This window comes from Micromonospora sp. NPDC047740 (assembly GCF_043204735.1).
Taxonomy (GTDB): domain Bacteria; phylum Actinomycetota; class Actinomycetes; order Mycobacteriales; family Micromonosporaceae; genus Micromonospora.
Genome location: NZ_JBIDCT010000006.1, coordinates 283929 through 340413, shown reverse-complemented (window position 1 = coordinate 340413; position 56485 = coordinate 283929). Strand labels below are relative to the sequence as shown.

General features: G+C 73.5%; 51 protein-coding genes (1 of these 51 running past the window's edge). 28 read left to right on the top strand and 23 right to left on the bottom strand.

Annotated features, from left to right (window positions below):
* The first annotated feature begins 118 nt into the window (after positions 1-118).
* Positions 119-526, top strand: coding sequence for a DUF2267 domain-containing protein (locus ACGF4F_RS14335; RefSeq protein ID WP_073836542.1), 408 nt, complete (start codon positions 119-121; stop codon positions 524-526).
* Between the two features lie 87 nt (positions 527-613).
* Here the strand turns inward: ACGF4F_RS14335 and ACGF4F_RS14330 are convergent, their stop codons facing one another.
* Complete coding sequence (locus ACGF4F_RS14330) at positions 614-1762, bottom strand: CaiB/BaiF CoA transferase family protein (protein WP_393077620.1); 1149 nt, start codon at positions 1760-1762, stop codon at positions 614-616.
* A 261-nt stretch (positions 1763-2023) separates the two neighbouring features.
* Here ACGF4F_RS14330 and ACGF4F_RS14325 point away from each other — a divergent pair, with 261 nt between their 5' ends.
* From ACGF4F_RS14325 to ACGF4F_RS14310, 4 genes are all read left to right on the top strand, one after another.
* Positions 2024-3043, top strand: a complete 1020-nt coding sequence (locus tag ACGF4F_RS14325) for a TerC/Alx family metal homeostasis membrane protein (protein ID WP_393077617.1) — start codon at positions 2024-2026, stop codon at positions 3041-3043.
* A gap of 103 nt (positions 3044-3146) precedes the next feature.
* Positions 3147-3737 (top strand): sulfite oxidase-like oxidoreductase, encoded by a 591-nt coding sequence (locus ACGF4F_RS14320; protein WP_357445929.1) that lies wholly within the window; start codon positions 3147-3149, stop codon positions 3735-3737.
* Position 3738: 1 nt separating this feature from the next.
* Positions 3739-4500 (top strand): ferredoxin reductase, encoded by a 762-nt coding sequence (locus tag ACGF4F_RS14315; protein ID WP_393077614.1) that lies wholly within the window; start codon positions 3739-3741, stop codon positions 4498-4500.
* A gap of 13 nt (positions 4501-4513) precedes the next feature.
* Positions 4514-4807, top strand: a complete 294-nt coding sequence (locus ACGF4F_RS14310; RefSeq protein ID WP_357445855.1) for a DUF6510 family protein — start codon at positions 4514-4516, stop codon at positions 4805-4807.
* Positions 4808-4954: 147 nt separating this feature from the next.
* On the opposite strand, the gene ACGF4F_RS14305 is transcribed toward ACGF4F_RS14310, so the two are convergent.
* On the bottom strand, positions 4955-6178 hold the full coding sequence (locus ACGF4F_RS14305) for an MFS transporter (protein WP_393077611.1): 1224 nt from the start codon (positions 6176-6178) through the stop codon (positions 4955-4957).
* A 435-nt stretch (positions 6179-6613) separates the two neighbouring features.
* Between ACGF4F_RS14305 and ACGF4F_RS14300 the strand changes: the two genes are divergently transcribed.
* On the top strand, positions 6614-7147 hold the full coding sequence (locus ACGF4F_RS14300; protein WP_393077608.1) for a GNAT family N-acetyltransferase: 534 nt from the start codon (positions 6614-6616) through the stop codon (positions 7145-7147).
* A gap of 51 nt (positions 7148-7198) precedes the next feature.
* Here the strand turns inward: ACGF4F_RS14300 and ACGF4F_RS14295 are convergent, their stop codons facing one another.
* The 3 genes from ACGF4F_RS14295 to ACGF4F_RS14285 form a co-directional block, all read right to left on the bottom strand.
* A complete protein-coding gene (locus ACGF4F_RS14295; protein ID WP_393077605.1) occupies positions 7199-7357 on the bottom strand; it encodes a hypothetical protein in 159 nt (52 codons plus the stop codon).
* A complete protein-coding gene (gene rpsD / locus ACGF4F_RS14290; protein WP_393077602.1) occupies positions 7354-7965 on the bottom strand; it encodes a 30S ribosomal protein S4 in 612 nt (203 codons plus the stop codon). The genes ACGF4F_RS14295 and rpsD overlap by 4 nt, the downstream gene beginning before the upstream one ends.
* Positions 7966-8047: 82 nt before the next feature.
* A complete protein-coding gene (locus ACGF4F_RS14285) occupies positions 8048-9496 on the bottom strand; it encodes a M20/M25/M40 family metallo-hydrolase (protein ID WP_393077599.1) in 1449 nt (482 codons plus the stop codon).
* A gap of 170 nt (positions 9497-9666) precedes the next feature.
* Between ACGF4F_RS14285 and ACGF4F_RS14280 the strand changes: the two genes are divergently transcribed.
* Positions 9667-10965 (top strand): NAD(P)/FAD-dependent oxidoreductase, encoded by a 1299-nt coding sequence (locus tag ACGF4F_RS14280; protein ID WP_357445873.1) that lies wholly within the window; start codon positions 9667-9669, stop codon positions 10963-10965.
* A 48-nt stretch (positions 10966-11013) separates the two neighbouring features.
* Here ACGF4F_RS14280 and ACGF4F_RS14275 read toward each other — a convergent pair whose 3' ends face one another.
* The 3 genes from ACGF4F_RS14275 to ACGF4F_RS14265 form a co-directional block, all read right to left on the bottom strand.
* Entirely contained in the window at positions 11014-12171 is a 1158-nt protein-coding gene (locus ACGF4F_RS14275; RefSeq protein WP_393077596.1) for an AI-2E family transporter, read from the bottom strand.
* A 42-nt stretch (positions 12172-12213) separates the two neighbouring features.
* Positions 12214-13005 (bottom strand): spermidine synthase, encoded by a 792-nt coding sequence (locus ACGF4F_RS14270; protein WP_393077594.1) that lies wholly within the window; start codon positions 13003-13005, stop codon positions 12214-12216.
* 65 nt (positions 13006-13070) lie between these two features.
* Positions 13071-14048, bottom strand: a complete 978-nt coding sequence (locus ACGF4F_RS14265; RefSeq protein ID WP_393077591.1) for a DUF2267 domain-containing protein — start codon at positions 14046-14048, stop codon at positions 13071-13073.
* 204 nt (positions 14049-14252) lie between these two features.
* On the opposite strand from ACGF4F_RS14265, the gene ACGF4F_RS14260 reads away from it, so the two are divergent.
* The 4 genes from ACGF4F_RS14260 to ACGF4F_RS14245 all read left to right on the top strand — a co-directional run bounded on the left by ACGF4F_RS14260 (position 14253) and on the right by ACGF4F_RS14245 (position 16215).
* Positions 14253-14564 (top strand): hypothetical protein, encoded by a 312-nt coding sequence (locus tag ACGF4F_RS14260; protein WP_357445885.1) that lies wholly within the window; start codon positions 14253-14255, stop codon positions 14562-14564.
* Positions 14565-14698: 134 nt separating this feature from the next.
* Positions 14699-15046, top strand: a complete 348-nt coding sequence (locus tag ACGF4F_RS14255; protein ID WP_393077588.1) for an STAS domain-containing protein — start codon at positions 14699-14701, stop codon at positions 15044-15046.
* Between the two features lie 69 nt (positions 15047-15115).
* Positions 15116-15562: a response regulator gene (locus ACGF4F_RS14250; RefSeq protein WP_357445891.1), complete on the top strand. Its 447-nt coding sequence runs from the start codon at positions 15116-15118 to the stop codon at positions 15560-15562.
* A 131-nt stretch (positions 15563-15693) separates the two neighbouring features.
* Positions 15694-16215, top strand: a complete 522-nt coding sequence (locus ACGF4F_RS14245) for an ATPase (protein ID WP_357445894.1) — start codon at positions 15694-15696, stop codon at positions 16213-16215.
* Positions 16216-16222: 7 nt separating this feature from the next.
* Here ACGF4F_RS14245 and ACGF4F_RS14240 read toward each other — a convergent pair whose 3' ends face one another.
* On the bottom strand, positions 16223-17056 hold the full coding sequence (locus ACGF4F_RS14240; RefSeq protein ID WP_393077585.1) for a hypothetical protein: 834 nt from the start codon (positions 17054-17056) through the stop codon (positions 16223-16225).
* A 330-nt stretch (positions 17057-17386) separates the two neighbouring features.
* On the opposite strand from ACGF4F_RS14240, the gene ACGF4F_RS14235 reads away from it, so the two are divergent.
* A complete protein-coding gene (locus ACGF4F_RS14235; protein ID WP_357445897.1) occupies positions 17387-18337 on the top strand; it encodes an endonuclease/exonuclease/phosphatase family protein in 951 nt (316 codons plus the stop codon).
* Between the two features lie 3 nt (positions 18338-18340).
* Here the strand turns inward: ACGF4F_RS14235 and ACGF4F_RS14230 are convergent, their stop codons facing one another.
* Together ACGF4F_RS14230 and ACGF4F_RS14225 are read right to left on the bottom strand one after the other, a co-directional pair.
* On the bottom strand, positions 18341-18769 hold the full coding sequence (locus ACGF4F_RS14230) for an OsmC family protein (RefSeq protein WP_393077582.1): 429 nt from the start codon (positions 18767-18769) through the stop codon (positions 18341-18343).
* 138 nt (positions 18770-18907) lie between these two features.
* Positions 18908-19858 (bottom strand): serine/threonine-protein kinase, encoded by a 951-nt coding sequence (locus ACGF4F_RS14225; RefSeq protein WP_357445903.1) that lies wholly within the window; start codon positions 19856-19858, stop codon positions 18908-18910.
* A 164-nt stretch (positions 19859-20022) separates the two neighbouring features.
* On the opposite strand from ACGF4F_RS14225, the gene ACGF4F_RS14220 reads away from it, so the two are divergent.
* The 6 genes from ACGF4F_RS14220 to ACGF4F_RS14195 all read left to right on the top strand — a co-directional run bounded on the left by ACGF4F_RS14220 (position 20023) and on the right by ACGF4F_RS14195 (position 27005).
* The gene (locus ACGF4F_RS14220; protein ID WP_357445906.1) at positions 20023-20256 is read left to right on the top strand and encodes a hypothetical protein; all 234 of its coding nucleotides are present in this window, start codon (positions 20023-20025) and stop codon (positions 20254-20256) included.
* 194 nt (positions 20257-20450) lie between these two features.
* On the top strand, positions 20451-21197 hold the full coding sequence (locus tag ACGF4F_RS14215) for a response regulator transcription factor (RefSeq protein WP_393077578.1): 747 nt from the start codon (positions 20451-20453) through the stop codon (positions 21195-21197).
* Entirely contained in the window at positions 21175-22674 is a 1500-nt protein-coding gene (locus ACGF4F_RS14210; RefSeq protein WP_357445909.1) for an ATP-binding protein, read from the top strand. The genes ACGF4F_RS14215 and ACGF4F_RS14210 overlap by 23 nt, the downstream gene beginning before the upstream one ends.
* 45 nt (positions 22675-22719) lie before the next feature.
* Positions 22720-24936 (top strand): glycosyltransferase family 39 protein, encoded by a 2217-nt coding sequence (locus ACGF4F_RS14205; protein WP_357445912.1) that lies wholly within the window; start codon positions 22720-22722, stop codon positions 24934-24936.
* Positions 24937-24938: 2 nt separating this feature from the next.
* Positions 24939-26168, top strand: coding sequence for a glycosyltransferase (locus ACGF4F_RS14200; RefSeq protein WP_393077574.1), 1230 nt, complete (start codon positions 24939-24941; stop codon positions 26166-26168).
* Positions 26169-26198: 30 nt separating this feature from the next.
* Complete coding sequence (locus tag ACGF4F_RS14195) at positions 26199-27005, top strand: helix-turn-helix domain-containing protein (protein ID WP_393077571.1); 807 nt, start codon at positions 26199-26201, stop codon at positions 27003-27005.
* A 29-nt stretch (positions 27006-27034) separates the two neighbouring features.
* On the opposite strand, the gene ACGF4F_RS14190 is transcribed toward ACGF4F_RS14195, so the two are convergent.
* Positions 27035-27433: a VOC family protein gene (locus ACGF4F_RS14190; RefSeq protein WP_357445921.1), complete on the bottom strand. Its 399-nt coding sequence runs from the start codon at positions 27431-27433 to the stop codon at positions 27035-27037.
* A 177-nt stretch (positions 27434-27610) separates the two neighbouring features.
* On the opposite strand from ACGF4F_RS14190, the gene ACGF4F_RS14185 reads away from it, so the two are divergent.
* The 4 genes from ACGF4F_RS14185 to ACGF4F_RS14170 all read left to right on the top strand — a co-directional run bounded on the left by ACGF4F_RS14185 (position 27611) and on the right by ACGF4F_RS14170 (position 32697).
* The gene (locus tag ACGF4F_RS14185; protein WP_167666652.1) at positions 27611-27760 is read left to right on the top strand and encodes a hypothetical protein; all 150 of its coding nucleotides are present in this window, start codon (positions 27611-27613) and stop codon (positions 27758-27760) included.
* Positions 27761-27765: 5 nt separating this feature from the next.
* Positions 27766-29181 carry a class I SAM-dependent methyltransferase gene (locus ACGF4F_RS14180; RefSeq protein ID WP_393077567.1) on the top strand — a complete coding sequence of 472 codons (1416 nt, stop codon included), beginning with the start codon at positions 27766-27768 and terminating at the stop codon, positions 29179-29181.
* Positions 29174-31216 (top strand): sulfatase-like hydrolase/transferase, encoded by a 2043-nt coding sequence (locus ACGF4F_RS14175; protein ID WP_357445925.1) that lies wholly within the window; start codon positions 29174-29176, stop codon positions 31214-31216. The genes ACGF4F_RS14180 and ACGF4F_RS14175 overlap by 8 nt, the downstream gene beginning before the upstream one ends.
* A 197-nt stretch (positions 31217-31413) precedes the next feature.
* Positions 31414-32697 carry a citrate synthase gene (locus ACGF4F_RS14170; protein WP_073836571.1) on the top strand — a complete coding sequence of 428 codons (1284 nt, stop codon included), beginning with the start codon at positions 31414-31416 and terminating at the stop codon, positions 32695-32697.
* Between the two features lie 70 nt (positions 32698-32767).
* On the opposite strand, the gene ACGF4F_RS14165 is transcribed toward ACGF4F_RS14170, so the two are convergent.
* The 5 genes from ACGF4F_RS14165 to ACGF4F_RS14145 form a co-directional block, all read right to left on the bottom strand.
* Positions 32768-35590, bottom strand: coding sequence for a M14 family zinc carboxypeptidase (locus ACGF4F_RS14165; protein WP_357442316.1), 2823 nt, complete (start codon positions 35588-35590; stop codon positions 32768-32770).
* Between the two features lie 99 nt (positions 35591-35689).
* Complete coding sequence (locus ACGF4F_RS14160) at positions 35690-36400, bottom strand: fasciclin domain-containing protein (protein WP_357442318.1); 711 nt, start codon at positions 36398-36400, stop codon at positions 35690-35692.
* A 76-nt stretch (positions 36401-36476) separates the two neighbouring features.
* Complete coding sequence (locus ACGF4F_RS14155; RefSeq protein ID WP_393077563.1) at positions 36477-38579, bottom strand: M14 family zinc carboxypeptidase; 2103 nt, start codon at positions 38577-38579, stop codon at positions 36477-36479.
* A 123-nt stretch (positions 38580-38702) separates the two neighbouring features.
* Complete coding sequence (locus ACGF4F_RS14150) at positions 38703-39359, bottom strand: response regulator transcription factor (protein ID WP_073836575.1); 657 nt, start codon at positions 39357-39359, stop codon at positions 38703-38705.
* Between the two features lie 169 nt (positions 39360-39528).
* The gene (locus ACGF4F_RS14145) at positions 39529-40926 is read right to left on the bottom strand and encodes a glycosyltransferase family 4 protein (RefSeq protein ID WP_357442322.1); all 1398 of its coding nucleotides are present in this window, start codon (positions 40924-40926) and stop codon (positions 39529-39531) included.
* A gap of 319 nt (positions 40927-41245) precedes the next feature.
* On the opposite strand from ACGF4F_RS14145, the gene glgX reads away from it, so the two are divergent.
* A complete protein-coding gene (gene glgX, locus ACGF4F_RS14140) occupies positions 41246-43366 on the top strand; it encodes a glycogen debranching protein GlgX (protein WP_393077558.1) in 2121 nt (706 codons plus the stop codon).
* Between the two features lie 214 nt (positions 43367-43580).
* A complete protein-coding gene (gene treZ / locus ACGF4F_RS14135) occupies positions 43581-45305 on the top strand; it encodes a malto-oligosyltrehalose trehalohydrolase (protein WP_393077555.1) in 1725 nt (574 codons plus the stop codon).
* A gap of 9 nt (positions 45306-45314) precedes the next feature.
* Here treZ and ACGF4F_RS14130 read toward each other — a convergent pair whose 3' ends face one another.
* Positions 45315-46793, bottom strand: a complete 1479-nt coding sequence (locus ACGF4F_RS14130; protein ID WP_357442328.1) for a glutamate--cysteine ligase — start codon at positions 46791-46793, stop codon at positions 45315-45317.
* 184 nt (positions 46794-46977) lie between these two features.
* Here ACGF4F_RS14130 and ACGF4F_RS14125 point away from each other — a divergent pair, with 184 nt between their 5' ends.
* The gene (locus ACGF4F_RS14125; RefSeq protein ID WP_357442330.1) at positions 46978-47316 is read left to right on the top strand and encodes a DUF3817 domain-containing protein; all 339 of its coding nucleotides are present in this window, start codon (positions 46978-46980) and stop codon (positions 47314-47316) included.
* A gap of 24 nt (positions 47317-47340) precedes the next feature.
* On the opposite strand, the gene ACGF4F_RS14120 is transcribed toward ACGF4F_RS14125, so the two are convergent.
* Positions 47341-47889, bottom strand: coding sequence for a hypothetical protein (locus ACGF4F_RS14120; protein WP_357442332.1), 549 nt, complete (start codon positions 47887-47889; stop codon positions 47341-47343).
* A 143-nt stretch (positions 47890-48032) separates the two neighbouring features.
* Here ACGF4F_RS14120 and ACGF4F_RS14115 point away from each other — a divergent pair, with 143 nt between their 5' ends.
* The 3 genes from ACGF4F_RS14115 (at position 48033) to ACGF4F_RS14105 (ending at position 52169) form a co-directional block, all read left to right on the top strand.
* Positions 48033-49157, top strand: a complete 1125-nt coding sequence (locus ACGF4F_RS14115) for a Vms1/Ankzf1 family peptidyl-tRNA hydrolase (RefSeq protein WP_357442334.1) — start codon at positions 48033-48035, stop codon at positions 49155-49157.
* A gap of 239 nt (positions 49158-49396) precedes the next feature.
* Positions 49397-50809, top strand: coding sequence for a hypothetical protein (locus tag ACGF4F_RS14110; protein ID WP_393077550.1), 1413 nt, complete (start codon positions 49397-49399; stop codon positions 50807-50809).
* Positions 50810-51032: 223 nt separating this feature from the next.
* Positions 51033-52169, top strand: coding sequence for a SigB/SigF/SigG family RNA polymerase sigma factor (locus ACGF4F_RS14105; RefSeq protein ID WP_073838182.1), 1137 nt, complete (start codon positions 51033-51035; stop codon positions 52167-52169).
* Between the two features lie 61 nt (positions 52170-52230).
* Here ACGF4F_RS14105 and ctaD read toward each other — a convergent pair whose 3' ends face one another.
* The 4 genes from ctaD to ACGF4F_RS14085 all read right to left on the bottom strand — a co-directional run.
* Positions 52231-54234, bottom strand: a complete 2004-nt coding sequence (gene ctaD / locus ACGF4F_RS14100) for a cytochrome c oxidase subunit I (RefSeq protein ID WP_357442339.1) — start codon at positions 54232-54234, stop codon at positions 52231-52233.
* A gap of 83 nt (positions 54235-54317) precedes the next feature.
* The gene (locus ACGF4F_RS14095) at positions 54318-55049 is read right to left on the bottom strand and encodes an ATP-binding protein (RefSeq protein WP_357442340.1); all 732 of its coding nucleotides are present in this window, start codon (positions 55047-55049) and stop codon (positions 54318-54320) included.
* An 88-nt stretch (positions 55050-55137) separates the two neighbouring features.
* Positions 55138-55605, bottom strand: coding sequence for a DUF4383 domain-containing protein (locus ACGF4F_RS14090; protein ID WP_357442342.1), 468 nt, complete (start codon positions 55603-55605; stop codon positions 55138-55140).
* A gap of 68 nt (positions 55606-55673) precedes the next feature.
* Positions 55674-56485 carry the 3' portion of a glycosyltransferase gene (locus ACGF4F_RS14085; protein ID WP_393077546.1) on the bottom strand. 343 nt of this gene lie beyond the right edge of the window, so the window shows 812 of its 1155 coding nt (coding positions 344-1155); its start codon lies off the right edge, out of view — the gene reads right to left on this strand; the stop codon is at positions 55674-55676.

Sequence of the window (56485 nt, the reverse complement as noted above, 5' to 3'; positions counted from 1 at the left end):
CCGGCGGCGGTTACCCGCCGGGCCGCCGGTCACGCACGGGACGGGCGGAAAATCCCGTCGTTTCCGCGCCCCGGTGGCGGGTAGGCGGCCGATCCGCAGACCGAAGGGGGCACCACCGATGCAATACCTCACCTTCGTCGACCAGGTCGCCCGGCGTACCGGGACGTCCGAGGAGCGGGCGGCGGAGCTGGCCCGGGCCACGTTGGAGACCCTGGCCGAACGGTTGACTGGCGGCGAATTGCTGGATCTCGCCGCGCAGCTGCCGAAGGGGCTCCAGCGGGTGCTCAAGCCCCACCCGAGTGCCGAGGCGGCCGAACGGTTCGGGGCGGCCGAGTTCGTCGCCCGGGTCGCCCGACGGGCCGACATCGACGAGAACGCCGCGCGGGACACCATTCGGGCCGTGTTCACCACCCTGCGCGAGGCGATCACCGGCGGGGAGTTCAACGACGTGGTGGTGCAGCTGCCCCGCGATTTCCGGGACATCGTGGAGCCGGCACTCGCGCCGGCCAGCGCGCGCCGCAGGTGAGGCGCGCCGCTCGGCCGCCCTGAGCGGTCGTGCCCCCGCGCCCGAGGGCTGACGAGGCCGTCCGCTGCGGCGCCGCCCCGGTAGCGGTCAGGCGACCTGGCCGGCGGCGCGCAGGGCGGCGATCCGGTCGGCGTCGAAGCCGGCCTCGGTGAGCAGTTCGTCGGTGTGCTCGCCGGGCCGCGGGGGCGGCCGGCGTATGGCCGTGGGGGTCGCCGAGAAGCGTGGCGCGGGCGCCGGTTGGGTGATCCCGTCGTGGTCGACGAAGACGCCCCGGGCCGCCAGGTGCGGGTGCTCCGGCGCCTCCGTCCAGTCCAGCACCGGCGCGACACAGGCGTCGGATCCGGCGAGCAGCTCCGTCCACTCGTCCCGGGTCCGGGTGCGGAACAGGCGCGCCCACGCCGTACGCAGCGCGGGCCAGTTGGCCGGGTCGGTCCGGTCCGGGGCCTCGTCGCCGGCCAGCGGGAAACCGGTGCGCCGGATCAGCTCGTCGTAGAACCGCGGTTCCAGCGCGCCCACCGCGAGGTACCGCCCGTCGGCGCACTCGTACGTGTCGTAGAAGGGGGCGCCGCCGTCGAGCAGGTTCACCCCGCGCCGGTCCTGCCACCTGCCGGCCGCGCGCAGCGCGTGGATCTGGGTGGCCAGCACCGACACGCCGTCCACGATGGCCGCGTCGACGACCTGGCCGGGCGCGCCTGCCCGGACCGCGTACAAGGCGGCGACGACGCCGAGGGCCAGCATCATCCCGCCGCCGCCGAAGTCGCCGAGCAGGTTCATCGGCGGCACCGGGCGCTCGCCGGCCCGGCCGATGCCGTGCAGCGCGCCGGTCAGCGCCAGGTAGTCGATGTCGTGGCCGGCGGTGTGGGCGAGCGGTCCGTCCTGGCCCCAGCCGGTCATCCGCCCGTACACCAGCCGAGGGTTGACGGCGAGGCAGTCGTCGGGGCCGAGGCCGAGCCGCTCGGTGACCCCGGGCCGGAAACCCTCGAGCAGCGCGTCCGCCCCGGCCACCAGCGCGAGCACCACCTCCCGCCCCTCGGCGGACTTGAGGTCGACGGCGAGCGAGCGGCGGTTGCGGGTGAGCAGGTCGCCGGGCATGCTGCCGAACTCGTCCGGGGCGGTGCGGTCGACGCGGACCACGTCCGCGCCGAGGTCGGCCAGCATCATCGCGGCGAACGGGCCGGGCCCGATGCCGGCCAGCTCGATCACCCGTACGCCGGCGAGCGGGCCCTCATTGGTCATCGCGTCACCATAGGTCCCCGGCGCACTACACACCATGGTCCGCCGCCGCACCCAGCAGTTGACCAGGGCAATCATTCGACCCGGGGGCATCGATGCGGACTTGGCGGGCACGCTGAGGTTGCCCTAACCTGGAGCGCGCGAGGGGAGTACTTCCCACGAACCATTCCGGTCAGTACGGCGTGCCCGGCACGCCTCGGGTGGTTGCCCACGAAGGGTGGGTGAAGGAGACCTCGAACATGACACGGTGTTCGAGGAGATCCCATGACCGAATTGTCGTACCTGTCCGCGGCTGAGCTGTCTACGGTCGGCACCCCCACCCTGTGGGCGGTGACCATCGCCGGCGTGCTCGCCCTGCTGGTGCTCGACTTCCTGGTCACCCGCCGCCCGCACGAGGTGTCGCTCAAGGAGGCCCTCGGCTGGTCGGCCTTCTACGTCGCCCTGCCGCTGGCCTTCGGCGCCTGGGTCTGGTCCCGGTACGGTTCGGAGTTGGGCGTCCAGTACCTGACCGGCTACCTGGTGGAGAAGTCGCTCTCGGTCGACAACCTCTTCGTCTTCATGCTGCTGCTGGCGGCCTTCGCGGTGCCCGCGGTACTGGCCCAGCGGGTCCTGCTCTACGGCATCGCGGGTGCGTTGGTGCTGCGCGCGGTCTTCATCGCCCTCGGCGCCGCCGCCCTGCAGAACCTCGACTTCGCCTTCCTGCTGTTCGCGATCATCCTGATCGCCACCGCGGTCAAGCTGCTCCGCGACGCGCTCTCCGGGCACGAGCAGGAGGTCGACATCAACAAGATGCGGTCGGTGAAGCTGCTCCGCAAGGTCATGCCGGTGGTCGAGGAATACCAGGGCACCAGGATGACCGTGCGGCAGCACGGCCGCCGCGCGCTCACCCCGCTCGCCCTCGTGGTGGTCGCGGTGCTCGCCACCGACGTGGTCTTCGCCGTCGACTCGGTGCCCGCCGTCTACGGCATCACCGAGGACCCCTACCTGGTCTTCGCCACCAACGCGTTCGCCCTGCTCGGCCTGCGCGCGCTCTACTTCGTGCTGCACGCGGCGCTGAGCCGCCTGGTGCACCTCAGCTACGGCCTGGCCGTCATCCTCGCCTTCATCGGCGTCAAGCTCGGCCTGCACTGGGCGCACGGCGTCTGGCCGGGGGTGCCGCAGATCCCCACGCTCGCCTCGCTCGGCGTGATCATCGGCGTCCTCGTGGTGGTCACCCTGACCAGCCTGCGCACCACCCGGAACCGGGAAGCGGGCGACGCAAAGGTCGTCGCCGAGCGGCACTGAAACCGCCGGACGGAGCCGCCGCGGTGGTCACCCACCGCGGCCGGTCCGGCCGAACCCCACGCCCCGCCCACCCCTGCGGTGGTACGACTGACGGGTGGGAATCGTGTCGCCGGGCTTCCAGGGCCGGCCCCGCACGGCCGAGCCGGCCCTGCCGCCCGGGCAGTACCTCACCGAGGACTGGCCGGTGCTCTCCGCCGGCCCGACGCCGAAGGTGCCGCTGGACACCTGGGAATTCGTCGTCAGCACCGAGACCGGCGCCGAGTTCCGCTGGTCCTGGTCCGAGCTGATGGGGCTGCCGCAGGAGACGCCGACGGTGGACATCCACTGCGTCACCCGCTGGTCCAAGCTCGGCACCAACTGGCAGGCCGTCTCCCTGGACACCCTGCTCGAGGGCATCGACACCGACGCGCGGTACGCGCTGGCCCACTCGTACGGCGGGTACACCACGAACCTGCCGCTGGACGACCTGCGCGGCGGGCGGGCCTGGGTGGCGCACACGTACGAGGGTGGCCCGCTCCCGGCCGAGCACGGCGGCCCGGCCCGGCTGCTCGTGCCGCACCTCTACTTCTGGAAGTCGGCGAAGTGGGTGCGGGGCATCCGGCTGCTCGTCGACGACCAGCCCGGTTTCTGGGAGACTGCGGGCTACCACGACTACGGCGACCCGTGGCGCGAGCAGCGCTACCAGGGCGACTGAGGTGTCCGCGCCCCCGGCCGGCAACCGTGTCGCCGTGCCGCTGACCTGGCGGGTGGCCCGCCTGGCCGAGCGCCGGATCGAGACGCCGACCGCGCAGACCCTGGTCCTGGACGTGCCCGGCTGGCCGGGGCACCTGCCGGGGCAGCACGTCGATGTCCGGCTCACCGCCGCCGACGGCTACCAGGCGGCCCGGTCGTACTCGCTCGCGGAGCCGGCCGACGCCGGCCGGATCGCGCTGACCGTGCAGCGGGTGCCCGACGGGGAGGTGTCGCCGTACCTGATTGACGTGTGGGCCGCGGGCGACCCGGTGGAGGTACGCGGGCCGGTCGGCGGCTGGTTCGTCTGGCGTACCGAGCAGACCGCGCCGGTGCTGCTGGTGGCCGGCGGCTCCGGCGTGGTGCCGCTGATGGCGATGCTTCGGGCCCGCCGTGCCGCCGGCAGCCGGGCGCCCTTCCGGCTGATCTACTCGGTGCGCAGCCCCGCCGACGTCTTCTACGCCGACGAACTGCGCCGCCGCGTCCGCGAGGACCAGGGCCTGGACGTGGCGTACGTGTACACCCGACAGGCGCCGGAGGACTGGCGGGGCGAACCGCACCGGATCAACCTGGCCGACGTCAACACCCACGGCTGGCCGCCTGATCTGGACCCGCTCTGCTACGTCTGCGGTCCCACCGGCTTCGTGGAGACCGTGGCGGACCTGCTGGTGGGCCTGGGCCACCCGACCCGGCGGGTGAAGACCGAACGCTTCGGACCGACCGGGTGACCGAGGAGGGCGCATGACCGACATGTCCTACCTGGACGGCAACATGCTGGACGGGCCGCTGCGGGAGATCTTCGCGGTGGACCTCAGCACCGCCACCGGCCGGTGCGCGCACTGCGGCACGGCCGGCCCGATGGCCGGGCTGCACGTCTTCTCCCACGCCCCCGGCCTGGTCGGCCGCTGCCCGGTCTGCGAGCAGGTGATGCTGCGGCTGGTCCGCGCGCCCGACCGCGCCTGGTTGGACCTGCGCGGGGCCACCGTCCTCGAGCTGCCGATGCCGCTCGACCAGCCCCACCCCGGCCCGCTGTAGCGCCCCCTCGCGCGGCAGGAACCACCCGATCGCCGATGTCGCGCGATCAGCTCGCCCTCGACACGCCCACCTCGGCGACCTGGAGTCCGATCCGTTGGTCTGCCCGGCCCAGCGGTGGGGAGGCCGGCCGGCCTCCCCACCGGCGGTTCAGCCGGACGTGTCCGCGAGTCGTCGCCAGGCCAGTGCGGTGAGCACCGCCAGCGCGCCGGCGGCGAGCCAGAACGGCGCCAGGAGACTTCCCGTCACCTGGGCGACGAGTCCGCCGGTCACCGTGCCGACGGCGGCCCCGCCCAGGTCGGCGAGGGAGTAGACGCTGTTCACCCGGCCGCGCAGCCGGTCCGGCACGAGCCGCTGCCGCAGCGACACCACGAGCACGCCCCACACCATCGCGTGCACGCCCCAGACGGCGAGGGCCGCCCCGGCCACCCAGGGCTGCCGGGTGGTCGCCAGCACGACCTGGAGCCCGATCTCCATCAGCAGCCCGACGCGCAGCAGCGTGGGGGTGCCGAACCGGGCCCGCAGCCGGACCGCCAGGGTGCTCCCGGCGAGCCCGCCCAGCGCGGAGGCGGTCAGCAGCAGGCCGTACCCGACCTCGGTGAGGCCGAGCCGCTGCCGGGCGTACAGCACGAACGCGGCGAACGCCGTGCAGAACGCCACGTTCATCACCGCGATGCAGCCGGCGAGGGTCCGCAGCACCGGTACGGCCCACAGGGCGCGTAGTCCGGCGGCGATGTCCGCCCGCAGCGAGCGCTTCGGGCCGGCGTCCGCGGCCGCCGCGGGTGGGACCGGCCGCCAGCGCAGCAGGGCCAGCAGCAGCGCGGCCAGCCCGAAGGTGGCCGCGTCGAAGCCGAACGGCAGCGCCGCCGCGACCACGAAGAGGTACGCCCCGAGCGGCTTCGCGGCAAACTGGTTGCCGATCACGAAGGTGGCGAAGAGGCGGCTGTTGGCCTGCTCCAGCCGCTCGGGCGGGACGACCGACGGCAGCAGCGCCCCGGCGGCGGTGTCGGCCAGGGTCTCCCCGACGCCGGCGAGGAAGAACGCCAGGCAGATCAGTGGCACGGTGGCCACCCCGGCGAGCACCGCCCCGGCCAGGGCGGCGAGGACCAGGCCCCGGCCGACGTTGACCCCGATGATCAGCCGGCGCCGGTCCAGCCGGTCCACGAGCGCCCCGCTGACCAGGGCGAACAGCAGCCAGGGCAGTTGCGGGCCGAGGGCCGCGGCGGCCACCGCGGCCGGGTGCGGGGTGAGCGAGGCGACCAGCAGCGGGCCGGCGACCAGGGTCACCCCGTCGCCCAGGTTGGAGACGGCGGTGGCGGTCCAGAGGCGGCGGAAGTCGCGGCCTAGCCGGCCGGTGGGAACGGTGACCGTCATGCCGGCCACCGGAGAGGGGTACGCGGTCCGGGCACGACGGGGTGCCCGGACGGATTGTCCGGAAACACGAGGATCTCCCTCGGAAGCGATGTGGTGGCGTACGCACGCCAGGACGGGGGACCCGCGCGGGGCGGGTCGCCTGATCGCTTCGCGGCGAGGGTGGTGCCGAGGGACCGACCCCGGGAACCCGGGGGAAGGCGCGGCGGGGTCGACGGTCCGGCGGGGGAGCGCCGGGTGGGCCGGGCGGCGGGCGCCGCCGGCGGCTCGGGTCAGGACACCATGGTCCCCAGCGGCGAAGCGGAAACCAGCACCGTGCCGAACAGAACCTTCGCCATGCGCGACCTCCCGTCGTCCAGGCCCACGCTAGGCGATCCCGATCCGGCGGGCGACCCCCGATTGGACAGCGGACCGGCCGGTGGCCGAGAGTGAGGCCCCGTGAGATACCTGCGTACCGACGGTCGGGTGGGCATCCGGCGGCCCCGGCCCGCCGACGAGGCCGAGTTCATCGCCGCCGCCCGGCGCAGCCAGGAGCTGCACCACCCGTGGCTGTCCGCCCCCGACGACGCCGACCGGTACGCCGCGTACCTGCGCAAGATCCGAGGGCGGGACAGCTCCGGCTACCTGTTCTGCGACCGGGCCACCGGGGAGATCGCCGGATACGCCACCATCAGCGGCATCGTCATGGGCGCGCTGCGTGGCGGCTACCTGGGTTACGCCGCCTTCCTGCCGTACGCCGGCACCGGGCACGCCTCAGCCGGCATCCGCCTGGTCATCGCGCACGCCTTCACCGCGCTCGGGCTGCACCGGCTGGAGGCGAACATCCAGCCCGGCAACGAGCCGTCGAAGCGGCTGGCCCGCCGCCTCGGCTTCCGGCTGGAGGGCTTGTCGCCCGACTACCTCTTCATCGACGGCGCCTGGCGGGACCACGAACGGTGGGCGATCACCGCACCGGAGCCCGAGCGGCCCTGACGCGGCGGTGGCGGTCGCCGTCCGGGCGACCGCCACCGCGTTGCCGTCGGCTCAGCGGCCGGGCCCGCGCGCCTGCGGGCGCTGCCCGGTCAGCCGTTGCAACTTCGCCTCCTTGTGCTCCACCCGCCGGCGCTGCCGGGGCGTGAGCCACGGACGGCCACTCTGCTGGTGGTAGTTGGACACGCGCCGGTCGGTCGGCAGGATGCTCACAGCGGGCCCCCTTCGATGGTCTGGACGGCGAGCGGGACGTCCCGCAGCGCCGGCACCTCCTGGCGCTGCGGCTCCCGGGTCAGGGTCGCGGTGCCGCGGTCCGCCCGGACGTCCAGGTAGGGCGGACTGTCGCCGGCGGCCTGGTCGGCCAACGCCACGGCGACCGGGGCGCGGCACTGCCGGTCCGGCCGGACCTGGATGGTCTGCCCCGGGCGGACCAGATACGAGGCGCGGTTGACCTTGCCGCCGTCGACCGTGAACGTGTTGTGTGCGACCAGGTCGCGGGCCTCGTTGATGGAGCGGGCGAACCCGGCGCGGTGCACCAGCACGTCCATCCGCTGCTCCAGCTGGCCGGTCAGGTTCTCCGTCGAGTCACCGGGTTGGCTGACGGCCGCCACCAGGGCCCGGGCCAGTTGCCGGTCCCGCAGCTCGTAGCGGGCGCGTACCTGGTGCCGTGCGGTGTCGGCCAACCAGGGGCCCCCAGGCGCGCGTCGCGGCCCGCCGCGTACGCCCACCGGATGCCGCTGCCGCCGCATGCGGTAGCCGTAAGCGGGGTGGATCGGGAACACGTCCTCGGGTGCGGGACGTACCGTGGTCCGGACCGCCATGTCGCTTCCTCCCTCGGCTCTCGCGGTCCCACCACCCTCCGTCGCCATCGGGTGAGGCCACCCCACCCGATCCGGGTGACGCTCAGCTGCCGGGCCTCGGGAAGGCCACTGGGCTGCGGTGCCCGTCCCGGTCCACCGCCCGTACGCCGAAGAAGACGTTGTCCTTGGACAGGTCGATGGTCACCTCGGTGACGTCACCGACCGGGAGCACCTTCTGCCACTCGGCCGCGGTGGTCTCCCGCCACACCACCTCGTAGCCGGCGAGGTCGGGCTCGGTGCCGCGCTGCCAGCGCAGGGTGGTGTCGTTGGTCAGGTTGGTGGTGACGATGGTGACCCTCTTCGGGGTGCCCGGCGCCTGGGCCAGGGACCAGAGCGTGGCGCCGTTCACCCGGGCCACCCGGGTGATGTAGTCGAAGTCGCAGAACTCCGGCAGATCCCCGTACTGGACGCCGTCGACCGTCCGGACGTCCTGGTGCTGATGGGCGAAGTCCTCGTTCGGCTCGGTGAACCGACCGGCCGGCCAGCCCTGGCGCAGGAACGAGATGTGGTCGCTGCCGCGCAGGTAGCGGTCCCGCCGGTAGACGACCCGGACCCGCATCCCGGTCGCCCCGTTCTCCGCGACGTCGCTGACGAACCGGGCGAGCTGGCGGGACGGCGAGTCGTTCTCGCCGCCGACGGACTGCCGCGTGTTCGCCTCGGCCGGGGTCTCGGCGGTCGGCACCCCCTCGGCGAAGAGTCGGACGACTCGCGGGTCGCGGGTGCCGTCGTCGGCGGTGCTGCTGCCGACGATGTCGTTGCTGAACATGCCCTGCACGTCCACGCCCGCCGCCTTCAACTGCCCGGCCAGGTACGTCGAGCCGTACAGGTTCTGCTCCTCGCCGGCCACGGCGGCGAAGACGATGGTGGCCTCGGTGGGACGGGTGGCCATCACCCGGGCCAGCTCCATGACCACGGCCACGCCGGAGGCGTCGTCGTCGGCGCCCGGGGCGTCGCTCACCGCGTCCATCACGTCGGTGGCTCGCGAGTCGTAGTGGCCGGTGATCACGTAGACCCGGTCCGGGCTGGCGTCGCCGCGCAGGGTGGCCACCACGTTGGTGATCCGGGTGGCGGTGGGGATCCGGGAGGCGGGCTGCTGGACGTACGACTGGAGCTCCACCGTCATCCGGCCGCCGGAGGCGGCGGCGTATCCGGAGAGCTGCTGGTGGATCCAGTCCCGGGCGGCGCCGATGCCCCGGACCGGGTCGTCCTGGCTGGAGAGGGTGTGCCGGGTGCCGAAGGCGGCGAGTCGCCGTACGGTGGCCTCGATGCGGTCCCGGTCGACCTCGCGCAGCAGCGCGGACAGCTCCCGGCCGGGCGGCTGGGGCACGATCGGGTGGCCGGGGCCGGGCGGCGCGACCGCCTCCTCGGCGACGGCAGGCGTGGCGGCGAACGGTGCGGCGACGGTGGCGGCGGTGGCTGCGGCGGAGGCGGTCAGGAAGGTCCGTCGGGTCGACCTCGTGGGCCGGTCGCCGGCGGTCTCGTGCGATCCCATCCGCGCATCCTCGCCCCTGGCCACGAGGTTTGTCTATATCGTCTGCCCTGGATGCGACGGCCGTTAGGTCACCCCGTACGGGTGAGTGGCCCACACCGCGGCACGGGATTCGGCCGTCGCGGACGGGATGCCCACGTTTGTCGGGCGTGTCGACGGGAACGGCAGTGGACATGACGAAACCTCGTGTGGTGATCGTGGGTGCCGGGTTCGCCGGATACCACGCGGCGAAGACGTTGAGCCGGCTGGCCAGCAGGCGGGCGGAGATCGTCCTGCTGAACACGACCGACTACTTCCTCTACCTGCCGCTGCTGCCCGAGGTGGCCGCCGGGGTGGTCGAACCGACCCGGATCTCCGTGCCGCTCGCCGGCACCCTCGACGGCGTCCGGGTGGTGATCGGCGAGGCGAACCGGGTCGACCTGCACAACCGGTGGGTCGGCTACCGGTCGCCGGAGGGCGACGAGGGGCAGCTCGCGTACGACCGGCTGGTGCTCTCCGTGGGCAGCGTCAACAAGCTGCTGCCGATCCCCGGGGTCACCGAGTACGCGCACGGCTTCCGTGGCCTGCCCGAGGCGCTCTACCTGCACGACCATGTGGTCCGGCAGATCGAGTTGGCCGAGGTGACCGACGACCCGGCCGAGCAGCGGGCCCGGACCACCTTCGTGGTGGTGGGCGCCGGCTACACCGGCACCGAGGTGGCGGCGCACGGGCAGCTCTTCACCGACCGGCTCATCGCCCAGCGGCCGCACCTGAAGGTACGTCCGCGCTGGATGCTGCTCGACGTGGCGCCCCGGGTGCTGCCCGAGCTGGACCAGCGGATGTCGATCACCGCCGACCGGGTGCTGCGCCGGCGGGGCGTCGACGTGCGGATGGGGACCTCGGTCTCCGAGGCCACGCCGGACGGGGTCATGCTCACCGACGGCGAGTACGTCCCGACGTGCAGCCTGGTCTGGTGCGTGGGGGTACGTCCCGACCCGTTCGTCGCCGAGCTGGGGCTGCGTACCGAGCGGGGGCGCCTGGTGGTCGACGAGTACCTCAACGTCCCCGGCTACCCCGAGGTGTTCGCCTGCGGCGACGCGTCCGCCGTGCCCGATCCCAGCCGACCCGGGCAGATCTGCGCCATGACCGCCCAGCACGCGCAGCGGCAGGGCAAGCTCGCGGCGCACAACATCGCCGCCTCCTACGGTCAGGGCGCCCGCAAGCCGTACAAGCACCACGAGTTGGGCTGGGTGGTGGACCTGGGCGGCAAGGACGCGGCGGCGAACCCGCTGAACGTGTCGCTGGCCGGCCTGCCGGCGAAGGCCGTCACCCGCGGCTACCACCTGTTCGCCATGCCGGGCAACCGGGCCCGGGTCGGCGCGGACTGGGTGCTCGACGCCACCCTGCCCCGGCCCGCCGTGCAGCTCGGGTTGGTGCCGGCGAACGCCGTACCGCTGGAAAGCGAGTCGCCCGAGGTGGTTCGCCGCCGCTGAGGCAGGCCGGCGTGCGCGGGGTGGCAGCCGGCCGGCGCGGAGGATCGTTCACTCCGGTTGATCTTCTTCCTTGCCCCGCCCGCCGGGCGGGCGCCCGGATGTGTCGTCCCGTCGGGCGCTCCGGCGGCCCCACGACCGGCTCGAGTCCCCGTTGGCCGGCGCGGGCAGCGTACGCAGCCCGGCGGGGGTGAACTCACGCAGCAGGATCTGCGCGATCCCGGCCGCCGGGATGGCCAGCAGGGCACCCACCAGGCCGCCTACCGCGGCGGCGAGCAGCACGCTGACCAGCACGGTCAGTGGGTTGAGCCGGACGGCGCGGGACATGATGACCGGTGCCAGCAGGTGGTTCTCGGCCTGCTGGTAGAGGATGAAGAAGACCAGCACCACCACGCCGGTGGTGGGGGACTTCAGGAAACCGGCACCGGCCGCGAGGATCGCGCCGATCGTCGCGCCGACCAGCGGGATCAGGTCCGCGATGGCGACCAGCAGGGCGATCACCGCGGCGAACGGCACCCCGGTGACGAGGAGCAGCACGAAGGTCATCCCGCCCAGCAGCACGCTGATCAGCAGGTTGCCGCTGAGGTAGCCGGTGACGGTGCGGGAGGACTCCCGGCCGATCCGGCGCAGCCGCTCCGCGTGGCGGTCGCCGGCCAGGGCCAGCGTCGCGGCGATGACTTTCGGCGCCTCCAGCACCATCAGGTACGAGAGCACCACCACGGCGGCGATCCCGGCGCCGATCTGGGCCGCCCCCCGGAGCACCCCGATGGCCGGTTGGCCGAGCCGGGACGCGTACTGCTCGAACTGACCGGCGTGCGCGTTGGCGTACTGGCGGAGGTGGAGCCGGTCCAGCAGGTGGCCGATCGGCCCCTGCCCGGCCCTCGCCTCGCGGAGCAACTCCGGCGCCCGCTCGGCGAACCGGGCCACCTCGTGCACCAGCGGCAGCACGATCGCCGCCGTCAGCCCGGCGAGCAGCACAAAGGCGGCCACGAAGACCATCAGCGTGGCCAGCGCCCGGCGCCGGACGAGCCGGCGCTGCAGCCAGTCGACCACCGGCTTGAGGGCGACCGCGAAGAACGCCGCGACGAGCATCCAGGTGAGCACCACCCTGGTCGCCCAGACGAACCCCAGCGCGATCAGGGTGGCGAGCAGCAGACCGATGACGATCAGCGTGCGCCGGACGGTGGACCGGTCGTCGGCGTTGCTCATCCGGCGCGCCTACCCCTGCGCAGGGCGCGGAAACCCGGCGGGTCAGTGGTCGGCGAGGTCGGCGTCGGTGGCCGGACGGGTGCCGGCGAGGAACGCGTCCAACGTCGCCCCGTGCAGCACGCCGCCGGGCACCGGGTCTCCCGCGGCGCGGGCCACGAGCCGGCGTACCGGCAGCCGGTCGGGGCGGTGGGCGGCGGCGAGCACCAGGTTGCCGTAGCGCCGGCCGCGGAGCATCCGCCGGTCGGCGACCAGGCAGACGTCGGCGAACACGGCGCGCAGGTTGGCCACCTGCGTCCGGGCGAAGACCAGCGGCGGCAGGTCGGTGACGTTGACCAGATAGATGCCGTCCGGGCGGAGTACCCGGGCCACCTCGGCGACGAACTCCACGCTGGCCACGTGCCGGGGCATCCGGGCCGCCCGGTAGACGTCGGCGAGGATCAGGTCGTACGCCTCGGCCGGCACGGCGGCCACCGACTCCCGGGCGTCCCCGATCTCCACGGCGATCTCGGGCGGCACCGGGGGCAGCTCCCGGCGGACGAGCTCGACCACGGCCGGCTCCCGCTCGACGACCCGCTGCGCGGAGCCGGGGCGGGTGGCGGCGAGCCAGCGCGGCAGGGTGAGCGCGCCGCCGCCCAGGTGCAGGGCGGTCAACGGACGCCTGGCCGGGGCGGCCAGGTCGACCACCGCGGCCATCCACCGGACGTACTCGAAGTGCAGGTGGCGGGGGTCGGCGACGTCGACGTAGGACTGTTCGACCCCGGCCGCGAGCAGGGTACGCCCGCTCGGCCGGGCCCGGTCCACGACGATCTCCAGATCCTCCGCACCGCTGCCCACGGCGGGCAACGCTACCCGTGCGGCGTGGGCCGGCGGGCGGCGTGCCCGCCGGCCCGGGGGGTGGCTCAGCCGGCGTTCATGCCGGCGCCCACCTCGTCGATGGCGGCGTCGACCCGCTGGGCCAGGTCCACGTCCAGCGCGCTCACCCCGTCAACCTGCTGGGTCCGTACGGTGATCAGAGCGCTGTCCGATTCGGGGCGCCCGATCTGCGGGCCCCGCCCGGTCTCGGCCTTCAGCTGGTCGAGGCGGTCGAGCACCCGGTCCAGGTTGTCGGCCGGAAGCTCGATGGTGCGCACCAGCGACTGCCGGTCGCTGGACCAGTACGGCAGGCTGGCGAGCGCGTCGCGCAGCTCCTGCTCGTTGAGCGGCGCGGTGGCGGAGGTCGGGCCCACCAGGCCACCGCCGGCCTCCGGCGGCGCGAGCAGGTCCCGCAACCCGTCCGGTACGCGCAGCGACTCGACCAGGTCGCCGTCGGCGTCGGCCAACGCGGCCAGGGTCGCCTCGGCCTGGTAGCGCGCCTGCTCCGGGCTGAGCCGACTGCGCCGGCCCACCTCGGCCAGGAAGCCCGGCAGGTCCCGGTGTCGATCGATGCCGTCCACCGGCACCACGTCGTGCAGTTTCACCGGCACCGCCGCGAGCAGCCGTTCCCGCTCGGCCTCGTCCAACGCCCAGGCCAGCGCGAGCACGGTCGCCTCCGCCGCGACCTTGGCGGTGGAGAAGTCCACCCCCGCGCGCCGGCTGACCTCCTCGACCAGATCTCGGTAGCCCACCTGGGTGACCCCCGCAGCCTGCGGGGTCCGGTTCGGCAGCGCCCGGGGTCGCTCCGGCACGCCGGCCGGCGGCGGGGCCGGACCGCCGCGCGTGGTGTCCGGCTTGCGCCGCCCGGCGGGCGCCGGCCCGGACCGTTCGCGCTGGTCCAGCGAGGTGATCTGCTTGGACGCGCTCAGGCTGGCGCCGGTCTGGCTCGGCCGCCGTCCGCGTTCCCGGGCCTCCCGGGCCAGCGTCCGGCGGCGCTGGTTGTCGCCCTCCATCTGCTTGCGCATCGTCGCACCTCGTTCCTCTTCGGGTTGCGCCTTCCGCCGCTGGCCTTCCCGGCGCTGCCGGGAAGGAAACGGGGTGCGCCCGGCGACCGGGCCAAGCGGGCCGGCGAGCTTCATTCGCTGCGGGTGAGGGTCGCTCACCCGGGGCGGCTCCACGATCGCAATGGACCGGAAGAACTTCCGATGCACGCGGAAGGGAAGGTCGCCATGAAGAGGATCGCCGAGATCGTTCCCGCCCGACCCGGCTGGTACGCACGGTGGCAGGTCAGCCCGGAAACCACCCGCTGCTACCCGGTCACCCTGTGGGCGCTCCTGGAGGAGGCCGACGGCAGCGGCCGCGAGGTCGTCGGCGTCGACTGTGTGGGGCAGTGGCCCGGTGCGGACGACAACGAGCCAGGTGGGACGTTCGTCCGCTATCTCTTCCAGACACCCGACACCGGCGCACCGGAGGACGCCGAGCCCCCAACGCTCGGCGAGCTCCGGGAGTCCGGTCCGCGGCGGCAGCCGGTCACCGCCTGAGCCACCCTCCCCGGCCCCCGGCCCCTGGTCCCAGGGTCGGGGGCCACCCCTGTCCCGGGTGGCTGCTCAACCGACCCGGCCCCGCGTATACTTGCCGCCCTGCAAGTGTCCGTCGTTGAGTGAGAGGGGCCCCGGTGGCGTTCACCGTCACGTACGCCCAGCAGGACGGGGGCAGAGCCTGCCTCCGGCTCGCCGGCGAGCTCGACCTGAGCACCGCTGCACAGCTCAACGCCGCCGTCGACCGGCTGGCCGCCGACGGGCACCACGAGCTGCTGGTGGACCTCACCGAGCTGACCTTCTGCGACTCGGTCGGCATCGCGGCCCTCGTCCGCGGCAACAACCACGCCTCCGCCGAGGGCGGCTGGCTGCGCATCACCGGGGCGACCGGCCGGGTGGCCCGGGTGCTGCAGATGACCGGGCTGGCCGAGCTGCTGCGATACGAGGTTGACCTGCCCGACCCGGCCTCGCCGTCGGCCCCGTGATCGACTAGATTTCCCCGCCATAGGTGACCGCCCGGTCCCGTTCCGCCTTCGACCCGAAGCAGGTAAGCCATGGGCCCAGGCACCTCGAACCCGGTACGCATTCTCGTCGTGGACGACGACCCGGGTGACGTCCTGATGATCGAGGAGGCCCTCTCGGACTCGGACGTCGACAAGGTCATCGACGTGGTCAACGACGGGCAGGAGGCGATGGAGTTTCTCCGGCGGGAGGGCCGGCACACCGAGGCCCGCCGACCGGACGTGATCCTGCTCGACCTCAACATGCCTCGGATGGACGGGCGGCAGGTGCTCGGCGCGGTCAAGCGGGACGACGACCTGCGGACCATCCCGATCGTCGTGTTGACCACGTCCAACGCCGACACGGACATTCTCGGCAGCTACACCCTGCAGGCCAACGCGTACGTGACGAAGCCGATCGACCTGGACGAGTTCAACGACGTGGTGCACCGCATCGACGAGTTCTTCGGCCGGGTGGCCGTCCTCCCCAAGCAGCGCTGAGTCGTCGACGACGCCAGGTCGCGGGGATGCTCGGATACTGAACATTTTTTGGGAACCGCCGCGGCGGCAGCCGCGACCCCGCAGGATCGGCAGGTGGGGGAAGTGACACCAGCTGCCTGGGGGGCGACAGTATGAGGTTCTCCGTCGTTGAGACCGGCTATGACCAGCGGCAGGTGGATGCCTGCCTGGACGAGCTGGGGATCCGGTTGGTCCGGCTCGCGGCGCGCGCGGAGAGTGCGGGCGGCGCCGGCCGCGAGTGGGACCAGGTCCGGCAGGAGGCGGGCCAGCTCTGCGACTTCCTGCACCGGCGTACCGCACCGGTCGACGTCGAGGTGGCCGCCTGGCGGGCCGGGGCGTCGACCCTGGAGCGGGAGGCGGCGGAGCTGCTGGCCCAGGCCCGCGGCGAGTTGGAGGCCGCCCGGGAGGAGGCCCGCCAGGTCCGCGAGCAGGCGTACGCCGAGGCGGTGCGGGCGCGCCGGGACTTCGAGGCGGCGCTGCTGGCCCGCCGCCGGCGCGCGGCCCAGACGGAGGAGATCCTGGCCGGGGTGCCGGGCGACGTGGTGCCGGCGGACACCCCGACCGCCGCCGCCGGGGTGCCGGCCACCCGGGTCGGTGCGGGCGGTCCGGGGCCGGCCGAGCGGAGCGCTGCCTGAGCCCTGCTCAGACCAGCGCCGCGACCACCGTGGTGGCCCGCTCCTCGTGCTGGGCGTACGCGTCGGGGAAGGCGGAGACCTGCACGGCCTGGGCGGCCTGGGTGACGCTCAGGTCCGCCCAGCCGGGCACCTCGTTCAGCGCCGTGAAGAAGGCGCGGGCCGTGTACGCCGGCCGCATCAGGTCGGCGACGGTGCCCCAGCCGCTGCTCGGCCGCTGCTGGAACAGCCCGACCGAGTCGTGGTCGGATCCGCTGCCCTGGTGCGGGTAGTCGTAGGACTCGGGCAGCACGTCGCTGGCCAGGTTGTAGAGGTTGCTCTCCTGCATGGCCGTGGCGATGGCCACGACGAGCGCGCGGCGCGGCATCTGCATGGCCCGCCCGACGTCGACGATCACCTTGGCGTTGTCCATCTGCAGCTGGTCCAGACCGGCGACCGGGCGGGGGCGCTTGGGCTTGGCCGGTTTCTTCGGCGCCTTCTTCTTCGTCGGAGTCGGGCTGGGCGTGGCGACCGGGATCGGGGTGACCGGCACGGCGACCGGGGGAGTGGTGCGGGTGAAATCCCGGGAGGCTGGCTGCTCCGCGGCGGCGCGGTCGGCGAGTACCTCGCGGACGGGCTCGTGTCGCTGGCCGGTGTCCTGGGCGCCGACGAAGCCGATCAGGCCGAGACAGCAGGTCACGCCGGCCGCCAGCGCGACCCGGGCGGGCGTTGACCGGAGCGGGCCGCGGCGCGGTGGTGCGGTCCGGTGCCGTCCGATCCTCCGTTCGGCCGAGGCCCGGTCGGTCGTCAGGCCACAGACGCACGTCTCGGTCTGGTTCTGCGGTGAGGGGTCGTCGGGGTGCACCCGGAGAGGCTAGAAAGCTTCGCGGCGGTTGCCACCAGGGTAGTTAGTGGCATGCGCCACAATTTGCCATGATCCGCCCCGGCAATACGCTCGGTGAATAACGAAAGCCGCCCTTCCTTCCTTTCGCATTTGTCGGTAATGACGGGAAGGGCGGGATGAAGCGTGCGGATGATCATCTTTGCCATGCTTCGCCCGCGCCTCCCCCGTTCGGCCCATGCGCACCCCCGCCACCTGCGGTTTTCGGTTCAGCCGGTGGGCCTAACCACACGACGGCCGGGTGTGCCGGCATCGCGGCCACCGGGGGCGGGCCGGCTCGATACGATGCGGACGGTGACGGAGCAGATGGTGGATGAGCGGGCCGCCGGTGACCCCAGCGGTCGCCCGGACCGGCGGGGACTGCTCGTCGGCCTCCTCGCCGTGCTGCTCGCCGTGCTGCTGGCCGGCCATCGGGTGGTGCCCAACGTGCACGGCCTGGGTAGCCTGGTCGACAGCGTCACCCCGCTGCTCGGTCTGGGCGTACCCCCGCTCGCGCTCGCGGCCCTGCTGCGCCGATCCCGGCGGGCGCTGCTGGCCGTGCTCCTGCCGGCGGTCGTCTGGGCCGCGCTCTTCGGTGGCGCCTGGCTGCCGCCGGCGGCCGGCACCGGGCCGGCCTCGATCCGGGTGGCCAGCCAGAACCTGCGTTCCGGCAACCCCGACCCGGCGGCCACGGTCGACGCGCTCGCCGGTGCGGGCGCGGACCTGATCGGGCTGCAGGAGGTCGACGACGGCGACCGGGTCGACGTGGCGTTGGGTCAGCGGTACCCCCACCGGGCCGCGGTGTCGACGGTCGCGCTGTGGAGCCGGTGGCCGATCCGTGACTCGGTGGGCGTGGACACGGGCCTGGGCTGGGACCGGGCATTACGGGCGGTGGTCGCCGCCCCCCAGGGCGACCTCGTGGTGTACGTGGTCCATCTGGGCTCCGCCCGGGCCGGGCACACCGTCACCCGGGACGAGACCCTCGCCGCGCTGGCCGCCAAGGTCCGGGACGACCACGCCTCCCGCCTGGTGGTGCTCGGCGACCTGAACACCGCCACCACCGACCGGGTCTTCGCGCCGCTCACCCGGCTGCTGAACAACGCGCAGGCCGACGTCGGTCAGGGCTTCGGGTTCACCTGGCCGGCGGAGCTGCCGGTGACCCGCCCGGACCACGTGCTCTACCGGGGGCTCACCCCCACCGCGGCGGGCGTGCTGCACACCCCGGACAGCGACCACCGCGCGGTGACCGCCAGCTTCCGCTGGTAGCGGTCAGTGCCGGCCGCCGTCCGCCGGCGTGACGGTCAGCCGGTGGCGGCTGTTGTCGTCGCTGGAGAACGGCCACAACCGATCGGCGTGTATGACCAGGTCGGCCAGCTGGTCCCGGGTCAGGCCGGCGGAGGAGATCTCCGCGTGCACATCGGCCCGGTACCGGCCGTCGTCGTCGCGGCCGAGCCTCGCCTCCGCGGTCACCTCGACGGTGTGCGCCTCGTCGGTGATCTCGGCGGCCGCCTCCACCGCCGCATGGTGCAGGCAGGACGCGAACGCGGCGGCCAGCAACTGCTCCGGCGTCAGCCCGGTGCAGTGCGGCGCCAGCGGGGACGCCAGGGCCGTGGAGAGCCCGCCGTCGTCGGTGCGTACGTGACCGCCCGCGGCGGTCGCCGTGGCTTTCTCGTGCAGCCAGGAACTCGGATCCGACATCGCGTTCCTCCCGTCGCTCACCCGCCCGGCTACCCGGCCGCCGCCCCGCGAAACCGGGCCGGGAGCACCGCGGACGGCCCGCCGAGCGGCGGCGTGACCAGCGCCTGCGGCGGCCGGATCAGCGCGGGCGGGTCCAGGTCAGCGAGTCCAGGTCGGCTCGTCCAGGCCCATCGCCTCGGTCGACGCGGCGGCGGCCTGCTCGGTCCACGGGGACAGTGGGGCCGGACGTTGCCGGCGCGCGGCCGGCGGCATCATCGGCACGTACACCCGGGCATCGACCGCCTCCGCCAGCAGCAGCGCGGCCATCAGGCTGGTCGGGCGCCGGGCCGGATCCTCGGACAGGCACCGGTGGCAGAGGTCGGCGACCTCCGGCGGCAGGCCGTCGATCTCCGGCAGCGGCTCCGGCGCCTGCCGCCGGCGGCAGCCCAGATACTGCGCGGTGCTGTCGGCGGTGTACGGCAGCCGGCCGGTCAGGCAGTAGTAGAGGAGCACGCCGAGGGCGTACATGTCAGCGGCGGGGGTGGCCGGCTGCCGGTCCAGCTGCTCGGGCGCCAGGTACGCGGGAGTGCCGATCACCACGCCGTCCGGCGTCTGGTCGGGGGTGCCGGCCGGGGTGGCGATGCCGAAGTCGAGCACCTTCACCCCGGCCGGAGTGAGGATCACGTTCGCCGGCTTCACGTCCCGGTGCACGATGCCCTGCGCGTGCGCCGCGGCCAGCGCCGCGCTCACCTCGGCGCACACCCGGACCCCGATCCGCCAGTCCAACGGGCCGCCCCGCAGGTGCGCGGCGAGCGTCTCGCCCTCGGCCAGCTCCATCACGATGTACGGCAGCTCGCGTCCGTCCAGGGCGGTGGCGGTGGCGGTGCCGAAGTCGTGCACGCTGGCCACGTTCGGGTGCACGAGGCGGGCCGCGGAGCGGGCCTCGCCCCGGATCCGCTCGACCGACGTGGCCTCGCCGTCCAGCCCGGGGGAGATCAGCTTCACCGCCACGGTCCGGTCCAGCACCAGGTCGTGGGCCCGCCAGACCTCCGACATGCCCCCGACGCCGACGCGCTGTTCGAGCTCGTACCGCCCGCCCAGCGTCCTCATCGACCCTCCTCGCCGTCGCGTCCGGTGCGGGAAGCGCCCCGGTACTGCGGGTCGCGGTACCCGGGCCCCGAGCAGGGCAAACCGCCGGGGGTTTCGCCCGCCGGGCCGGCGGCGCGGGTAGGTTCCCCGGAAGGGGTCGTGCCGGCGGGAACGGAGGGTGCGCGGTGGCTCTGGTGCGCGTACGGTTCGTCGGCGGACCCGCCCACGACCTGGTCCGGGAGTTGCCGGCCGAGCCGGACGGGGAGCCGCCGCGGCGGTGGATCATGCGGCACCCGGGCGAGGCGGCCGCTCCGCCCGGCGACGAGACCGACCACCTCTACGAGCGCGACCGGCGGGACGGCTGGGGCACCTGGACGATGCGGTACGTGCGCACCGAGCCGTTCGGCGCCACCGAGTGAGCGGGCTCAGGCCGACCGACCGCCGTCCACGCACTGCCGACAAGTGATCCCGCAGCGACCCCGCCCACCACCCGGCGGGCCACCAGGCGGCGGGCCGAGCGGCCGACCTGCGCGGGAACGCCGTGGGCGGCCGCACAGCTGGTACACAGGATCGGGACAGGCGCGGCACAGCGGGGCGGCCCACGATGGGGGACATGGTGATGGACGGGCAGGCCATGCGGGGTCGGATCGAGCTGCGCCGACCGGACGGCGAACCGGTGCGCGTACTGGTGGTCGACGACGAGCCGACGCTGACCGACCTGCTCGCGATGGCCCTGCGCTACGAGGGCTGGGAGGTGGCCACGGCCGGCAACGGGACGGCCGCGATCATCACCGCCCGGCAGGTCAAGCCCGACGTGGTGGTGCTCGACGTCATGCTCCCCGACCTGGACGGCTTCCAGGTGCTGCGCCGGCTGCGCGAGGAGACCCCGAGCGTGCCGGTGCTCTTCCTCACCGCCCGGGACGCGGTGGAGGAGCGGATCGCCGGGCTCACCGTCGGCGGGGACGACTACGTCACCAAGCCGTTCAGCCTGGAGGAGGTGATCGCCCGGCTGCGTGCCCTGCTGCGCCGCTCCGGGTTCGCGGTCGCCACCCGCGAGGAGGCCGTGCTCACCGTCGGCGACCTCAGCCTGGACGAGGACAGCCACGAGGTACGCCGTGGCGCCGACCTGATCACCCTCACCGCCACCGAGTTCGAGCTGCTGCGCTACCTGATGCGCAATCCGCGCCGGGTGCTCAGCAAGGCGCAGATCCTCGACCGGGTCTGGAACTACGACTTCGGCGGCCAGGCCAACGTGGTCGAGCTGTACATCTCGTACCTCCGCAAGAAGATCGACGCGGGCCGCGAGCCGATGATCCACACGCTGCGGGGCGCCGGGTATGTCCTCAAGCCGGCGGAGTGACCTGGCCGAGCGGCTGCGTCGTCGGCTGGCCGGCTGGTCGCTACGCCGCCGCCTCGTGCTCTCCGTGGTGGCGCTGCTCGCCCTGGTCAGCGTCGGCATCGGCGGGCTGACCACGGTCGCCCTCCGGCACTTCCTGGTCAACCAGGTCGACAAGCAGCTCACCATGAGCGACCGGCGCGGCTCCAACGTGCCGCCCTGGTTCCGCCCCGGCGATTCGAGGCGGCTGGGCCCCAACACCGACCGGCCGGAGCCGCCGCCCGGCTTCCCACCCGGCTCGATCGCGATCCGGATCGACGGCGGGGTTCCGACGGCGACGGCCCGAACCGAGTCCGGGGGAACCGAAGCCGTGTCCGCCACCGACGTCACCGCAGTTGCCGCGCTGCCGCTCGACGGGCGGCCACGTACCGTCGAGGTCGGCGACCGCGGTGACTTCCGCGCGACCGCCCACCGGGCGCCCGACGGCGACGTGCTCGCCCTCGCCATCCCGCTCGCCGGCGCCGAGCAGACGGTGATGTGGATGGTCGTCGCCCAGGCCGGCGTGATCGTGGCGGGGCTGATCATCGCCGGCGGCCTCGGCGCGCTGATCGTCCGGGCCACGCTGCGCCCGCTGAACCGGGTCGCCGCCACCGCCAGCCGGGTCACCGAGCTGCCGCTCGACCGCGGCGAGGTGGCGCTGTCGGTCCGGGTGCCGGCAGCCGACACCGACCCGCGGACCGAGGTGGGGCAGGTGGGCGGCGCGCTCAACCGGATGCTCGGCCACGTCGCCGCCGCGCTCGCCGCCCGCCAGGCCAGCGAGACCCGGGTACGCCAGTTCGTCGCCGACGCCAGCCACGAGCTGCGCACCCCCCTGGCGGCGATCCGCGGGTACGCGGAGGTGGCCCGGCGCGGCCGGGACGAGGTCCCGCCGGACGTGGCCCACGCGCTGCGCCGGGTGGAGTCCGAGAGCACCCGGATGACCAGCCTCGTCGACGACCTGCTGCTGCTCGCCCGGCTGGACTCCGGGCGACCCCTCGCGGCCGAGCCGGTGGACCTCACCGCCCTCGTGGTGAACGCGGTCAGCGACGCGCATGTGGCCGGACCCGACCACCGCTGGCAGCTGGACCTGCCGGACGAGCCGGTGAGCGTCACCGGCGACGCCCACCGGCTGCACCAGGTGCTGGCCAACCTCCTCGCCAACGCCCGGGTACACACCCCACCGGGCACCACCGTGACCACCCGGCTGGCGCCGGTGACCGACGGCGTCGAACTCAGCGTCACCGACGACGGCCCCGGCATCCCCACCGACCTCCAGCCGGAGGTCTTCGAGCGCTTCGCCCGCGGCGACAGCTCCCGCTCCCGGGCGCACGGCAGCACCGGGCTCGGTCTGGCCATCGTGGCCGCCGTGGTCGAGGCCCACCACGGCCGGGTCGACGTGGCCAGCCGTCCCGGCCGGACCACCTTCACGGTGCGGCTGCTGGGATCCACAGCCGACGCATAGGTCGTTCATGGGGCCGGACCAGCGGGTCACCGGAGGCTGGCCGGCATGGACAGAACAGAGAGTCTGCTGACCGCGCCCGCGAGCGGGTCGACCGGGACCGAGCCGCCCCCTGCGCCCGCCCCGGAACCGGGTCCCACAGTGGCGGCACCCGCGCCGCCCCGCCGCGATCCGCGCTGGGCGAGACCGGCCCTGATCGGGCTGCTGCTGGCCACCGCCGTGCTCTATTTGTGGGGGCTCGGCGCCTCCGGCTGGGGCAACGCGTTCTACTCGGCGGCCGTGCAGGCCGGCTCGGAGAGCTGGACCGCGTTCTTCTACGGCTCATCCGACGCGGCCAACTCGATCACCGTCGACAAGACCCCCGCCTCGCTGTGGCTGATGGCGCTCTCCGTCCGGGTCTTCGGGCTCAGCAGCTGGTCGATCCTGGTTCCGCAGGCGCTGCTCGGGGTGGCCACGGTCGGCGTGCTGTACGCGGCGGTCCGCCGCTGGTACGGCCCGGCCGCCGGTCTGCTCGCCGGCGCGGTGCTCGCGGTCACCCCGGTGGCCACCCTGATGTTCCGGTTCAACAACCCGGACGCGCTGCTGGTGTTCCTGCTGGTCGCCGCCGCGTACGCCACGGTGCGTGCGGTCGAGACGGCGAGCACCCGGTGGCTCATGCTGACCGGCGTGCTGGTCGGCCTCGGCTTCCTCACCAAGATGCTCCAGGCGTTCCTGGTGATCCCGGTCTTCGCCGGCGTCTACCTGCTGGCCGCGCCGACCGGCGTCTGGCGCCGGATCCGTCAGCTGCTGCTGTCCGGGCTCGCCGTGGTGGTCTCCGCCGGCTGGTGGGTGGCCGTGGTGGAGCTGGTGCCGGCGAGCGCCCGCCCGTACATCGGCGGGTCGCAGCACAACAGCATCCTGGAGCTGACCCTCGGCTACAACGGTCTGGGCCGGATCACCGGCAACGAGGAGGGCAGCGTCGGCCCCGGCCGGATGGGCGGCGGTGGCGGGGGACCGTTCTCCGGCCAGACCGGCTGGCTGCGGATGTTCGACACCGAGGTCGGCGGGCAGATCTCCTGGCTGTTGCCGGCCGCGCTGATCCTGCTGGTCGCCGGCCTGGTGCTGGCCGGCCGGGCGGCGCGGACCGACCGGACCCGGGCCGGCCTGCTGCTCTGGGGCGGCTGGCTGCTGGTCACCGGGCTGATCTTCAGCTTGATGTCCGGGATCTTCCACGCCTACTACACGGTGGCCCTGGCCCCCGCGGTCGGCGCCCTGGTCGGCATCGGCGTGGCCCTGCTGTGGCGGGCCCGGGCCACCCCGGGCCGATGGCGGTCCCGCGCGGCGACCGCCACGCTGGCGGTCACCCTGGCGGTCACCGCCTGGTGGTCGTGGCGCCTGCTGGGCCGCAGCGCCGACTGGTATCCGTGGCTGCCCACCGCCGTGCTGGCGGTCGGCCTGGCCGCCGCCGTCCTGCTGCTCCTGGTCGGCCGGCTGCCCCGCCGGGTGGCCCCGGTGGTGCTGGCGCTCGGCGCGGTGGCCGTCCTCGCCGGCCCGGCCGGGTACGCGCTGAAGACCGCCGCGACGCCGCACACCGGCTCGATCCCCAGCGCCGGCCCGTTCACGCAGGGCGGCTTCGGCCCGGGGCGCGGCGGGTTCCCCGGCGGCCGGATGCCGGCCGGCATGGAGCTCCCCGGCGGCCCGGACGGCGGCACGGCGCAGGACGGCCGGTTCCCCGGTTCCCCCGGCGGCCAGGGGCAGTTCCCGGGCTTCCCGGGCGGTCCGAACGGGAGTCTCCCCGGTCTGCCCGGCAGTGCGACCGCCGGCACCGGCCAGCCCGGCCAGACCGGCACGGGACAGTTCCCCGGTGGCGCGTTCCCCGGGGGCGACGGGCGGTCGCAGCGGAACGGCGGCGGCATGGGCGGGCTGCTCGACGCCAGCGAGCCGAGCGCGGAGATGACCGCGCTGCTGACGGCCGACGCCGACCGGTACACCTGGGTGGCCGCCACCGTCGGCTCGAACAACGCCTCCGGCTACCAGCTCACCACCCGCAGGCCGGTGATGCCGATCGGCGGCTTCAACGGCAGCGATCCGTCCCCGACCCTGGCGCAGTTCCAGCAGTACGTCGCCGCCGGAAAGGTCCACTACTTCATCGGCGGCGGCGGGTTCCGGGCCAACGGCGGGAGCAGCGCGTCCCAGGAGATCGCCGCCTGGGTCGCCGAGCACTTCACCGCCAAGACCGTCGACGGCGTCACCGTGTACGACCTGAGCAGCGGGAAGCAGGGCTGACCATGACCTGGACGAGCCAACCCCGGGCCGCGGTGCAGGCCCGCCCGACGGCGCCGACGGCCGTGCTGGACGTGGTGGTCCCCGTCTACAACGAGGAGACCGACCTCGGGCCCTGCGTCCGGCGGCTGCACGCCCACCTCAGCACGCACTTCCCGTACCCGTTCCGGATCACGGTGGCCGACAACGCCAGCGCCGACGGCACCCTCGCGGTGGCCGAGACGCTCGCCGCGGAGCTGCCCGGGGTGAGCGTGCTGCACCTCGACGCCAAGGGGCGGGGCCGGGCGCTGCGGGCGGCCTGGTCCGCCTCCCCGGCGCCGGTGCTGGCGTACCTGGACGTGGACCTCTCCACCGACCTGGCGGCGCTGCTGCCGCTGGTGGCGCCGCTCATCTCCGGCCACTCGGACCTGGCCATCGGCACCCGGCTGGCCCGGACCAGCCGGGTGGTCCGGGGCGCCAAGCGGGAGGTCATCTCCCGCGGTTACAACCTGCTGCTGCGCGGCACCCTCGCGGCGCGCTTCTCCGACGCGCAGTGCGGGTTCAAGGCGATCCGCGCCGACGTGGCCGCCCGGCTGCTGCCGCTGGTCCAGGACACCGGCTGGTTCTTCGACACCGAGCTGCTGGTCCTGGCGCAGCGGGCCGGGCTGCGCATCCACGAGGTGCCGGTGGACTGGGTGGACGACCCGGACAGCCGGGTGGACATCGTGGCCACCGCGTTGGCCGACCTGCGCGGCATCGGGCGGCTGGGCCGGGCGCTGGTCACCGGCGCGCTGCCCCTGGCGGAGCTGCGCGAGCAGTTGGGGCGGGCGCCCCTGCACCAGCCGCCGGCGCAGGTGCCGGTCGGGCTGCCCCGGCAGCTGGTCCGGTTCGCCGCAGTCGGGGTGGCCAGCACGCTCGCGTACCTGCTGCTGTTCGTGCTGGCCCGGGGGCCGCTCGGGGCGCAGCCGGCGAACCTGCTGGCGCTGCTGCTCACCGCGGTGGCCAACACGGCCGCCAACCGGCGGCTCACCTTCGGCGTCACGGGCCGCCACCACGCCGGCCGGCACCACCTCCAGGGGCTGCTCGCCTTCGCCCTGGGCCTGGCCCTGACCAGCGGCTCCCTGGCAATCCTGCACACCGCCACGGCAGCCCCGCCCCGAACGCTCGAACTGGCTGTGCTCGTCGCCGCGAACCTCGCCGCCACCGCCCTGCGCTTCATCCTGCTCCGCCTCGCCATGCACCACCGCCGCCCCTGACCGCCCCGGGTGGCGTGGCAGGGTGGAGGGATGTATCGGGAACGGGCAGCGGCGGGGATCGGTGGGGCGGTGGTGTGGGAGAGCGTCGCGGTGGGCGCGGCGCCAGCTCGGGTGCTGCCCGACGGGTGCCTGGACCTGCTCTGGTCCAGCCGTGCCGGGTTGCTGGTCGCCGGTCCTGATCGGACCGCCCACCTCTCCGTCAGCGTGCCGGGCGAGCGGTGGGTCGGGCTGCGGCTGCCGCCCGGCACCGGCCCGGCCGTCGTCGGTGTCCCCGCAGACGAGCTGCGGGACCGCCGCGCCCCGCTGACCGAGCTGTGGGGCCGGGCGGCCGCCGAGCTGGCCGACCGGCTGGCGGTGGCCGCCGAGGCCCGGCCTCCGGGGCCATCCGCCGGCGCTGCGGGTGCCGGGCGGGCCGTCTCCCTCGCCGTGCCGGCCGATGTGGTGGGGCCCGCGTGGCCGGGCCGGGCCGGGCCGGTCGGCGCGGTGCTGGAGGCGGTCGCGGTGGCGCGGCTGCGCGCCGCCGGCGGGCCCGACCCGCTCGGCGCGTGGGTCGCCGCCCGGCTGGCGGCCGGCGCCACCGTGGCGGCCACCGCCGCCGAGGTCGGGCTCGGCGCGCGGGCGCTGCACCGGCGCAGCCGGGCCCTGTTCGGGTACGGCCCGAAGACCCTCGCCCGCATCCTGCGGATGCGCCGCGCCCTTGACCTGGCCCGTGCCGGCATCCCGCTGGCCGAGGCGGCCGCCCGGGCCGGGTACGCCGACCAGGCCCATCTCACCCGCGAGGTGAAGGATCTCGCCGGGGTGCCCCCGACCCGCCTGCTGCCGGCCCGCCGCGGCTGACCGGTCGCCGCCGGAGGAGCGCCCCGGGGTCAGGCCCGGTCGAGCGGGGCGAACAGGTCCACGCCGTTGCCGTCCGGGTCGTGCAGGACCGCGTACCGCTGGCCCCAGAAGGCGTCCCAGGGCGGCAGGTGGCCGTGGTGGCCGGCGGCGGTCAGCTCCGCGTACCAGCGGTCGACCTCGGCGGGGTCGGCGCAGCGGAAGGCCAGGTTCATCCGGGGACTGCCGGTGGCCGGCGTGTAGCCCGGGTTGAAGGTGCGCACCATGTCGACCGCGTCCCAGGCCAGCCGGACGCCGTTGTCCAGGTTGATCTCCACGTGCGGTTCCCGCTCCGCGCCCGGCGGGATCGCCAGCCCCAGCCGGCGATAGAAGTCGAGGGTGCGGTCCATGTCGGTGACGGCCATGCCGATCAGATCGAAGTGCGGTGTCATGGCCGCCACGGTAGGGGCGGGCGGGCCGGGGCGTCTTGAACGGAACGGACGTGGGTGGAGTGGCGGGTGTGCCCGACACGGACCGCCTCGGCGGCGTACGGTGAAGGACAAGTCCGGCTTAAAGGCCGAAAGCCCCTATATCGGGCCGGCCTCCATCAACAGGGGAAGGGGGCAGCCGTGACGCACCTGGCCTACCTGGATGCGGGATCCGGCAGCCTGATCGTGCAGGCGGTGGTCGGCGGGGTGGCCGGCGCGGCGGTGGCCGCCAAGCTCTACTGGCGACGGTTGGTGGCCCGGTTCCGCCGGCAGCCCACCGACCGGAGCTGACCGGCGTGGCCTTCTTCGACACCGGCGTCCGGGCCGAGCCCGGCTCCTTCCGCGACCCTGGCAACCGGGTCTTCCACCGCCACGGCGAGGTGCTGCGCGGGCTCGACGAGCGGTCCGCCCGGGACTGGCACGCACTGGCTGCCGCCGACTTCTTCCGCGACCTGCTCGCCGCCGGCAAGGTCTGCGGCACCGAGGAACTCACCCCGGCCCCGGTTGACCTGCCCTGGGCGGCGGTGCTCCGGCACGAGCGCATCCCGTTCGTCTCCCACCCGTACGAGTGGACGTACGGCATGCTGCGCGACGCCGCCCTGCTGCACCTGGACGTCCTGCGGATGGCGCTGGCCGACGGCTTCACCACCAAGGACGGCTCGGCGTACAACCTCCAGTGGCGGGGCGCAACGCCGGTCTTCATCGACGTCGGCTCGTTCGAGCCGGCCCGCGACGGGGAGCCCTGGGCCGGGTACCGGCAGTTCTGCCAGACCCTGCTCTATCCCATGCTGCTCCAGGCCCACCTCGGGGTCGACTTCCAGCCCTGGCTGCGGGCCCGGATCGACGGCATCGAGCCGGACCAGATGCGGCGGCTCTTCGGCGGCACCCGACGCTGGCGGCCCGGGGTGCTCACCCACGTCCACCTGCACGGCGCGATGCAGGCCCGCAACGCCCGGGCCAGCACCGCCGACGTCCGCGCCCAGCTGAGGGCCGCCGGCTACTCGCGCGAGCTGGCCCTGGCGACCGTACGCGGGCTGGAGAAGCTGGTCCGGCGGCTGGACCACCGGCCGGGGGAGAGCTACTGGTCGGACTACCAGCGCACCTGCGCGTACTCGGTGCCGGACCGGCAGGCCAAGGAGGAGTTCGTCGACCGGGCGGTGGCCGCCGCCGCGCCCGGGCTCGTGCTCGACCTGGGCGCCAACGACGGCCGGTACGCCCGGATCGCCGCCCGGCAGGCTGGCTACGTGGTCGCGGTCGAGCAGGACGCGGCGGTGGCCGACGCGCTCTACCGCGCCCTGCGGGCGGCGGGGGAGCGGCGCGTCCTGCCGCTGGTGATGGACCTGGCCGACCCGTCGCCCGGCGGGGGCTGGCGCGGCGTCGAGCGGGCCGCCTTCGGCGACCGGGCACGGGCCGACCTGGTGCTCGCGCTGGCGGTGGTGCACCACCTGGCGATCGGCCGGAACGTGCCGCTGGCCGAGGTGCTGGACCAGTTCGTCGCACTGACCGCACCCGGCGGCAGCCTGGTCGTGGAGTTCGTCCACCCCGAGGACCCGATGGCACGCCGGCTGCTGGCCAACAAGCCCGGCGGGCTCTTCCCCGACTACCGGCGGGAGGCGTTCGAGCCGCTGCTCGCGGCGCGCGGCCGGATCGTCCGCCAGGCCGAGCTGCCGTCCGGCACCCGCACGCTCTACCAGGTGGTGGTACATGGCTGACACCCTCGCGCCGCCCGAGGTACGCCCGGTCGCGCCGGCGCCCTCCGGCGGCCGGCGGGTCTGGCGGAGCGAACTGGGCCGGCTGCTGGAGGTGACGGCACTGGTCGGGCTGGTGGTCACCCAGCCGCTGCTGGACGTGCTGGGGCGCAGCCCCGACTTCTTCCTGTTCCACCGCGCCTCCCCGGCCGACGTCCTGCTCCTGGTGGCCCTGATCGCGATCGCGCCGACCGTGCCGGTCGCCCTGTTCGGCGCGGTCAGCCTGTGCGCCGGGCGGGTCACCCGGGCGGTCGTGCACACCCTCGTGGTGGGGCTGCTGCTGGCCGCGCTCGCCGTCCAGGTCGGGCGGCACACCACGCCGCTGCGGGGCGTACCACTGCTGCTGGCGGCGGCTGTGGCCGGCGCCGTCGGGGCGGCCGCGCACCGTCGCTGGCGGGCGCCGGAGCGGGTGCTGCGGCTGGCCGCCGTCGGGCCGGCGATCTTCGTCGGCCTCTTCCTCTTCGCCTCGCCGGCCTCGGCGGTGGTGCTGCCCCGCGGCCACGCCGGCGCCGCCGGAGTGGCCGGCGCGGGCGTCCACCCATCGGTGGTCATGATCGTCCTGGACGAGCTGCCGCTGGTCTCGCTGCTCGGACCGGACGGGCGGATCGACGCCACCCGGTACCCGCACTTCGCCGAGCTGGCCGCCGGCTCGACCTGGTACCGCAACGCCACCGGCGTCAGCGGCTGGACGCCGTACGCGCTGCCGGCCATGCTGACCGGCCGCTACCCGGCCGAGTCGGTCGCCCCGCACTACTCGCAGTACCCGGACAACCTGTTTACCGCCCTGGGCGGCCTGTACGAGATCAAGGCGGAGGAGAGCATCACCCGGCTCTGCCCGCCCAGTCGCTGCGAGCAGGCGGCCGCGCCGCAGCAGGGCCTCGGCGTGCTGGTCCGGGAGAGCGGCAAGCTGCTGCGGCAGGTCACCGCGCCGGTGGACATCCGGGTCGACCCCGAGACGTCGTACCGGGAGCTGACCCGGGCCGAGGCGGGGCTGGACGCGGCCGAGCCGGTCCCGGCGGACCCGAAGTTCCGCTGGGACGCCCTCAACGCCAACCAGCCGGCCCGGTTCACCAGCTTCCTCGCCGGGCTGCGCCCCTCGTCCCGGCCCACCCTGCACTTCCTGCACCTGCTGATGCCGCACGCGCCGTGGGCGTACCTGCCGTCCGGGGCCCGGTACGCCGCGCCGGAGGACCTGCCCAACGACGGCGCCGGCTGGGTGGACCTGGCCCGGCAGCGGCACCTGGCGCAGCTCGGCTACACGGACCGGCTGATCGGCGAGACGCTGCGGACGCTGCGCGCCTCCGGCCTCTACGACCAGGCCCTCGTCCTGGTCACCGCCGACCACGGGGTGAGCTTCCTGCGCGACTGGCAGGGCCGGGGGATGGACGCCATCAACCACGCCGCCGACCAGGTCGCCTGGGTGCCGATGTTCGTCAAGGAGCCCGGCCAGCGGACCGGCCGGGTCGACGACCGGAACTGGCAGCATGTCGACCTGCTGCCCACCATCGCCGACGAGACCCACATCCGGATCCCCTGGCGGACGGACGGCCGCTCGGCGAAGCAGTCCCCGCGCGAGGGCGCCGACAAGCGCTTCTACGACCGGCCCGGGGAACCGGTGCCGATCACCGGCGGGGTGCCGTCCCCGCCCGCCACCCCCGCCCCGGATCCGCTGGTCGGCACCCGGCCCGGCAACCGACCCGCCGGCGGTACGGCCACCGTGGCCAACCTCGCCGCGTTCCGCGCCGTCGACCCGGCGAACGGCGACCTGCCCGCCCTGGTCTGGGGCACCGTGCCGGCCTCGGTGCCGAACGGGACGAAGCTCGCGGTGGCGGTCAACGGGACCATCGGCGCGGTGGTCCCGGTCGTCCCGCCGGACAAGGGTGGCCGGCGGTTCGCGGCGCTGCTGCCCGACGACCGGCTCTTCGCCGCCGGGGCCAACCGCCTGGACATCTACCGGGTGGCCGCGGACGGCGCCCTGCGCCGGCTCACCCTGTCCTGACCGCTGCCGCGTGCCCTTCCGACGCTCCGGCGCGCGGCGGCGTGGTCGCGCTTCCACGGGGTTTCCCAGCCGGCAAGTCGGGAATCGCGTGACGCATACCTCACCGTAGAACCATGACGAGCGGTGTCCTCCCGACCGTAAGTACGGTAAAAGCGAAGGCAATTCAACGAAGATCTTGCCGGCGAAGCGAGGAACACATGACGGAAGTCAAGCTCGACCACCCCGGTGGGCAGCTGTCGATGCCGGTGCAGTCCGCGGTCGAGGGCCCCGCCGGCATCCGGGTGGGCAATCTGCTCAAGGAAACCGGGATGACCACCTACGATCCCGGTTTCGTCAACACCGCGTCCTGCTCGTCCGCGATCACCTACATCGACGGTGACGCGGGCATTCTGCGGTACCGGGGCTACCCGATCGAGCAGCTGGCCGAGAACTCCTCCTTCCTGGAGGTCTCGTACCTGCTGATCTACGGTGAGCTGCCGACCCCGCAGCAGCTCACCGAATTCAGCGAACGGATCCGGCGGCACTCGCTGCTGCACGAGGAGATGCGCCGCTTCTTCGACGGTTTCCCGCGCGACGCGCACCCGATGGCCGTGCTCTCGTCGGCGGTCAGCGCCATCTCGACCTTCTACCAGGACAGCCTGGACCCGTTCGACTCCGAGCACGTGGAGATGTCCACGGTGCGGCTGATGGCGAAGGTTCCCACCATCGCCTCGTACGCCTACAAGAAGTCGATCGGCCAGCCGCTGCTGTACCCGGACAACTCGCTGGGCTACGTCGAGAACTTCCTGCGGATGACCTTCGGCGTGCCGGCCGAGCCGTACGAGGTCGACCCGGTGGTGGCCCGGGTGCTGGACATGCTCTTCATCCTGCACGCCGACCACGAGCAGAACTGCTCCACCTCGACCGTGCGCCTGGTCGGCTCCAGCAACGCCAACCTCTTCGCCTCGGTCTCGGCCGGCGTGAACGCCCTCTTCGGCCCGCTGCACGGCGGCGCCAACCAGGCCGTGCTGGAGATGCTCCAGCGGATCCAGGCCGACGGCGGCGACGTCCGCTCCTTCGTGCAGAAGGTGAAGGACAAGCAGGACGGCGTGAAGCTGATGGGCTTCGGCCACCGGGTCTACAAGAACTACGACCCGCGCGCCGCCATCGTGAAGAAGGCCGCCCAGGACGTGCTCGGCCGGATGGCCAAGCCGGACCCGCTGCTGGACCTCGCCGTGCAGCTCGAGGAGATCGCCCTCGCGGACGACTTCTTCGTCTCCCGCCGGCTCTACCCGAACGTGGACTTCTACACCGGCCTGATCTACAAGGCCATGGGCTTCCCGACCAAGATGTTCACGGTGCTCTTCGCCCTGGGCCGGCTGCCCGGCTGGATCGCGCAGTGGCGCGAGATGATCAACGACCCGGAGACCAAGATCGGCCGCCCGCGCCAGATCTACACCGGCTACCCGCAGCGGGACTACGTCCCCGTCGCGGAGCGCTGATTCCGGTCCATACGGCGAAGGCCGCCGACCCCGTACGGGGTCGGCGGCCTTCGCCGTATCGGTTGGTGCGTCAGCCCACCAGAGAGCGCAGCGGGATCTGCGCGTCCCGGAGGGCGTTCACCAGCTCACGCAGGTACGGGTGCTCGTCGGCCAGCAGGCCGTCCCGGTTCGGGATCACCAGGTAGGCCGACCCGTTCACCACCGAGACCCGGGCGGTGTCGGTGTACCGGGCGACGACCGCCTCGGCGCGGTCGCGGTCACCGGCCGCCACCTCGACGGTGATCGGCCGCCACTCGCCGCCCAGGTTCTCCGCCACCGGCGCCGCCGCGGCGGCGGCCCGGGCGGGGTCGACGCCGGTCGTGCGGCTCAGGGCGGCCCGGCTCGGCGCGGCGCCCGCGCCCGCCGGGTAGAGCAGCGTGTTGGCCACCAGGTGCAGCCCGTTCTCGTTGTACGCCCGGAACAGCGGGTTGAACGCGAACAGCACTGCCCGGCCGGCCCCGGTGGGCTCGTCCACCAGCGCCACCGTCCCCTTGAGCGCGTCGGCGCGCACCGTGTAGCCGTTGGCCCAGAAGGTGTCGTCGGACGGGTAGGTGAGGACGTTGGTGCCGGTGGTGCTCGGCGTCAGGATCGAGTCGCTGTTGTTGAACTCGAAGTCCTCCGCCGGGCGGCCCAGCGCGACCGGGCTGCTGCCGTCGACGTCGACCCGCAGGTGCGAGCCGATCATCCGGTAGTCCGCCGGCTTCGTCTTCTCGGTGGTGGAGGTGAGGCCGGCGGCCCGGGCCATCCGGGTGCCCTCGTTGCGCAGGCCGAGGTAGGTGTGGCCCTGGGCGACCCAGTTCCGCAGGTTGGCCTGCCCGGCGGCGGTGAGCCCGCCGGTCGCGCTGCTGCCGTCCGGCACGAGCAGCACGGTGCGCTCGGTGAACGCCGGGGTGTTGTCGTTGATGTCGGCGGTGGTCACCGGCTTGAGGTCGAGGCCCCACCGCTTGCCCAGCACGTACCGGGCCTCGCCGTGCGAGCCGGAGGTGGTGGAGATGCCGGTGCCCTGGAACAGCCCGACGTCCGGCAGGTCGACGGCGGTCCCGCTGGCCGCCGCGTCGTGCGGGTTCAGGGTCACCCCGAGCGACCGGGCCAGCTGGTCGATCTCCGGGGTCAGGCTCTTCGCCGGGAAGCCGACCACGCTGGTCTCGAGGTCACGGACCAGCGGCACCCCCTGGCCGAGCAGCCGGAAGGTGAGCTCGGCCGCCGCCGCGGAGTCCAGCGGGTACGCGTACGAACCCTTCGCCCCGGCGGCAAAGGGCTTGCCGCCGGAGATCTGCCGGACCAGCTGGGCCGGGGGCCGGACGTCGTCGCCGGTGTAGAGGGCGTTGACCCCCATCAGCAGCGGGTTGCTCCAGGACGACACGTCGTAGAAGTACGGGAACGGGACGTACGGGTCCTCGCCCATGATCCCCTGGATCCAGTGCTTCTGCGGCTGGTCCATCGGGATCCAGTACGCGCCCACCGGCACCGTCACGTCGGTCGCGGAACGCCCACCGAAGATCCGGGCCGTGGGCACCTTCGTCGGCTTGGTGACCTCGTAGACCTCGACGTCCATCCGGCGCAGCCGCTCGACCAGCTGGCGCACGTCGGCGAGCTGGCGGTCGGGCAGCAGGAAGTACGACCGGATCTTGACGTCCGGCACCGGGAACTGGACGGTGTTGGTCGGCTGGACCACCTCGTTCGGCTCCAGCGTGCCGGCCTTGCCCTCGGCGAGCGCGTCCGTCCAGATCTTGAAGTAGCTGCTCAGCACCTCGTGCTTGTTCGCGGCGGCCCAGCCGAGGGTCGACCACTGGGTGTGGAACTGCTGCTGGACCCGGTCGGCCACGGCCGACGCGCTGCCCTTCTCGAAGGTCATGCCGGCGGCGCCGAAGCCGGCGGCCGGGACGGTGTCGCCGTAACCCATGAAGAACAGGTCGTACGTCGAGTAGTTGAAGTAGCACTCGGTGGTGACGGCCCCGCCACAGGCGCCGTTGAAACCGAAGCCCGCCTTGTTGGCCTCGCCGATCCGGTTGATCCAGTCGACATTCTCGCTGGAGATCTCGTGGTGGATCGGGTCGGCGTTCGGCGGGAAGAAGTACTGCCGGCCACCCATCTCGTGGGCGTCGATGAAGACCTGCGGCGGGTACTGCCGCAGGAGTTCGATCTTGCCGTCGGTCTCCTGCTGGGTCCGGGCGAACCAGTCCCGGTTCATGTCGAAGCCGTACTCGTTCTGCCGGCGGCTGGCGTCGCGGCCGTCCGGGTTCTGCGTCGGCACGATGACGGTGACCAGGTTGTCGTTCCGCTCCGCGACCGCGCAGGACAGGCCGGAGGCCAGCTCGTACAGGGTCTTCAGGGCGGCGTCGGTGCCGCTCTTCTCCCCGCCGTGCACGTTCGCGGTCACCCAGACGATGGCCGGGCGGTCGGTCGCGGTCTCGGCGGCCTTCTTCGCCGTGATCCCGCGCGGATCCCGCAGGTCGCGGATGTCCCGGGCGATCTGCTGCAGGGCGCCCGGCTGGACGTGCCGCTCGTTCGAGACGATGGCGTACGGCAGCGGCTGGCCGAGCACGCTCGTCGCCATGACGCCGGTGACCACCCGGTCGGAGGCGTCGTCGACGGCCTTCAGGTAGCTACGGACCTCGTCGTTGGTGACGACGCGTTCCTGGCCGGTGCCGAGCGGGAAGCCCAGCGCGGACTCCGGGCTGGGCACGGTGGACAGTCGGGCAGCGGGGTCGTTGCTGCAGGTGGGGGCGGTGGGGGCGGCGCCGGCCGGGGCGCCCCCGAGCAACGGCGTCAGGCCGGCCAGCAGGAGCAGCGTGGCGACGCCGGCTGTTCTCTTCGGGGGGACCGCCCCGGGCGGACGCTTCGACAGGCGCATCGGGATGCCTCTCTTCGCTGATTGGGGGTAGATCAACTGGGGTGGATTCGAAACCCTATGATCTGCGGTTTCGTGTGGTCAAGGGGCCTCTGGTGCCGTTCAGTGCGCCCGGTGCCCGCCCGGGCCGCCGGTGGTGGGCAGGTTACCGAGCACCCGGTTGATGATGTGGATCCGCGCGTCGGCGGCCCGGTAGTCGGCACACACGGTGTCGGCCTGGTCGGCCAGGCGCACGCTCGCGCCGCCCCCGGTGACCGTGAGCTTGGTGCCGGCGAGCGTGGTGACCCCGCCGGCGGCCACCATGTCGGACAGCGACAGCGACCCGGCGACCAGGTGGTCGCGGAGCAGGCCGCGAAGCTTCTCCTTGTCGGTGATGAACAGTTGGTCCAGGTTGTCCTCGGAGAACTTGGCGGCGAAGGCGTCGTCCGTCGGGGCCAGGATGGTCACCCCCGACCCGCCGTGCAGGTCCTCGGCCAGCCCGGACGCCCGTACGGCCGCCTCGAAGGTGGTGAGCACGGGAAGCCACTGCAGGGCCGCCTCGGCCGGCTGACCGGCCAGGGCGGCCGGGTTGCCCGGCTCGCTGCCGGTGGGCAGCAGGTCGCACAGGGGTCCGGTCACCGCTACGGCCGCCGGTGCGCCGGCCCCGCCGGCCGCCGCGGGCCGCTCGGCGCCGGAGCAGGCCGTGCCGGTGAGTACCAGGGACAGGGCGGCCCCGGCGAGCGCCGCCATCCGTCGCCGGGGGTGGTGACGGCGGGCCGGCCACCGGAGCCGGGGGAGGGGTCGGGGTGGCGGAGGAAGGACGGGCTGGTCCATGGCGTTCTCCAGGTCCAGAAACGGGTCGCACCGGCAGGCCCGGGAGGTCGGGCCTGCCGGTACGACGATCAACGGGTCACAGGCTCGCGCACTGCCCGCTCTTCGGGCCCTGCACCGAGTTGCCCAGCTCCAGGTTGACCGGAGCAGCGGTGTTGCCGCTGCACTGCAGCGGGCCGGTCACGGTGTTGGCCGCCACCAGGGGCGCGTCGCCCCGGTTGCCCGACACCTCGACCGGGCCGGTGACCTTCGCGTCGACGACCACCACCGGACCGCTGGTCTGCGCGATCCGGACCGGGCCCTCCACCGCGGTGTCGGTCAGGAAGACCCCGGCCGCGCCGCTGGCGTCCACCGGGCCGGTGATCGACGAGCCGGTCGCGATCAGCGTCCCGCCCGCCCGGACCCGGACCGGACCGGTCACCGTGGCGTCCCGCAGGCAGGTCACCCCGGAGACCACCAGCTGACCGTTGTGCTTGCCGGTGACGGTCGGGTACACCCGCTCGCCGTCCACCAGCTTCTCGACGCCCTCGCCGTCGAGGAGCAGCGGGATCAGCCCCCGCTCCGGCTGGGCCAGCGGGACCAGGTACCCGTCGGCGACCTTGACCACCTTGTGGCCGTGCGCGGCGAGGCGCTGGGCCACGGTGGTGCGCTGGCCGGCCGGGCCGTCGGTGCGCTCCCCGTTGTACTGCTCCTCGGTGAGCTTGTACGCGCACGGCACGTTGTCGAGAATCTGGCCGTCGCGCGGCGCGTCGAGCGGCGGCGGGGCCTCACCCGGGTGCGGCGCCGGGTGCGCCGGGATCGGACGGGAACCGCGGAAGACGATCCGGCCCGTGTTCGAGACCTGGAAGGTGATCGCGTCGGCCCGCGCCGTGGTGATCTCCTTCAGGTTCGCCCGGTGGTAGTCGAGGAACTGGTTGAAGGTCCACATCGCGGAGTACGTCTTGCGCCGCCGGTTGTTGGCCGTGTTGCCCTCGTCCGGCCGGGTGGTGCCACCGGAGCTGCGCAGCTCCAGGAGCGAGTTGACGACGTTCTTGAGGCCCAGCGTGTTGCGCAGGATCGTCTCCTCGCTCAGGCCCACGTTTCCGCCGCCGTTACACCCGTACGGGCACGGCCACCAGCCGTCCTTGGCGCCCTCGGTGTACATGTGACCCTCGATCATGTGCTGCGACTCGTCGAAGATCGACTGGGCCACGTTCTGGTGCCGCGGCGGCAGCATCGGCAGGTCACCGGCGTTGGAGTTGCCGAACTCGTGCCCGTCGTAGCCGGCGATCGGGCGGTAGTCGCGCAGCATCTGCACCAGCGCGAAGGTCTCCGGCTGGCGGATCAGCGAGTAGTCGCGGTTCAGGTCCTGGCCGGTGGAGTTGCCCCGGGTGTTGGCCGCCCGCCCGTCACCGTTGATGGTCGGCACGATGAGGACGGTGGTGTGCGACAGCAGGTCGATCGTCCGGGCGTCGTTGCTGAAGGCCAGCTTCCGCGCCATGATCAGGCAGCCCTCGCGGTCACCGGGCTCGTTGCCGTGCACGTTGCAGTTGACCATCAGCGGCGAGGTCGCCGCGACGGCCTCCGGGGTGGGCGGCGGGGTGGGGTAGCCGATGACGAACATGTTGATCGGCCGGCCGAGCGCGGTCTTGCCGATCTCCGTGACCCGGACCCGGTCGCTCAGGTCGTCGATCGCCTTGGTGTACGCGTACTCGTTGACGTCGCTGGTGTACTGCGCGGCGAGGGTGGTCTCCCACTGGGTCCGCAGGTTCTCGCCCGGCACGTTCGGGTCGCCCCACGGCGCCGCGGTGGTGCCCGCCACCGGCTCGGAGTACGGCTGCGCGGTGGTCCCGAAGCGGGCGCGCACCCGCCACTGGAACCGGGTGCCCGGGTTGAACCCCGCGTCGGCGAAGGTCGGCGAGGAGTTGTTGATCTGGCGGTTCGGCCGCCACACGCCGGTGATCACGGCGGGACCGGTGGCCGAGTTGTCGGCGGCGACCGGGGTGCGCTCGATCTGGTAGTCGGTGGCGCCGTCGACCGGCGTCCAGGCGAGGGTGGCGTAGCCGTCGGCCTGCGTGACGGTGAGGCCGTCTACCTGGTTAGGCTCGGCCGCCGCCGCATATGCGGGCGTGGGCCCGGTGATCGCCGCGAGGCTGGCGGCGAGCAGGACGGAGAGGATCGCCGTCGTCCGTCTGTCTCTCATGGAAGCTCCAGAACAGGTGGGATGACACGTTCGGACAGCACACGCCAGTGACGTGCGCCACGGTCGGCGGTGCGGGATTTCTTGAGAATGATCTGAGGATTCCCCGGGCCACGCCCCGGCGGGCTACCCCGACCGGAGCCGGTAGCCCACCCCGCGTACGGTCTCCACCAGGCCGGCGTCGTCGAGCTTGCCCCGCAGCGCCGCCACGTGGACGTCCAGGGTGTGCCCCGAGTTCCAGGTCGTCTGCCAGATGTCCATCAGCAGCCGGTCCCGGGGCACGACCGTGCCCGCCTGCCGGGCCAACGCCATCAGCAGCTCGAACTCCTTGCGGGTCAGGCTGACCTCCCGGTCCGAGAGCCAGACCCGCCGGGCGTTCAGGTCGACCCGCAGGTCGCCCACCTCCAGCGTCGTCTCCACCCGGGCGGCGCGGGCCGTCCGGCGCATCACCGCCTCGATCCGGGCCTGCAGCTCCGCCATCGAGAACGGCTTCACGACGTAGTCGTCGGCGCCGGCCCGCAGCCCCGCCACCCGGTCCCGCTCCTCGGACCGGGCGGTCACCAGGATGATGGCGACGTCCTCGTTGCGCCGGCGGATCTGCCGGCACAACTCCAGGCCGTCCCGATCGGGCAGGTTGAGGTCGAGCAGGACGAGATCGACCGGCCCCGCGGCGGTCGCCTCCGACGCGGTGGTGGCCGCGATGACCACGTGGTTCCGCCGGCGCAGCGCCGCGGCCAACGCGGACGCGACTCGCAGGTCGTCCTCGACCATAAGCACCCGCACCGCGTCTCCTTGGACCTCGTCCCGACAGGTCCACGCGAGTCTGTCCGATGGCAGCGGTCGTGACCAGCCCGGACGGAAGATCGTGACCGCATGATGACGTGCCTCGACCCATCTCGGTGACCCCCGCCGTCGGGCGGGCGACCCACCGTCGCCCGCCCGCGGGTCCGCCTCAGCGGAGCCCGGCAGCGGCCAGCAGGTTGCCCTCCGGCAGCGGCGGGAGCGCCCGGCCGAGGGCCATCCGCTGCTCGGCCCGTTCGGCGGTGAACGCGGCGTCCTTGGCGATGGCGGCGGCGTACGTGGCGGCGGTGCGGGAGGCGATCGCCGACCAGCCGTACTGCTCGTGGACCATGGTGCGGGCGCGGCGGGCGAGGGCCCGGGCATGCTCCCGGTCGGCGAGCAGCGCGTGCACCGCCTCGACCAGCCCGTCCGGGTCCTGCGGGGCGAACGTCATCCCGGTCACGCCCGGCTCGACGATCTCGGCCAGCCCGCCGGTCCGCGACACGGCGAGGGGTGCACCGGCCGCCGCCCCCTCCAGGGCGACCATGCCGAACGGCTCGTAGATGCTCGGGACCGCGAAGCAGTCCGCGGCGGCCATCACCGCGGGCAGGTCGGTGCCGCCGAGGAAGCCCGGCATGCTCACGGTGTCACCCAGGCCGAGCCGGTGCACCTCGGCCGCCAGGGTCGCCCGGTACGGCCCGTCGCCGACGACCACGGCCCGCAGCCCGGGGTGCCGCTGGCGCAGCCGGGGCAGCCCGGCGAGCAGGTGCTGCACCCCCTTCTCGTAGACCAGCCGGCCGGCGAAGGTGACCAGCGGGCCGTCCCCGGCGAAGCGGGCCCGGGCGGCGGCGACCGCGGCCGCCGGCGCCTGCCAGCGCTGCGGCTCGACGCCGTTGGGCACCACGTCGACCCGCCCGGCCGGCACGCCGAACAGGGCGGCCACCTCGTCGCGCATGTAGCCGGAGCAGACGATCACCCGGCCCGACTCGGCGGCCAGCCAGTGCTCGACGCCGTGGATGGTGCGGTTCATCTCCTCGGGCAGCCAGCCCTGGTGCCGGCCGGCCTCGGTGGCGTGGATGGTGCTGACCAGCGGCACGTCCAGGTGCTCGCGCAGGGTCATCGCGGTGTGCGCGACCAGCCAGTCGTGGGCGTGGATGACGTCGTACCCGCCGGACTCGGCGGCGCGCAGCGCGGCCCGGGTGAGGGTGTGGTTGAACGCCATGGTCCAGGCCAGCAGGGAGTTGGTGGCGAGGGGGAAGGTGACCGGGTCCTCGGCGGCGCGGACGATCCGCACGCCGTCGGCGTACTCCTCCAGGGGTGCGCCCTCGGCGTGGCGGGTGACGACGGTGACCTCGTGGCCGGCGGCGGCCAGCGCGACGGAGAGGGCGTGTACGTGGCGGCCGAGGCCGCCGACGAGCACCGGCGGGTACTCCCACGACAGCATCAGGATGCGGCGGGTCCTGGGCGGCACGCCGGGCTGCTGCGGGATGGTCGGGCGGGCGGTGCGGGTGGGTCGGTTCCGTGGTTCCGTCGCGGTGGCGGGCTGCTCGCCGACCCGCAGGATGGTCACATCAATCTCCGTCCAGGCATGGTGGTGCGCGCCGGCGGCTCTGGCGGCGTGGTGAGCGTGGTGAGGGTGGCCGAACGGCCGGGCGGATCGGCGCGGGCGCGCACGTCCGGATACCAGGAAACGGCATCTCGCGCGAACTTGCACCTGGAAAAGGGCGATCGTGACGGACAACACCTGAGGGTTCGGTCGATATCAGGTGGGTGGATTCCGGCTACTGTCCGAACGGGTGGGTTGGCGGAACGTACGGCGGGGCAATAGCGGCGTGCGCACCGCGGCCCGCCCGACCGGTGCGCTCGTGATCGAGGTCCGAAGGAGCGACATGCAGGTCTGGCCGGGCGAGAGCTACCCCCTCGGCGCCACCTACGACGGGGTGGGCACGAACTTCGCGATCTTCTCCGAGGTGGCGGAGAAGATCGAGCTCTGCCTGTTCGACGAGTGGGACGCCGGCGCCGAGCGCCGGGTCGAGCTGCGCGAGGTCGACGCGTACGTCTGGCACGCGTACCTGCCGGGGATCGGGCCGGGGCAGCGCTACGGCTACCGGGTGCACGGGCCGTGGGACCCGGCCAACGGGGTCCGCGGCAACCCGCACAAGCTGCTCCTCGACCCGTACGCCAAGGCGGTCGACGGGGAGGTCGCCTGGGACCCGGCCGTCTACGACTACGAGTTGGGCGGCGACCCGGACCGGATGTCGGAGACCGACTCAGCCCCCTTCATGCCCAAGTCGGTGGTGGTGAACCCGTACTTCGACTGGGGCAACGACCGGCCGCCACGGACCCCGTACCACCACTCCGTGATCTACGAGGCGCACGTGCGCGGGCTGACCATGCGCCACCCCGGCATCCCCGAGGAGTTGCGCGGCACGTACGCGGCGATCGCGTCCCCGGTGATGATCGACTACTTCAAGCGGCTCGGGGTGACCGCGGTCGAGCTGATGCCGGTGCACCAGTTCGTGCACGACCACCGCCTGGCCGACCTGGGCCTGCGCAACTACTGGGGCTACAACACCATCGGCTTCTTCGCCCCGCACCACGGCTACTCGGCGCTCGGCGGCCGAGGTCAGCAGGTGCAGGAGTTCCGCGGCATGGTCAAGGCGCTGCACGCGGCCAGCATCGAGGTCATCCTCGACGTGGTCTACAACCACACGGCCGAGGGCAACCACCTCGGCCCGACCCTCAGCTTCAAGGGCGTCGACTGCGCCAGCTACTACCGCTTGAGCGAGGCGGACCGGCGCCAGTTCGTCGACTACACCGGCACCGGCAACAGCCTCAACGTGCGTAGCCCGCACTCGTTGCAGCTGATCATGGACTCGCTGCGCTACTGGGTCACCGAGATGCATGTCGACGGCTTCCGGTTCGATCTGGCCGCCACCCTGGCCCGCGAATTCTACGAGGTCGACCGCCTCTCCACCTTCTTCGAGGTGGTGCAGCAGGACCCGGTGGTGAGCCGGGTGAAGCTGATCGCCGAGCCGTGGGACGTCGGGCCCGGCGGCTATCAGGTGGGCAACTTCCCGCCGCGGTGGACCGAGTGGAACGGCAAGTACCGGGACACCGTGCGGGACTTCTGGCGCGGCGAGCCGGCCACCCTGGCCGAGTTCGCCTCCCGGATCTCCGGCTCCGCCGACCTCTACCAGGACGACGGCCGCCGGCCCTTCCACAGCATCAACTTCGTCACTTGCCACGACGGGTTCACCCTCACCGACCTGGTCTCGTACGACGACAAGCACAACGAGGCCAACGGCGAGGAGAACCGGGACGGCGAGAGCCACAACCGGTCCTGGAACTGCGGTGTCGAGGGGGCGACGGATGACCCGGCGGTGCTCGCCCTGCGGGCCCGGCAACGGCGCAACTTCCTGGCCACCCTGATGCTCTCCCAGGGCGTGCCGATGATCGGCCACGGCGACGAGCTGGGCCGCACCCAGCACGGCAACAACAACGCGTACTGCCAGGACGGCGAGCTGGCGTGGGTGGACTGGGACCGGGCCGACGAGGAGCTGCTCGACTTCGTCCGGCGACTCACCGACTTCCGCAACCGGCACCAGGTGTTCCGCCGGCGCCGGTTCTTCACCGGCCTGCCGGTGGGCGGCCGGGCCGCCGGCTCCGCCCTGCCCGACCTGGCCTGGTACACCCCCGACGGCCGGGAGATGACCGGCGAGGACTGGGGGAACGACTTCGGCCGCTCGGTGACCCTCTTCGTCAACGGCGACGGCATCCCGGAACGCGGCCAGTACGGCCAGCGTCACCGGGACGACTCCTTCCTGCTGCTGTTCAACGCGCACGACGCGCCGCTGGACTGCACGCTGCCCGGGGCCGAGTTCGGGCCGCGGTGGCAACTGGTGATCAGCACCGCGGACCCGGATCCGGAGCAGACCCTGCTGGTCGAGGCGGGCGGCACCGTGCGCGTGCCCGACCGAGCGCTGCTGGTCCTGCAGCGGACGGCCTGACCGGGCCCGCCGACTCGCGGCCCGCCCGGGCCCGCCGCCCTCACGACTCGACGGCCGGCGGCTGGCGGGAAACGACCCTGTCGATTTCCGTTCATGGTGTTGCGGACATGTTCACCGGTCGGGTCTACAGTGGGTTTGAGCTGCTCCTTCATGATCTGTTGAGCACCTATCCCGTCGCCCTCCTCGCTCCCATTGACTCTGTGGAGGCCGCCGCATGACCGAGTTCACGGTGTGGGCGCCCGAAGCCGCCCGGGTTCGGCTGCGCCTGCCCGGCGTTGCCGACCGCGACATGCGTCCCGGGCCGGACGGCTGGTGGCGGGTCGAGGTGCCCGGCGCCGGACCGGGCACCGACTACGCGTTCCTGCTCGACGACGACGAGCGGGCCCTGCCCGACCCCCGGTCGGCCTGGCAGCCGGCGGGCGTGCACGGGCCGAGCCGCCGCTACGACCACGCGGCGTTCCGCTGGACCGACCAGAGCTGGACCGGTCGGCAGCTGCCCGGCAGCGTCCTGTACGAGCTGCACGTCGGCACCTTCACCCCGGAGGGCACCTTCGACGCCGCCGTCGGCCACCTCGACCATCTGGTCGACCTCGGCGTCGACCTGGTCGAGCTGCTGCCGGTCAACGCCTTCAGCGGCGAGCACAGCTGGGGCTACGACGGGGTCTGCTGGTACGCCCCGCACCAGCCGTACGGCGGGCCGGACGGGCTCAAGCGGCTGGTTGACGCCGCGCACGCCAGGGGGCTGGGGGTGATCCTCGACGTCGTCTACAACCATTTCGGGCCCTCCGGGGCCTACGCGCCGATGTTCGCGCCGTACCTCGCCGAGCAGCGCAACCCGTGGGGCCGCACGGTCAACCTGGACGGGTCGCACTCCGACGGGGTACGCCGCTACATCGTCGACAGCGTGCTGATGTGGCTGCGCGACTACCACGTCGACGGGCTGCGGCTGGACGCCGTGCACGCCATGCCGGACTCGCGGGGCACCCACCTGCTGGAGGAGCTGGCGGTCGAGGTCGAGTCGCTCTCCACGCACCTGGGCCGCCCGCTGTCGCTGATCGCCGAGTCGGACCTCAACGACCCGAAGCTGATCACCCCGCGGGAGGCCGGCGGCTACGGCCTGCACGCCCAGTGGAACGACGACGCCCACCACGCCCTGCACAGCCTGCTCACCGGCGAGCGGCAGGGCTGCTACGGCGACTTCGGCTCGCTGGAGTGCCTGACCGACGTGCTGACCGGGGCGTTCTTCCACGCCGGCACCTGGTCCAGCTTCCGCAACCGCAGTCACGGGCGGCCGGTGGACCGGCAGCGCACGCCCGGCCACCGGTTCGTGGCGTACCTGCAGAACCACGACCAGATCGGCAACCGGGCCACCGGTGACCGGATCTCCCAGACGCTCTCCGCCGGTCTGCTGCGCGTCGGCGCCACCCTGTTGATGACCGCGCCGTTCACCCCGATGCTGTTCATGGGGGAGGAGTGGGCGGCCACCAGCCCGTGGCAGTTCTTCACCAGCCACCCCGAGCCGGCACTGGCCGCTGCGGTGGCGGCCGACCGGCGGCGGGAGTTCGCCGCGCACGGCTGGCCGGCGGGGGCGGTGCCCGACCCGCAGGCCTTCGTCCGGTCCCGGCTGGACTGGGCCGAGCTGGACAAGCCCGAGCACCGGGAGATGTACGACTTCCACCGGCGGCTGATCGCGCTGCGCAAGAGCCGACCCGACCTGTCCGACCCGCGGCTGAACCGGGTCGAGGTGCGGCACGGCGACCAGTTCCTGCTGATGCGCCGGGGCGAGTGCCTGGTGGTGGCGAACCTGGCCGGCAAGCCGCAGCGGATCAACCTGCCGGGCGTGGTGCGCCGGGTGCTCCTCGCCACGGAGAGCGGGGTCACCGTGATGCGGGACGGGATCGAGCTGCCGCCGGAGTCGGCCGCGATCGTCGCCCTCTGACAGTGCGGCTCAGGGGATCGGCCACTCGTGGACGGGCCGGTTGCTGTGCATCAGGTCCACGTAGTGGCGGACCACCTCGCGCAGCGCCTCCGGCCGGTCTAGGTGGTCGGCGGACTCCAGCCGGTGCAGTGTCTCCACCTGCCAGGTGGCGCCGTTGCGGCCGGTCAGGCAGCGCTGCTCGATGATGCCGAGCAGCCGGTCCCGCTCGTCCGGGTCGAGCCCCCACCGGTCCAGCCCGTGGTGGGCCAGCGGCAGCAACCGGCGCAGCACCAGCTCGGTGACCGGCAGGTAGCCCAGCCCGGGCCAGTACACCTGGGCGTCGATGCCGTGCCGGGCGCAGGTGGCGAAGTTCTCCTCGGCGGCGCTGAACGACATCTGCGACCACAACGGCCGGTCCGACTCGGCGAGCGCCCGGACCAGGCCGAAGTAGAACGCGCCGTTGGCGATGGTGTCCAGCACGGTCGGGCCGGCGGGCAGCACCCGGTTCTCCACGCGCAGGTGCGGGCGCCCCTTGAGCACGTCGTAGACCGGGCGGTTCCAGCGGTAGATGGTGCCGTTGTGCAACCGCAGCTCGGCCAGGCCGGGCACGTCGCCGCTGGCCAGGGCCTCGGCCGGGTCCTCCGGGTCGCAGACTGGCAGCAGCGCCGGGAAGTAGCGGACGTTCTCCTCGAACAGGTCGAAAACGCTGGTGATCCAGCGCTCGCCGAACCAGACCCGCGGGCGTACCCCCTGGGCCTTGATCTCCTCCGCGCGGGTGTCGGTGGCCTGTTGGAACAGCGGCACCCGGGTCTCCCGCCACAACTCCCGGCCGAAGAGCAGCGGTGAGTTGGCGCCGAGGGCGACCTGGACGCCGGCGATCGCCTGAGCGGCGTTCCAGTGGTCGGCGAACTGGGCCGGGCTGACCTGGAGGTGGAACTGGGTGCTGGTGCAGGCGGCCTCCGGGGTGATGGTGTCCGCGGTGACCACCAGCCGCTCCACCCCGCTGATCGAGATCCGCAGGTCCTCGCCGCGGGCGGCGAAGATCTGCTCGTTGAGCAGCGTGTAGCGGGGATTCGTCGAGAGGGTGGCGGCGGTCAGGTGTTCCGGGCGCAGGGTCGGCAGGATGCCGATCATCACCATGTGCGCCCCGACCGTGCGGGCCTTCTCCTCGGCCGCGTTGAGGCTGGCCCGGACGTTCTCCTCGAACTGTGCGGTGCCGGTGCCGCCGAGCCGGCGCGGCGGCACGTTGATCTCCACGTTGAACTGGCCCAGCTCGGTCTGGAAGGCCGGGTCGGCGACCGCGTCGAGCACGTCCGCGTTGCGCATCGTCGGCTGCGAGTCGTCGTCGACCAGGTTGAGCTCGATCTCCAGCCCGGTCATCGGCCGCTCCACGTCGAAGCGGGACTCGCGCAGCATCTCGGCGAAGACGTCCAGGCAGCGCCGTACCTTCTCCCGGTAGCGGGCCCGATCCTCGCGGCTGAAGGTGCGTACGCCGACGTCCTCGCCCATGGTCACCACCCTGTCACCGTTGGTCCCCCTAACCTCGCACGGCACGGCGGGATGGGGAAAGACCCGAAGGACCCCTTACTACCCGCGCAGGGCCCCGGTGATCCCCGTCGCGTCGTGTCCGTGGTCGCCCGGTCCCGACGCTTCGGCCGGTTAGCATGGCGCGGACGGATCGTGGGGAGTGCGGATGCGCGAGAAGACGACCAGGCTGTTCGTGGCGGCGGCGATCGCCGAGGCGTGCTCCTGGGCGGGGCTGCTGGCCGGCATGGCGGTCAAGTACGGCCCGCCGCGCAACGAGCTCGGCGTGCAGGTGTTCGGCCCGATCCACGGCGCGCTCTTCGTGGTGTACGGACTCCTCGTCCTCGTGGTGGCCCGGCAGCACCGCTGGTCGCTGTGGCACACCGCCGTCGCCCTGGCCTGCGCGGTGCCCCCGTTCGCCACCGTGCTGTTCGAGCGGTGGGCCCGCCGGCGCGGCCTGCTGGGCGCGCCCGCGCCGGTCGACCGTCCGCTCACCCCGGTGGGCTGACCGCCGCCCTGGCGGGGCGGAACCTCAGGTGAGCACCGAGCAGGAAGCCACGCCCAGCACCAGCAGCGCGCCGAGTGCCGCCTGGAGCAGCAGCGGCGGGCCGAGGTGGGACCAGACCGTGGCGGTACGCGGGGTCAGCAGCTGCCCGGTGGTCAGGTTGACGATCCGCTCGATCCGCGGCGGCAGGTCGTCGTCGCGCTGCGGCCGCAGGGTGAGCTGCAGGTGGTCGCCGGGGTGCAGCGCGCTCTGCGGCAGGTGACCGTGCAGCTCCACCTCCAGCAGCCGGTTGGCGGGGTCGCGCAGCCGGACCGGGGTGACCAGGAACTCCGGCCCCTTCTTCAGCTCCTTGAACCGGCGCCGGGCACCGCCGCCGCCGGCGCTGAGCAGCGCCCGCGCCATCCGCACCGGCAGCCCCACCACACTTGCCGCGGTCAGCACCGCGACGAGCACCGGCTGCCCCACCCGCACCTCGCGCGCGTAGCCCTCCATGAGCCGGACCAGTCGGCCGTTGACGATCCGCTCCGTCGGGTGGACGGCGCGCCGGATGTGAAGGTCAGTGTCCATGATCACCACCGAGAGTCCGGTTCAGTTCACTCATGGTATCGACCTCACAGGTTGAAAGACATGAATGAAAGTCGATCACGGGCGCCGGCCCGGCCAGGTGACATCCCCGGTGGTGCGGGTATGCGTGCGGCCGAGCTGGAAAGGGGTCGAGCATGCAGCTGTCCTTCCTGCGCCCGCTCTACGACCGCCCTGGGCCGTGGTGTTCGGTGTACCTGGACGCCTCCCGGGACACCCACGACTCCCGTCCCGCGGTCGACCTGCGCTGGCGCTCCCTGAAGGGGAGCCTGCTGGAGCAGGGCGCCGACCAGGTGACCGTCGACGCGGTCGAGGAGGTGGTCCGCCGGCACGATCCGATGCCCGGCGACTACGGCGTGGCCATCTTCGCCACCCGCGGCCGGGTGGTGCTCACCGAATACCTCTCCGCGCCGCCGCTGCGGGACCTGGCCAGCTGGTCCGCCCTGCCGCACACCATGCCGCTGGTCGCCCAGCGCGGCGAGCAGATCGCCTGGGTGCGGGTGCTGGCCGACCGGATCGGCGCGGACGCGATCGCGGTCAGCGCGGGCGGGGTGCCGCGCAAGTCGCACGTCGTCGGGCGGGAGAGCTACCAGCTACGCCGGGTCAATCCCGGCGGTTGGTCCCAGTCCCGCTACCAGCGCGCCGCCATGGAAGCCTGGCACCACAACGCCGGCGACACCGCCGCGGCCACCGCCGACCTGGCCGACCGGGTGGGCGCGGACGTGGTGGTGGTGGCCGGCGACGTCCGGGCCACCGGCATGATCGCCGCCCAGCTCCCAGAGCGCTGGCAGGACGTGCTGGTCCGCACCGACGCCGGCTCCCGCGCCCGGGGTGCCGACCCCATGCTCATGGACGACGTCACCGTGCAGACCATCGCCGAGGTCGCCGACCAGCGGATCAGCACCGCGCTGGACAGGTTCGGCACCCAGGAGGACGTCGGGGCCGGGCTGGCCGCGGTGGTCTCCGCCCTGCAACGCAACCAGGTCGACACCATGCTGATCGTGGACGACCCGTCGGCCACCGGCGAGCTGTGGGTGGGCCCCGAGCCGACCGAGATCGCCACCGATCCACAGCAGTTGGCGGCCATGTCGGTGGCCGATCCGCAGCGGGTCCGCGCCGACGCCGCGCTGCTGCGCGCGCTGGTCGGCACCGACGCCGACCTGACGGTGCTCGCGCCCGAGGAGGCGCCCGAACTCACCGACGGGGTCGGTGCGGTGCTGCGCTACGTCGACGCCAGCACCCCCGGCCGGGGCCGTCCCTGACCGTACGGGACGCCGCCACAACATCGGGGAAGTTGCTGCCTTCGCGCGCCGCGAGGCAGCAACTTCCCGTTCCCGTGCGGATCTTGGGCGGACTCGACGTGCCTGGGGCCGGTGCGCGACAAGCGCGGTGGCGCCGGACACCCGAGGATTGGTCCGGCCCGTGGGGGGATGCCCCGTTTAGACCCCATCGGGACGGGAAGCCGGGCCGCGTGGTGAGCGAACGAGGCAAGGTGGGGCCGGTGCGGAAGGGGCCCGTGGGGTCGACGACCGACGGCAGCGGGCTGAGCGGCGACCGGATCGTGGCGGCGGGCAGCACCGCGCGGGTGCTGGTGGCCGCGACGGCCCGGGCGCTGCGCGGCGACGACTGCGCCGACCTCGGCCACCCCACCCCGTTCTCCCGCTTCGCCGGCGCCCCCGAGCCGGTGCGCCGGGCCGCCGCCGCCCGCGCCGCCGGCCGGGTCGCGCTGGCCCCGGCGCAGGTCGCCGAGGTGGACGCGGAGCAGGTGGCCGGCTGGATCGTCGACCAGTACCCGGCCGGCCGCTGGCCGGGGGTGGTGCTCGGCTCCCCGCACGGCGCCGCGGTGCACCTCGCGGTGGCCCTCGGCGTGCCCTGGCTGCCCGCCGGCTTCGAGTTGACCGTGCACTGGACCCGCGGGACGGTGGACCGGCCCCAGGGCGCGCTCGACCACGGCGCCGCCCTCGCCGGCCGGCTGCTCGCCGCCAATCGGGACGTGCACGTCCGCCAGGTGCACTGCCCGGCCAGCCGGGGCGCGTCGGCCGGCGCCACGGTTGCCCTCGCGGTGCGCTGGCGCGCCCTGCCCGGGGCGTACGCCCGGTTCCTGGCCGACCGGCTGGAGCCCGCCGCGCCGGTGCTGCTGCTGCACGACGCGCGTACCTGGCCGGTGCTCGACGAGGGGGCCGGGCACAGCTTCCAGGTCGGCTCCCCGGCCAGCGGCCTCGACCCGGTCGACTTCCACCCGGACGCGCACGCGCTGCGCCAGGTGCTCCGCTCCGCCGGCGGGGACAGCGCGCACTGGGCGCCGCCGGACGTCTCCTGCCCGGCGGCGTACGCGGAGAACGGTGTGGAGTCCGGTTTCGAGCACAACGCCCGGGAGTGGACCAGCCGGCACGGGCATCCGCTGCACCGGGTGCTCGTCCCGCAGCCGGACGCGCTGAGCGCCGCCACCGCCGACCTGTACCGGCGCTGGCTGCGCCGGGCCGGCAAGACCGGCGACCGGCTCGTGGTCGAGTGCGGCCGGCTGCTCGACCCGTGGCAGGTGGTGCGGGCCGGGCTGGTGCCGTACTGGTGCGAGAACGCGACCCGGCGCCGGGTGCAGGGAGCGGAGTGGTGGCTCGCCGGCAGCGAGCCGTTCAGCTCGGTGGACGTGCTGCCGGAGCCGCCCGGAGTCCGGTCGCCCGCCCTGGCCGGCCTGCCGCAGTGGCTCGCCGTGGCCGGCTTCGGGCGCCGGCGCCGGGCGCTGGACCGGGCGTCCGCCCGCGGCTACCCGGTCACCTCCGTGCCGACCCGGCGGGCCACCGAGGTGTTGCGCAACCAGCCGTACGACCTGCCGACCCCGCCGCCGCTGCGGATGGCCGAGGCCCTCGCGGCGCTCCGGGACGCGGGCGCCCACCAGGGACTGCTCGTCTCCTGACCGAACCCCGCCGAAACATCCTCACGATCCCGCGGTCCGTGATTGAGTACCTACGGAGCGGGAACACCGCTCGCTGCGAGACGGCCCACGATGCCGTAGCGGCGAGCTGCCGCCGCTCCTGGCGTTCCGTCACCTAACCCATTTCCGGCCCGGTGCGTGGCCCGACCACGCGCACGACCGGTCTTCCCAATCCGGGCGGGGGACCTTCCTGAGGGAGGCGCGGATGTTCGGACAGACCACCACACCCACCACACCACCACCCACCGAGCGGGGCCTGGAGGACCTCGACGCGGCGGCCCTGGCGTACGCGGCCCGGATCGAGGGCCTGCCGCCGGAGCGGCGGCAGGAGGCGCGGGACGATCTCGTCCGGTTCGCGCTGCCGTTCGCCGGCCGGCTGGCCCGCCGTTACCGGGGCCGCGGGGAACCGCTGGAGGACCTGGAGCAGGTGGCCCGCCTCGGCCTGGTCAACGCCGTCGACCGGTACGACCCGGAACGGGGTTCCTTCACCGCGTACGCGGCCATCACGATCGTCGGGGAGATCAAACGGCACTTCCGGGACCGCACCTGGGGCGTGCACGTGCCCCGCCGGCTGCGCGACCTGATCCTGGAAGTGGGGCAGGCGACCGCGGCGCTGACCAGCGAGCTGTCCCGGGCCCCCACGGTGGCCGAACTGGCCCAACGGCTGGAGACGCCCGAGGAGGAGATCCTCGCCGCGCTGGAGTCGGCCGCCGGCTACAGCCCGGCCTCGCTCAACGCCCCCGTCGGCGGGGAGAGTTCCGCCGAGTTCGGCGATCTGGTCGGCGAGTCGGACAACGCGCTGGAGTCGGTCGACGACCGGGTCACCGTCAGCGGCCTGCTGCACCGGCTGCCCTGGCGGGAGCGGCGGATCCTCGCCATGCGCTTCTACGGCAACCAGACCCAGGCGGAGATTGCGGCCCGGTTCGGCATCTCCCAGATGCACGTCTCCCGGCTGCTCTCCCGGGCGCTGACCTGGCTGCGGCAGGCGATGCTCGCCGACGCTCCGCCGCCGTGGCAGAACGGCGCGAACGAGTCCGAGCCGGCGAAGGCGAAGATCTCGGTCAGGCAGAACGGGGACCGGGTGGTCGTCGAGGTCGGCGGCGAGGTCGACCGGGACGGCGCGGACCAGCTCCGCAAGGCGATGTTGGAGGCGGTGACCGGGCAGCCCCGGGAGGTGGTGGTCGACCTGGTCGGTGCGGGCGGCTTCGACGCCGGCGGCATCGCCGCGCTGATGGCCGGCCGGGACGCGGCGGCCCGGACCGGGGTGCCGCTGCGGCTGACCCGGGTGCAGCCCGCAGTACGCCGGTCACTCGCCGCGGCCGGCCTGCCGGCCGCCGACTGACCCCGTGCGCCCGAGCGGGCCGACGCCCCCGTGGCGCCGGCCCGCTCGCGGTGACTCCGGATCAGTACTCCTCGGTGTCCCCGCGCCCGCGCGGGTGGCGCCACTCCTCGTTCTCCACCGGTGTCCGCTCCGCGCCCAGGATGGTTTCCTCGGGCTCGTCGCTCTCCTCGAAGCTGGGCCGGAGGATCTCCTCCGGCTCCGGCACGTCGACCGGCCGGGCGCCTGACTGCGGCGCGGGGTGGTAGGCGACCGCCTCCCGGGCGCCGTGCGCGCCCTCGGCGGCCGGCGCCTCGGGGACGTGCCGCTCGCGGTGCAACTCCTCGGCGAGGTGCTGCGGCGGCTTGGTGGTGCGCTGCGGCAGGTCGCTGCCGAGGCTGGCGACCAGGCGGCCGTACTTGAGGTCGAAGGCGGGCCGCTCGGAGCGGATCCGGGGCATCCGGTCGAAGTTGCGCAGCGGGGGCGGGCAGGTGGTGGCCCACTCCAGCGAGTTGCCGTAGCCCCAGGGGTCGTCGACGGTGACCTGCGCGCCGTACCGCCAGGACTTCCAGACGTTGTAGATGAAGAACAGCGTGGACGCGCCGAGGACGAACGACCCGATGCTGGAGACGGTGTTCAGGGTGGTGAAGCCGTCGGAGGGCAGGTAGTCGGAGTAGCGCCGGGGCATGCCCTCGTTGCCCAGCCAGTGCTGGACCAGGAAGGTGGTGTGGAAGCCGACGAACATGGTCCAGAAGTGGGCCTTGCCGAGCGTCTCGTCGAGCAGCCGGCCGGTCATCTTCGGGAACCAGAAGTAGACCCCGCCGAAGGCGGCGAAGACGATGGTGCCGAAGAGCACGTAGTGGAAGTGCGCTATCACGAAGTAGGAGTCCGTCAGGTGGAAGTCCACCGGCGGGCTGGCCAGCAGCACCCCGGTCAACCCGCCGAAGAGGAAGGTGACCAGGAAGCCGACGGCGAACAGCATCGGCGTCTCGAAGGTGAGCTGTCCCTTCCACATGGTGCCGATCCAGTTGAAGAACTTCACCCCGGTCGGCACCGCGATGAGATAGCTGAGCACGCTGAAGAACGGCAGCAGCACCTGCCCGGTGCCGAACATGTGGTGTGCCCACACGCTCATCGACAGCACGGTGATCGCGATGGTGGCGAGGACCAGACCGGTGTAGCCGAAGATCGGCTTGCGGGCGAAGACCGGAATGATCTCGGTGATGATGCCGAAGAACGGCAGCGCCACGATGTAGACCTCGGGGTGCCCGAAGAACCAGAACAGGTGCTGCCAGAGCATCGGCCCGCCGGTGGTCGGGTCGTACACGTGCGAGTGCAGGAGCCGGTCCGCGCCGAGCGCGAGGAGCGCGGCGGCCAGCAGCGGGAACACCAGGATCACCAGCACGCTGGTGAGCAGCAGGTTCCAGGTGAAGATCGGCATCCGGAACATGGTCATGCCTGGGGCGCGCAGGGTCACGATGGTGGTGATCATGTTGACCGCGCCGAGGATGGTGCCGAGCCCGGAGATGACCAGGCCGACGATCCACATGTTGCCCCCGACTCCCGGGCTGTGCTGGGCCTCGCTCAGCGGCGTGTACGCGAACCAGCCGAAGTCGGCGGCGCCGCCGGGCGTGGCGAAGGAGCCGACCACGATCGAGCCGCCGAACAGGTACAGCCAGTACGCGAGCGCGTTCAGCCGGGGGAACGACACGTCCGGCGCGCCGATCTGGAGCGGGACGATGTAGTTGCCGAACGCGAACACCAGCGGGGTGGCGAAGAGCAGCAGCATGATCGTGCCGTGCATGGTGAACGACTGGTTGTACTGCTCGGGTGAGAGGAACTGCAGCCCCGGTCGGGCCAGTTCGGCGCGCAACAGCAGCGCCAGCACCCCGCCGATCAGGAAGAAGATGAACGACGTCGTCAGGTACAGCAACCCGATCACCTTGGCGTCGGTGCTGCGCAGCAGCCGCCAGAGCGAGTTGCCCTTGACCGCCTCCCGGACGGGCCCGGGATACCCCCCGAAGTGGGCCGGCGCGAGGATCGCGGGCCCTCGGTCCCTGCCCGGTTCCGTGACTACCCGCTTGGGCATCGCTCTCACCCCGTCGATGACAGAACGGACGGGCAGGCATACCCGCCCGATACCCATAAAACCAGGCGAGAGTGAAATTTAGGTCAATTCGCGGGCAGCATGGCCCAGACCACCTTGCCGGTGCCGGCCGGGGCGCTGCCCCAACGCTGGCTCAGCTCGCGGACCAGCATCAGTCCGCGGCCGCCCTCGGCCCGCGGGCCGAGGGCGGCCGCGGGCCGCGCGTCGGCCGGGCTGCCGTCCAGCACGGCCACCCGCAGGTACGGCCTGCGCAGGGTCAGCGTCACCTGCATCGGGGTGCCCGCGTGCCGGACCACGTTGCCGACCAGCTCGGTGATCACCAGCGCCGCCGGGCCGGCCAGTTCCGGGATGTTCCACCGGCGGCAGCCGTCGGTGACCAGCTCCCTGGCCCGCCGGCACGCCCCGGCGACCGGCTCCAGCCGTTCCCGTAGCCGGGGGGCCGCCGCCGCGCCGGCCAGCGCCGCGGCCTCGGCGCAGTCCGGGCGTACCGGGAGCTCCCGGCCCACGGTCATCTCGTCGAGCCAGCTCGCCGCGGCCGGCGGGGGAGCGCACAGCACCAGCGGTACGGCGGGCCAGTCGGCGGCCCGCCGGGCCGCCGCCGCGAAGACGGAGAGCGCCAGCGGGTCCGCGACGTCCAGCCGTCCCAGGTCCACCACGAGCGCGTCGGGCTGGGCGGCCAGGCACCGCTCCAGCACCGTGTGCACCGACCGCATCGTGTCCACGTCGAGCTCGCCGGTGAGCCGTACGACCGTGACCGGCGATTCGTCGCGCACCTCGCAGCTGATCCGGGTCGACATCAGGCCCTCGTTTCCGAGTCGTCGCGGACCTGCCAACTACCCGCGAGCACGGCGGATGAAACCGGACCAGACGCCCATCCCGCCCCGGTCAGCGCCGAGCGGCGACCCGGGCGGTGGCCAGCCCGAGGGCGATCATCCCGATGCCGAGCCCGAGGTGCAGCCAGTTGTCCGCGCCGTTGACCGGGATGAAGTTCGCGGCGCCGGTGCTGTGGTAGACGATCAGTCCGTAGAGCCAGAGCACCAGGTAGATCGCCCCGCCGCCGACCAGGAAGGCCCGGGCCCTGGAGACCGTCGCGGCCAGCGCCAGGCCGGCCACCCCGAAGGCCACGTGCACGATGTTGTGCAGGACCGAGACCTGGAAGACCCCGAACAGCTTCGCCATCGACTCGTGTCCGGCGAAGTAGAGGTCGCCGAAGTTGGTGGTGATCCCCGGGATGAAGCCGAGCACCCCGACGATCAGGAAGATCACCCCGATGCCCGCGGCGGCCCGGCTTGCCGGGGCGCGGCCGTCGGCCGGGTTCCGTCGCGCCCGCGAGTGGGCCATCGAGTTCGTCATGCCGGCCTCCTGAGGTGGGTCCGGACCGGTTCCCCGCGGGCCGGGGCGGCAAACGCGGGTGGACTCCCTCAGGCGAGCTGGAGGGTGGAGGCGGCCGGCTGGCGGACCCGCTCGTACAGCCCCACGTACCGCTCGGCCATCACCGCCGGGGTGAACCGGGCGGCCGCCTCGCGCCGGCACTCGTCCGCCTCGAGCAGCCCGGCCGCCATGACCAGATCGCCCAGCTCCTCCTCGTCCGTGGTGAGCAGACCGGTGCGGCCGTGTTCGACGAGCTCCGGCAGGCAACCACGGGCGACGGCCACCACCGGGGTGCCCAGCGAGAGCGACTCGACCACCGCCGTGCCACCGGGCTCCTCCCAGCGCAGCGGAAAGAGCGCGGCCCGCGCGCCGGCGAGCAGGTCGTCCCGCTGCTGGCCGGCGACCGTGCCCACCCAGCGCACCAGGTCGCCGTCGAGGTACGGGGCGACCTGGTCGTAGAAGAAGCGCACGTCCGGATTCTGCCGGGCCTCGTCACCCGCCGCGGCCAGGTCCTGCGGCCGGTGGTACGGCCCGACCGGGCCGGCGAGCACCAGCGGGAAGCCGACCTGCTGGGCCACCCGCGCGGCCAGGTCCTGCCCCTTGCCCGGGTTGACCCGGCCCAGCACGATCACGTGGTCGCCCTTCTCGGCCGGCGGGCGGCGGTCGGCGTCGACCGCCAGTGGGGTGGACAGGTGCACGTGCCCGACCGAGTGGTCCTGCAGGGCGCGGGGTGCGCGGGCCAGCTGCGCCGCAGACACCCCGTTCACCCGGATCCGGTCGCCGCCGTCGAGGTTGCCGTACAGCTCGGGGTGCTTGGCCAGGTCCCAGTGCAGGGTGTGCAGCACCGGCGGGGCGTCCGGTC

Coding starts and splice junctions, on each gene's coding strand:
- ACGF4F_RS14210 (WP_357445909.1), top strand. CDS start 21,175: ATGTCCTCAAGCCGGCGGAGTGACCTGGCCGAGCGGCTGCGTCGTCGG.
- ACGF4F_RS14170 (WP_073836571.1), top strand. CDS start 31,414: ATGACGGAAGTCAAGCTCGACCACCCCGGTGGGCAGCTGTCGATGCCG.
- ACGF4F_RS14305 (WP_393077611.1), bottom strand. CDS start 6,178: ATGACGGTCACCGTTCCCACCGGCCGGCTAGGCCGCGACTTCCGCCGC.
- ACGF4F_RS14245 (WP_357445894.1), top strand. CDS start 15,694: ATGAGGTTCTCCGTCGTTGAGACCGGCTATGACCAGCGGCAGGTGGAT.
- rpsD (WP_393077602.1), bottom strand. CDS start 7,965: ATGGCGGTCCGGACCACGGTACGTCCCGCACCCGAGGACGTGTTCCCG.
- ACGF4F_RS14230 (WP_393077582.1), bottom strand. CDS start 18,769: ATGTCGGATCCGAGTTCCTGGCTGCACGAGAAAGCCACGGCGACCGCC.
- ACGF4F_RS14125 (WP_357442330.1), top strand. CDS start 46,978: ATGCGCGAGAAGACGACCAGGCTGTTCGTGGCGGCGGCGATCGCCGAG.
- ACGF4F_RS14205 (WP_357445912.1), top strand. CDS start 22,720: ATGGACAGAACAGAGAGTCTGCTGACCGCGCCCGCGAGCGGGTCGACC.
- ACGF4F_RS14275 (WP_393077596.1), bottom strand. CDS start 12,171: ATGAGCAACGCCGACGACCGGTCCACCGTCCGGCGCACGCTGATCGTC.
- ACGF4F_RS14215 (WP_393077578.1), top strand. CDS start 20,451: ATGGTGATGGACGGGCAGGCCATGCGGGGTCGGATCGAGCTGCGCCGA.
- ctaD (WP_357442339.1), bottom strand. CDS start 54,234: ATGCCCAAGCGGGTAGTCACGGAACCGGGCAGGGACCGAGGGCCCGCG.
- ACGF4F_RS14225 (WP_357445903.1), bottom strand. CDS start 19,858: ATGAGGACGCTGGGCGGGCGGTACGAGCTCGAACAGCGCGTCGGCGTC.
- ACGF4F_RS14190 (WP_357445921.1), bottom strand. CDS start 27,433: ATGACACCGCACTTCGATCTGATCGGCATGGCCGTCACCGACATGGAC.
- ACGF4F_RS14285 (WP_393077599.1), bottom strand. CDS start 9,496: ATGGGATCGCACGAGACCGCCGGCGACCGGCCCACGAGGTCGACCCGA.
- ACGF4F_RS14155 (WP_393077563.1), bottom strand. CDS start 38,579: ATGAGAGACAGACGGACGACGGCGATCCTCTCCGTCCTGCTCGCCGCC.
- ACGF4F_RS14160 (WP_357442318.1), bottom strand. CDS start 36,400: ATGGACCAGCCCGTCCTTCCTCCGCCACCCCGACCCCTCCCCCGGCTC.
- ACGF4F_RS14200 (WP_393077574.1), top strand. CDS start 24,939: ATGACCTGGACGAGCCAACCCCGGGCCGCGGTGCAGGCCCGCCCGACG.
- treZ (WP_393077555.1), top strand. CDS start 43,581: ATGACCGAGTTCACGGTGTGGGCGCCCGAAGCCGCCCGGGTTCGGCTG.
- ACGF4F_RS14260 (WP_357445885.1), top strand. CDS start 14,253: ATGAAGAGGATCGCCGAGATCGTTCCCGCCCGACCCGGCTGGTACGCA.
- ACGF4F_RS14090 (WP_357442342.1), bottom strand. CDS start 55,605: ATGACGAACTCGATGGCCCACTCGCGGGCGCGACGGAACCCGGCCGAC.
- glgX (WP_393077558.1), top strand. CDS start 41,246: ATGCAGGTCTGGCCGGGCGAGAGCTACCCCCTCGGCGCCACCTACGAC.
- ACGF4F_RS14265 (WP_393077591.1), bottom strand. CDS start 14,048: ATGCGCAAGCAGATGGAGGGCGACAACCAGCGCCGCCGGACGCTGGCC.
- ACGF4F_RS14105 (WP_073838182.1), top strand. CDS start 51,033: ATGTTCGGACAGACCACCACACCCACCACACCACCACCCACCGAGCGG.
- ACGF4F_RS14250 (WP_357445891.1), top strand. CDS start 15,116: ATGGGCCCAGGCACCTCGAACCCGGTACGCATTCTCGTCGTGGACGAC.
- ACGF4F_RS14325 (WP_393077617.1), top strand. CDS start 2,024: ATGACCGAATTGTCGTACCTGTCCGCGGCTGAGCTGTCTACGGTCGGC.
- ACGF4F_RS14130 (WP_357442328.1), bottom strand. CDS start 46,793: ATGGGCGAGGACGTCGGCGTACGCACCTTCAGCCGCGAGGATCGGGCC.
- ACGF4F_RS14330 (WP_393077620.1), bottom strand. CDS start 1,762: ATGACCAATGAGGGCCCGCTCGCCGGCGTACGGGTGATCGAGCTGGCC.
- ACGF4F_RS14280 (WP_357445873.1), top strand. CDS start 9,667: ATGACGAAACCTCGTGTGGTGATCGTGGGTGCCGGGTTCGCCGGATAC.
- ACGF4F_RS14175 (WP_357445925.1), top strand. CDS start 29,174: ATGGCTGACACCCTCGCGCCGCCCGAGGTACGCCCGGTCGCGCCGGCG.
- ACGF4F_RS14095 (WP_357442340.1), bottom strand. CDS start 55,049: ATGTCGACCCGGATCAGCTGCGAGGTGCGCGACGAATCGCCGGTCACG.
- ACGF4F_RS14195 (WP_393077571.1), top strand. CDS start 26,199: ATGTATCGGGAACGGGCAGCGGCGGGGATCGGTGGGGCGGTGGTGTGG.
- ACGF4F_RS14310 (WP_357445855.1), top strand. CDS start 4,514: ATGACCGACATGTCCTACCTGGACGGCAACATGCTGGACGGGCCGCTG.
- ACGF4F_RS14165 (WP_357442316.1), bottom strand. CDS start 35,590: ATGCGCCTGTCGAAGCGTCCGCCCGGGGCGGTCCCCCCGAAGAGAACA.
- ACGF4F_RS14335 (WP_073836542.1), top strand. CDS start 119: ATGCAATACCTCACCTTCGTCGACCAGGTCGCCCGGCGTACCGGGACG.
- ACGF4F_RS14115 (WP_357442334.1), top strand. CDS start 48,033: ATGCAGCTGTCCTTCCTGCGCCCGCTCTACGACCGCCCTGGGCCGTGG.